Annotated in this window: 61 protein-coding genes (2 of these 61 cut by a window edge); 29 read left to right on the plus strand and 32 right to left on the minus strand. The window is 60.2% G+C overall.

Translation table 11 applies throughout. The features are described 5' to 3' along the window. Both purH and Q6L55_01240 read left to right on the plus strand, forming a co-directional pair. On the plus strand, window positions 1-1,197 hold the 3' portion of the coding sequence (gene purH / locus Q6L55_01235; GenBank protein ID MEN9257340.1) for a bifunctional phosphoribosylaminoimidazolecarboxamide formyltransferase/IMP cyclohydrolase. The gene continues 342 nt to the left of window position 1, outside the view; 1,197 of the gene's 1,539 nt are visible here — the last part of the coding sequence; the start codon falls outside the window, past its left edge; it ends in the stop codon at window positions 1,195-1,197. A 3-nt stretch (window positions 1,198-1,200) separates the two neighbouring features. After that, on the plus strand, window positions 1,201-1,875 hold the full coding sequence (locus Q6L55_01240; protein ID MEN9257341.1) for an N-acetylmannosamine-6-phosphate 2-epimerase: 675 nt from the start codon (window positions 1,201-1,203) through the stop codon (window positions 1,873-1,875). Between the two features lie 318 nt (window positions 1,876-2,193). On the opposite strand, the gene Q6L55_01245 is transcribed toward Q6L55_01240, so the two are convergent. Continuing rightward, window positions 2,194-3,312, minus strand: a complete 1,119-nt coding sequence (locus Q6L55_01245; protein ID MEN9257342.1) for an MltA domain-containing protein — start codon at window positions 3,310-3,312, stop codon at window positions 2,194-2,196. A gap of 422 nt (window positions 3,313-3,734) precedes the next feature. On the opposite strand from Q6L55_01245, the gene Q6L55_01250 reads away from it, so the two are divergent. Both Q6L55_01250 and Q6L55_01255 read left to right on the plus strand, forming a co-directional pair. After that, a complete protein-coding gene (locus Q6L55_01250; GenBank protein MEN9257343.1) occupies window positions 3,735-3,959 on the plus strand; it encodes a hypothetical protein in 225 nt (74 codons plus the stop codon). A 155-nt stretch (window positions 3,960-4,114) separates the two neighbouring features. Next, window positions 4,115-4,252 carry a hypothetical protein gene (locus Q6L55_01255; protein ID MEN9257344.1) on the plus strand — a complete coding sequence of 46 codons (138 nt, stop codon included), beginning with the start codon at window positions 4,115-4,117 and terminating at the stop codon, window positions 4,250-4,252. Between the two features lie 95 nt (window positions 4,253-4,347). Here the strand turns inward: Q6L55_01255 and Q6L55_01260 are convergent, their stop codons facing one another. Genes Q6L55_01260 through Q6L55_01270 form a run of 3 tightly spaced genes read right to left on the minus strand, consistent with a single transcriptional unit; the run spans window position 4,348 to window position 7,451 of the window. Continuing rightward, on the minus strand, window positions 4,348-4,572 hold the full coding sequence (locus Q6L55_01260; GenBank protein ID MEN9257345.1) for a FeoC-like transcriptional regulator: 225 nt from the start codon (window positions 4,570-4,572) through the stop codon (window positions 4,348-4,350). A 3-nt stretch (window positions 4,573-4,575) separates the two neighbouring features. Beyond that, on the minus strand, window positions 4,576-6,876 hold the full coding sequence (feoB, locus tag Q6L55_01265) for a Fe(2+) transporter permease subunit FeoB (protein MEN9257346.1): 2,301 nt from the start codon (window positions 6,874-6,876) through the stop codon (window positions 4,576-4,578). 2 nt (window positions 6,877-6,878) lie between these two features. Further along, a complete protein-coding gene (locus Q6L55_01270; protein MEN9257347.1) occupies window positions 6,879-7,451 on the minus strand; it encodes a FeoA family protein in 573 nt (190 codons plus the stop codon). Window positions 7,452-7,592: 141 nt separating this feature from the next. Here Q6L55_01270 and Q6L55_01275 point away from each other — a divergent pair, with 141 nt between their 5' ends. Further along, window positions 7,593-7,883, plus strand: a complete 291-nt coding sequence (locus Q6L55_01275) for a hypothetical protein (protein MEN9257348.1) — start codon at window positions 7,593-7,595, stop codon at window positions 7,881-7,883. A 547-nt stretch (window positions 7,884-8,430) separates the two neighbouring features. Here Q6L55_01275 and Q6L55_01280 read toward each other — a convergent pair. After that, a complete protein-coding gene (locus tag Q6L55_01280; GenBank protein ID MEN9257349.1) occupies window positions 8,431-8,898 on the minus strand; it encodes a chemotaxis protein CheW in 468 nt (155 codons plus the stop codon). 55 nt (window positions 8,899-8,953) lie between these two features. Between Q6L55_01280 and mutY the strand changes: the two genes are divergently transcribed. From mutY to Q6L55_01300, 4 genes are all read left to right on the plus strand, one after another. Next, complete coding sequence (gene mutY, locus Q6L55_01285) at window positions 8,954-10,039, plus strand: A/G-specific adenine glycosylase (GenBank protein MEN9257350.1); 1,086 nt, start codon at window positions 8,954-8,956, stop codon at window positions 10,037-10,039. Window positions 10,040-10,067: 28 nt separating this feature from the next. Beyond that, window positions 10,068-10,889: an acyl-ACP--UDP-N-acetylglucosamine O-acyltransferase gene (lpxA, locus tag Q6L55_01290; protein MEN9257351.1), complete on the plus strand. Its 822-nt coding sequence runs from the start codon at window positions 10,068-10,070 to the stop codon at window positions 10,887-10,889. Beyond that, complete coding sequence (lpxB, locus tag Q6L55_01295) at window positions 10,870-12,000, plus strand: lipid-A-disaccharide synthase (protein ID MEN9257352.1); 1,131 nt, start codon at window positions 10,870-10,872, stop codon at window positions 11,998-12,000. The genes lpxA and lpxB overlap by 20 nt, the downstream gene beginning before the upstream one ends. Before the next feature lie 68 nt (window positions 12,001-12,068). Further along, on the plus strand, window positions 12,069-13,838 hold the full coding sequence (locus tag Q6L55_01300; GenBank protein MEN9257353.1) for a protein kinase: 1,770 nt from the start codon (window positions 12,069-12,071) through the stop codon (window positions 13,836-13,838). Here Q6L55_01300 and Q6L55_01305 read toward each other — a convergent pair. After that, entirely contained in the window at window positions 13,835-13,957 is a 123-nt protein-coding gene (locus Q6L55_01305; GenBank protein ID MEN9257354.1) for a photosystem II protein Y, read from the minus strand. The genes Q6L55_01300 and Q6L55_01305 overlap by 4 nt on opposite strands. A 331-nt stretch (window positions 13,958-14,288) precedes the next feature. Between Q6L55_01305 and Q6L55_01310 the strand changes: the two genes are divergently transcribed. Continuing rightward, on the plus strand, window positions 14,289-14,951 hold the full coding sequence (locus Q6L55_01310) for a phosphoribosyltransferase (GenBank protein MEN9257355.1): 663 nt from the start codon (window positions 14,289-14,291) through the stop codon (window positions 14,949-14,951). Here the strand turns inward: Q6L55_01310 and Q6L55_01315 are convergent. From Q6L55_01315 to Q6L55_01325, 3 genes are all read right to left on the minus strand, one after another. Next, window positions 14,948-15,931: an alpha-ketoacid dehydrogenase subunit beta gene (locus Q6L55_01315; GenBank protein MEN9257356.1), complete on the minus strand. Its 984-nt coding sequence runs from the start codon at window positions 15,929-15,931 to the stop codon at window positions 14,948-14,950. The genes Q6L55_01310 and Q6L55_01315 overlap by 4 nt on opposite strands. Window positions 15,932-15,940: 9 nt before the next feature. Further along, on the minus strand, window positions 15,941-16,975 hold the full coding sequence (gene pdhA, locus Q6L55_01320; GenBank protein MEN9257357.1) for a pyruvate dehydrogenase (acetyl-transferring) E1 component subunit alpha: 1,035 nt from the start codon (window positions 16,973-16,975) through the stop codon (window positions 15,941-15,943). Between the two features lie 85 nt (window positions 16,976-17,060). Next, entirely contained in the window at window positions 17,061-17,288 is a 228-nt protein-coding gene (locus Q6L55_01325) for a hypothetical protein (GenBank protein MEN9257358.1), read from the minus strand. 89 nt (window positions 17,289-17,377) lie between these two features. Here Q6L55_01325 and Q6L55_01330 point away from each other — a divergent pair, with 89 nt between their 5' ends. From Q6L55_01330 to Q6L55_01345, 4 genes are all read left to right on the plus strand, one after another. Further along, window positions 17,378-17,839 carry a phycobiliprotein lyase gene (locus Q6L55_01330; GenBank protein MEN9257359.1) on the plus strand — a complete coding sequence of 154 codons (462 nt, stop codon included), beginning with the start codon at window positions 17,378-17,380 and terminating at the stop codon, window positions 17,837-17,839. Window positions 17,840-18,168: 329 nt separating this feature from the next. Beyond that, complete coding sequence (gene trmFO / locus Q6L55_01335; protein ID MEN9257360.1) at window positions 18,169-19,503, plus strand: FADH(2)-oxidizing methylenetetrahydrofolate--tRNA-(uracil(54)-C(5))-methyltransferase TrmFO; 1,335 nt, start codon at window positions 18,169-18,171, stop codon at window positions 19,501-19,503. A gap of 34 nt (window positions 19,504-19,537) precedes the next feature. Further along, window positions 19,538-20,572, plus strand: a complete 1,035-nt coding sequence (gene mtnA, locus Q6L55_01340) for an S-methyl-5-thioribose-1-phosphate isomerase (protein MEN9257361.1) — start codon at window positions 19,538-19,540, stop codon at window positions 20,570-20,572. 57 nt (window positions 20,573-20,629) lie between these two features. Next, window positions 20,630-21,223: a peroxiredoxin gene (locus Q6L55_01345; protein MEN9257362.1), complete on the plus strand. Its 594-nt coding sequence runs from the start codon at window positions 20,630-20,632 to the stop codon at window positions 21,221-21,223. A 70-nt stretch (window positions 21,224-21,293) separates the two neighbouring features. Here the strand turns inward: Q6L55_01345 and Q6L55_01350 are convergent, their stop codons facing one another. The 7 genes from Q6L55_01350 to Q6L55_01380 all read right to left on the minus strand — a co-directional run bounded on the left by Q6L55_01350 (window position 21,294) and on the right by Q6L55_01380 (window position 28,185). Beyond that, window positions 21,294-21,917, minus strand: a complete 624-nt coding sequence (locus Q6L55_01350) for a hypothetical protein (GenBank protein MEN9257363.1) — start codon at window positions 21,915-21,917, stop codon at window positions 21,294-21,296. Between the two features lie 90 nt (window positions 21,918-22,007). Then, a complete protein-coding gene (locus Q6L55_01355; GenBank protein MEN9257364.1) occupies window positions 22,008-23,381 on the minus strand; it encodes an ATP-binding protein in 1,374 nt (457 codons plus the stop codon). Next, window positions 23,382-24,050 (minus strand): two-component system response regulator RppA, encoded by a 669-nt coding sequence (gene rppA, locus Q6L55_01360; GenBank protein ID MEN9257365.1) that lies wholly within the window; start codon window positions 24,048-24,050, stop codon window positions 23,382-23,384. 2 nt (window positions 24,051-24,052) lie between these two features. Then, window positions 24,053-25,012, minus strand: a complete 960-nt coding sequence (locus Q6L55_01365) for a TAXI family TRAP transporter solute-binding subunit (protein MEN9257366.1) — start codon at window positions 25,010-25,012, stop codon at window positions 24,053-24,055. Further along, window positions 24,997-26,061, minus strand: coding sequence for a magnesium chelatase ATPase subunit I (bchI, locus tag Q6L55_01370; protein MEN9257367.1), 1,065 nt, complete (start codon window positions 26,059-26,061; stop codon window positions 24,997-24,999). Before bchI ends, Q6L55_01365 begins: the two co-directional genes overlap by 16 nt. Window positions 26,062-26,095: 34 nt before the next feature. Further along, window positions 26,096-27,043 (minus strand): c-type cytochrome biogenesis protein CcsB, encoded by a 948-nt coding sequence (gene ccsB / locus Q6L55_01375; protein MEN9257368.1) that lies wholly within the window; start codon window positions 27,041-27,043, stop codon window positions 26,096-26,098. Between the two features lie 32 nt (window positions 27,044-27,075). Continuing rightward, entirely contained in the window at window positions 27,076-28,185 is a 1,110-nt protein-coding gene (locus tag Q6L55_01380) for a GTPase (GenBank protein MEN9257369.1), read from the minus strand. A gap of 67 nt (window positions 28,186-28,252) precedes the next feature. Here Q6L55_01380 and Q6L55_01385 point away from each other — a divergent pair, with 67 nt between their 5' ends. From Q6L55_01385 to hisG, 5 genes are all read left to right on the plus strand, one after another. Further along, window positions 28,253-29,374: a tetratricopeptide repeat protein gene (locus tag Q6L55_01385; protein ID MEN9257370.1), complete on the plus strand. Its 1,122-nt coding sequence runs from the start codon at window positions 28,253-28,255 to the stop codon at window positions 29,372-29,374. A 29-nt stretch (window positions 29,375-29,403) separates the two neighbouring features. Next, a complete protein-coding gene (locus Q6L55_01390; protein MEN9257371.1) occupies window positions 29,404-29,658 on the plus strand; it encodes a LuxR C-terminal-related transcriptional regulator in 255 nt (84 codons plus the stop codon). Continuing rightward, window positions 29,655-29,912: a hypothetical protein gene (locus tag Q6L55_01395; protein MEN9257372.1), complete on the plus strand. Its 258-nt coding sequence runs from the start codon at window positions 29,655-29,657 to the stop codon at window positions 29,910-29,912. The genes Q6L55_01390 and Q6L55_01395 overlap by 4 nt, the downstream gene beginning before the upstream one ends. A 101-nt stretch (window positions 29,913-30,013) precedes the next feature. Continuing rightward, entirely contained in the window at window positions 30,014-30,202 is a 189-nt protein-coding gene (locus tag Q6L55_01400) for a hypothetical protein (GenBank protein ID MEN9257373.1), read from the plus strand. A 2-nt stretch (window positions 30,203-30,204) separates the two neighbouring features. Next, window positions 30,205-30,888, plus strand: coding sequence for an ATP phosphoribosyltransferase (gene hisG, locus Q6L55_01405; GenBank protein ID MEN9257374.1), 684 nt, complete (start codon window positions 30,205-30,207; stop codon window positions 30,886-30,888). Here the strand turns inward: hisG and Q6L55_01410 are convergent. The 5 genes from Q6L55_01410 to Q6L55_01430 form a co-directional block, all read right to left on the minus strand. Beyond that, complete coding sequence (locus Q6L55_01410) at window positions 30,808-31,131, minus strand: DUF565 domain-containing protein (GenBank protein MEN9257375.1); 324 nt, start codon at window positions 31,129-31,131, stop codon at window positions 30,808-30,810. The genes hisG and Q6L55_01410 overlap by 81 nt on opposite strands. Then, window positions 31,112-32,035: a protein translocase subunit SecF gene (gene secF, locus Q6L55_01415; GenBank protein MEN9257376.1), complete on the minus strand. Its 924-nt coding sequence runs from the start codon at window positions 32,033-32,035 to the stop codon at window positions 31,112-31,114. The genes Q6L55_01410 and secF overlap by 20 nt, the downstream gene beginning before the upstream one ends. A 105-nt stretch (window positions 32,036-32,140) precedes the next feature. Continuing rightward, window positions 32,141-32,992: a phycobilisome linker polypeptide gene (locus Q6L55_01420; GenBank protein MEN9257377.1), complete on the minus strand. Its 852-nt coding sequence runs from the start codon at window positions 32,990-32,992 to the stop codon at window positions 32,141-32,143. A gap of 104 nt (window positions 32,993-33,096) precedes the next feature. Further along, on the minus strand, window positions 33,097-33,585 hold the full coding sequence (gene cpcA, locus Q6L55_01425) for a phycocyanin subunit alpha (protein MEN9257378.1): 489 nt from the start codon (window positions 33,583-33,585) through the stop codon (window positions 33,097-33,099). A gap of 54 nt (window positions 33,586-33,639) precedes the next feature. Further along, window positions 33,640-34,158: a phycocyanin subunit beta gene (locus Q6L55_01430; protein ID MEN9257379.1), complete on the minus strand. Its 519-nt coding sequence runs from the start codon at window positions 34,156-34,158 to the stop codon at window positions 33,640-33,642. Between the two features lie 479 nt (window positions 34,159-34,637). On the opposite strand from Q6L55_01430, the gene Q6L55_01435 reads away from it, so the two are divergent. Next, on the plus strand, window positions 34,638-35,390 hold the full coding sequence (locus Q6L55_01435) for a phycobilisome rod-core linker polypeptide (protein MEN9257380.1): 753 nt from the start codon (window positions 34,638-34,640) through the stop codon (window positions 35,388-35,390). On the opposite strand, the gene Q6L55_01440 is transcribed toward Q6L55_01435, so the two are convergent. The 3 genes from Q6L55_01440 to Q6L55_01450 are packed head-to-tail and all read right to left on the minus strand — an operon-like array spanning window position 35,387 to window position 38,354. Beyond that, window positions 35,387-37,090 carry an NAD+ synthase gene (locus Q6L55_01440; protein MEN9257381.1) on the minus strand — a complete coding sequence of 568 codons (1,704 nt, stop codon included), beginning with the start codon at window positions 37,088-37,090 and terminating at the stop codon, window positions 35,387-35,389. The genes Q6L55_01435 and Q6L55_01440 overlap by 4 nt on opposite strands. Next, a complete protein-coding gene (locus Q6L55_01445; GenBank protein MEN9257382.1) occupies window positions 37,087-37,758 on the minus strand; it encodes a hypothetical protein in 672 nt (223 codons plus the stop codon). Before Q6L55_01445 ends, Q6L55_01440 begins: the two co-directional genes overlap by 4 nt. Beyond that, window positions 37,755-38,354, minus strand: a complete 600-nt coding sequence (locus Q6L55_01450; protein ID MEN9257383.1) for a nicotinate-nucleotide adenylyltransferase — start codon at window positions 38,352-38,354, stop codon at window positions 37,755-37,757. Before Q6L55_01450 ends, Q6L55_01445 begins: the two co-directional genes overlap by 4 nt. Before the next feature lie 757 nt (window positions 38,355-39,111). On the opposite strand from Q6L55_01450, the gene psaA reads away from it, so the two are divergent. After that, complete coding sequence (psaA, locus tag Q6L55_01455) at window positions 39,112-41,427, plus strand: photosystem I core protein PsaA (GenBank protein MEN9257384.1); 2,316 nt, start codon at window positions 39,112-39,114, stop codon at window positions 41,425-41,427. A gap of 14 nt (window positions 41,428-41,441) precedes the next feature. Next, a complete protein-coding gene (gene psaB / locus Q6L55_01460) occupies window positions 41,442-43,673 on the plus strand; it encodes a photosystem I core protein PsaB (GenBank protein ID MEN9257385.1) in 2,232 nt (743 codons plus the stop codon). Window positions 43,674-43,778: 105 nt separating this feature from the next. Here psaB and Q6L55_01465 read toward each other — a convergent pair whose 3' ends face one another. Continuing rightward, complete coding sequence (locus Q6L55_01465; GenBank protein MEN9257386.1) at window positions 43,779-44,552, minus strand: tetratricopeptide repeat protein; 774 nt, start codon at window positions 44,550-44,552, stop codon at window positions 43,779-43,781. Window positions 44,553-44,631: 79 nt separating this feature from the next. Between Q6L55_01465 and Q6L55_01470 the strand changes: the two genes are divergently transcribed. Further along, window positions 44,632-45,372, plus strand: coding sequence for an HAD family hydrolase (locus Q6L55_01470; GenBank protein ID MEN9257387.1), 741 nt, complete (start codon window positions 44,632-44,634; stop codon window positions 45,370-45,372). Here Q6L55_01470 and lepB read toward each other — a convergent pair. Together lepB and Q6L55_01480 are read right to left on the minus strand one after the other, a co-directional pair. Then, window positions 45,364-45,939: a signal peptidase I gene (lepB, locus tag Q6L55_01475; protein MEN9257388.1), complete on the minus strand. Its 576-nt coding sequence runs from the start codon at window positions 45,937-45,939 to the stop codon at window positions 45,364-45,366. The two genes, Q6L55_01470 and lepB, sit on opposite strands and share 9 nt — an antisense overlap. A 36-nt stretch (window positions 45,940-45,975) precedes the next feature. Continuing rightward, the gene (locus tag Q6L55_01480) at window positions 45,976-47,568 is read right to left on the minus strand and encodes a DUF1957 domain-containing protein (GenBank protein MEN9257389.1); all 1,593 of its coding nucleotides are present in this window, start codon (window positions 47,566-47,568) and stop codon (window positions 45,976-45,978) included. Window positions 47,569-47,685: 117 nt separating this feature from the next. Here Q6L55_01480 and accD point away from each other — a divergent pair, with 117 nt between their 5' ends. Genes accD through psbV2 form a run of 3 tightly spaced genes read left to right on the plus strand, consistent with a single transcriptional unit; the run spans window position 47,686 to window position 49,576 of the window. Continuing rightward, window positions 47,686-48,594, plus strand: coding sequence for an acetyl-CoA carboxylase, carboxyltransferase subunit beta (gene accD / locus Q6L55_01485; protein MEN9257390.1), 909 nt, complete (start codon window positions 47,686-47,688; stop codon window positions 48,592-48,594). A 38-nt stretch (window positions 48,595-48,632) separates the two neighbouring features. Further along, complete coding sequence (gene psbV / locus Q6L55_01490; GenBank protein MEN9257391.1) at window positions 48,633-49,118, plus strand: photosystem II cytochrome c-550; 486 nt, start codon at window positions 48,633-48,635, stop codon at window positions 49,116-49,118. A gap of 5 nt (window positions 49,119-49,123) precedes the next feature. After that, complete coding sequence (gene psbV2, locus Q6L55_01495; GenBank protein ID MEN9257392.1) at window positions 49,124-49,576, plus strand: photosystem II cytochrome PsbV2; 453 nt, start codon at window positions 49,124-49,126, stop codon at window positions 49,574-49,576. Here the strand turns inward: psbV2 and grxD are convergent. Next, window positions 49,573-49,896, minus strand: a complete 324-nt coding sequence (gene grxD, locus Q6L55_01500) for a Grx4 family monothiol glutaredoxin (GenBank protein ID MEN9257393.1) — start codon at window positions 49,894-49,896, stop codon at window positions 49,573-49,575. The genes psbV2 and grxD overlap by 4 nt on opposite strands. 88 nt (window positions 49,897-49,984) lie before the next feature. On the opposite strand from grxD, the gene gcvT reads away from it, so the two are divergent. The 3 genes from gcvT to Q6L55_01515 all read left to right on the plus strand — a co-directional run bounded on the left by gcvT (window position 49,985) and on the right by Q6L55_01515 (window position 51,993). Continuing rightward, complete coding sequence (gcvT, locus tag Q6L55_01505; protein MEN9257394.1) at window positions 49,985-51,049, plus strand: glycine cleavage system aminomethyltransferase GcvT; 1,065 nt, start codon at window positions 49,985-49,987, stop codon at window positions 51,047-51,049. Window positions 51,050-51,052: 3 nt separating this feature from the next. Further along, window positions 51,053-51,439 carry a glycine cleavage system protein GcvH gene (gcvH, locus tag Q6L55_01510; GenBank protein ID MEN9257395.1) on the plus strand — a complete coding sequence of 129 codons (387 nt, stop codon included), beginning with the start codon at window positions 51,053-51,055 and terminating at the stop codon, window positions 51,437-51,439. A gap of 377 nt (window positions 51,440-51,816) precedes the next feature. Next, on the plus strand, window positions 51,817-51,993 hold the full coding sequence (locus Q6L55_01515) for a hypothetical protein (GenBank protein MEN9257396.1): 177 nt from the start codon (window positions 51,817-51,819) through the stop codon (window positions 51,991-51,993). Here Q6L55_01515 and Q6L55_01520 read toward each other — a convergent pair. The 4 genes in view from Q6L55_01520 to Q6L55_01535 are tightly spaced (at most 51 nt apart) and all read right to left on the minus strand, a layout consistent with a single transcriptional unit that may run on beyond the window. Next, window positions 51,982-52,431, minus strand: a complete 450-nt coding sequence (locus Q6L55_01520) for a divergent PAP2 family protein (GenBank protein MEN9257397.1) — start codon at window positions 52,429-52,431, stop codon at window positions 51,982-51,984. The two genes, Q6L55_01515 and Q6L55_01520, sit on opposite strands and share 12 nt — an antisense overlap. Window positions 52,432-52,461: 30 nt before the next feature. Further along, window positions 52,462-53,373: a polyprenyl synthetase family protein gene (locus Q6L55_01525; protein MEN9257398.1), complete on the minus strand. Its 912-nt coding sequence runs from the start codon at window positions 53,371-53,373 to the stop codon at window positions 52,462-52,464. 51 nt (window positions 53,374-53,424) lie between these two features. After that, complete coding sequence (locus Q6L55_01530) at window positions 53,425-54,342, minus strand: bestrophin family ion channel (GenBank protein MEN9257399.1); 918 nt, start codon at window positions 54,340-54,342, stop codon at window positions 53,425-53,427. 26 nt (window positions 54,343-54,368) lie between these two features. Further along, window positions 54,369-54,708: the final stretch of a phosphodiester glycosidase family protein gene (locus Q6L55_01535; GenBank protein MEN9257400.1), read on the minus strand. 1,265 nt of this gene lie beyond the right edge of the window; the window shows 340 of its 1,605 coding nt (coding positions 1,266-1,605); the start codon falls outside the window, past its right edge; the stop codon is at window positions 54,369-54,371.

A 54,708-nucleotide genomic window follows, 5' to 3' on the forward strand; every position in this document is an offset into this window, starting at 1 on the left:
GTGACCCTATCTGAGGCGGTGGAGCAGATTGATATTGGTGGACCGGCCCTGTTGCGGGCAGCGGCGAAAAACCATGGGTTTGTCACGGTGTTGTGTCAGCCGTCGCAGTACCCGGAATTTTTGGCCCACCTGCGGGCGCACCAGGGACAAACGACGCCGGAGTTTCGCCAGTCCTGCGCAGCCCAAGCCTTTTGGCACACCAGCCAATACGATTACCAGATCGCGACCTATCTCACGGAACCGGCAGGACAGTGGCCCCCCCATTGGGCTTGTTTCGGGACGCTGGTGCAACCGTTGCGCTACGGAGAAAACCCCCACCAGCAAGCCGCCTGGTATCGCCTGGGGGAGGTACCTACGGGTTGGTGCGCTGCCCAGCAGCTCCAGGGTAAGGAGTTGAGTTTCAACAATTTGATGGATTTGGAGGCGGCCCGCCGGTTAATAGCCGACTTTCCCCCGGATACGCCTACCGCTGTGATCATCAAACACACCCATCCCTGTGGCGTAGCCTGCGCCGATGACCTGCTGACGGCCTACCGGCGGGCACTCCAGGCGGACCCGGTTTCGGCTTTCGGAGGGATCGTGGCGGTGAACCAACCCCTGGATGTCGCAACGGCCCAGGCCATGACCGAGGTGTTCCTGGAGTGTATCGTGGCGCCGGGGTGCACGGCGGAGGCGCAGGCAATCCTACAGCGCAAGGGGAAGGTGCGGGTGCTGGTGCTGCCCCATTGGCGGGAGATGCCCCTGGCGGAGGTGCGGATGCTCAGTGGGGGGTTTCTGGTGCAGACGCCGGATGTGGCCCCGGTGCAGCCGGAGCAATGGCAGGTGGTGACCCAACGCGCCCCCACAGACGGAGAATGGCAGGATTTGCTGTTTGCCTGGCGGGTGGTCAAGGGGGTGAAATCCAACGCCATTGTGGTAGCCAAGCGGGGGGTGACCCTGGGCATTGGCGCGGGCCAGACGAATCGGGTGGGGGCGGTGCAACTGGCGCTGCAACAGGCAGGGGAGCAGGCCCGGGGAGCAGTCTTGGCCAGCGACGGGTTTTTCCCGTTTGCGGATTCGGTGCAGGCAGCGGCAGCGGCGGGGATTACGGCCATCGTGCAACCGGGGGGGAGCCTGCGGGATGGGGAGTCCATCCAGGCGGCCGACGCCCAAGGAATGGCCATGGTGTTTACGGGCATCCGTCACTTCTACCACTAGGGGATGGCACTGGCACCGGGGTTAATCGTCTCCTGTCAAGCGGAACCGGGGAGTCCTTTTTACGGGGAGGGGTTTATCCGGGCATTTGCCCAGGCGGCGGTGCTGGGGGGAGCGGTGGCGGTGCGCTTATGTGGGGTGGAGAACGTCCGGGCAGTACGTCCCTGTGTGTCGGTGCCCATCATCGGTCTCACCAAAAGTACCTATCCCGATGGCCGGGTATGGATTACGCCCTCTTTGGCGGATGTCCAGGCCTTGCTCCAGGCGGGGGCGACGGTGATTGCCGTGGATGCAACGTTACGACAGCGGCCCCACCAGGGGGTCACTGGCCCAGCTTTTGTCCGGCAGATCAAGCAGCAGTGGCCTCAGGTACCGGTCCTGGCGGATGTGGATACGCTAGAGGCAGGCATCGCCGCAGCTCAGGAGGGGGCAGACTATGTGGCCACGACCTTGTCGGGCTATACGGCGGCGACAGAGGGGTCATCCCAGGAAACGCCTGACCTGGAACTGATCCGCCAATTGCGCCAACGGGTGCCCCGGCCTGTGATTGCCGAAGGTCGTATCCGCACCCCGGAACAAGCGCGACAAGCCATGGCCGCCGGTGCCTACGCGGTGGTAGTGGGTTCAGCCATCACTCGACCGGTGGAGATCACCCGTTGGTTTGTGGCGGCCCTGGCGTGAGGGGGGTCCATGCGCACAAACAATTACTTGCGCTACTGGCGGGTGCAGCGGCTGTATTTGAACAAACTGCCGGTTTCGTCGTCGCCGGGGACGGAGCCGTAGCTCGAATGGGTGGTGGAAGCCTTGGTGCGCAAGCTGCCGGCAGAGCCAGGAGGTGATTAAATGCTAGGGCTGGCCGAACCCCGTTACAGCCGCTTCTACCAGGAAGTCTTCCAAGAAGGGGAAGCCACGGTTATCCTAGGTTTACTCCAACGCCAGTTTGGCCCCTTGTCCCCCCCTGTCGGTGGTCCAACTGGAGGCGCTGGCGACTGCTGGAGTTTACTCACCCGGCTGATTTGGATAGCTGGCTGACGCACCATTCGGCCTGATGGGACCAATAGCCGATTTCCTAGCCACCAGTAGCCAAAGGCGTCCGGGTTGTTTCATCAGTCCGGCCCGCAGTTCGGCAGTGGGTCCCTGACCCCAGAAAATATCCCCCCGCCCGTGCCCGCGGATGGCGTTGCCGGTGTCCTGCACCAACATAAAACGTGTCAGGGGCCGCCATGTCCTGGGATGGACTGGGTAGGTGGTTTCCACAAACACCAGACTGCCCGGCGGAATCAACGCTAAATCCATCGCCAGGGAGCGACCAGGCGTCAGGGGTTGCCCTAGGGAACCACTGGGGGGTTGCTCACGGGGGGCAAAAAAGATATAGCGCGGGTTGTGGTTGAAAACACGCTCGATTTCTTGGGGATGGCGCCGCAGGTAGTCCTTAATGGCGGGCATGGAAACGGTTTCGGGAGTAAGCACCCCTTCCTCCACCAGTAGCCGGCCGATGGAGCGATAGGGCTGGTGATTGTGACCGGCAAACCCCACCCACTGTCGGCGGCCATCGGGAAACACCAGCAACCCCGACCCCTGCACCTGCAAAAAGAAATGCTCAATGGGGTCCACATAACCCAGCACCGGCGCTTGTCCGGCCAGCATCCCCCGGCGAATGTCCGCCCGCGTCAGGGTCACCGGTCCGGGGTAGCCATGCACCGGCGTATTCCAAATGCCCTGGGGTTGGGTACGCGCCGCCACCACCGGCTGGTAATAGCCCGTGAAAAAGGCCGCTCCCTGGTCATTGCGACTTTCCCACACCAGAAACTGCCGGGCCAGTTGCTGTCGCCGTTGGGCAGGGGGCAAACGCATTACCTGGGCAAACAACCGCAGCGACGCCTGCATCTGCTGGGGGGTGTAGCTCTCCGCGCCGTAGGTGAAGCGGGTTTGGGGGTCTACCTGACGGTAATAGGCCAGAGACCGTTCTATGGCTTGGTGTAGGGTGGCCAGGGTGTCGTCATCTGTCCAGCTCAATTGGGCTACCTGCCGAGCTGTTAAGGGCACCAGCATCCCCTGCGCCCAGACGCTCCCAGGCCACCCCAGCAGCCAACCTACCAGCAACCATCCCCAGCGCATACTTTTTACCCTAGCACCCGCCGGCACCTGATTCTGGAAAAGCCCCCTTCCAGATAGGCCCTAAAGTGGGCAGACAAGGGGGGGCCAAAGTGAAAAAAGCCTGTGTGGAAGTCTGCCCCACCATAACGCGTGTTTGCACTCAGCCGGGGACAACAATGACACAGGTGCACTATTGGCAGGCGAAAATTGGGGGGTTGCTCCACGACGGTTCGGGACGGGCAACGGAGGGGCTGTAGTCAGTTCTCCGGTTCATGCAAGAGTGGGTTTCCCCCAAGTCTAACCAGGCCATTGATACCAACAGAAATTAAGATACATCAAATACATCGGTGATACCGACTGGATTGCCGCCGCCAGTGACCGCGCAGCCCTTGGGCATCCGCCCGTGGCCATCAATTGCAATTACGAAAAAGGAATACAGGGGTTTGCAGGAGACACGCTGTCGCGACGATGACCTGCAGCAGCGGGAAGAGAAAGTTATCCCCGAGGAGATTCGAGAGGAAGCTAAAACTAGCGATGGGGCCAAGGTGTTTTGGTGGTTTTGGCGCTGTTTTCCTAAGGCCCTGTGCCAGAAATTTGGCGATGAGAGTCTGAAACCCGTTTGCCGGATGGGTCCATCTGGAGCCATGCCAGCATCACGGCAGCGCTAGTGGGGGCCTTTGCAACCCAGCCCCATATCGCCAGTTTCACCTTTGACTCGGTCCAAGAACCGCATCAAATTTGTTGGGAATTGGCCAATACGGCCCTGACTGCCTGCTCCACCCCAGCCTGTGTGCCCAGCCTTTGATTGACCACTTCTGACTTTGTGAACTGGCTGGCGCAGCCGTCGCCGGAGCGATTGCTCACCGCCGGTTTTCCCAATGTCACACCAGCTCGCAAATTGAGGTTTGGGGTGGTCCACCGGTCAACCCAGCCCCTGACCCCCTTGTGGTCTAATTTGTAAAAAGTAAATAAAGATTTGTGTCTGCCAACGATGCGACCAGCGCCGGAAAGTCCCGTAACAGGTCTTGCAAAGCCGTCCCCACTCGCTAGGGATGTCTATAAATTGGAAACAGACTTGTAGGAATACATCTCCAGTTCTTCCGGGCGACAGGCCAAGCACCCCCCGCAGGTTGCCCGTTTTGCCCGTACCACCCGCCCTTTACGCACCAGCAACTCCAGCATCGGACGCACAGTTTCCGGGTCACTCCCTAACATCTGCGCTAGCGCGGCCAAGCTCAGGGGTCCCTTTTGCTGCAACAGGGCCTGTATCCGCTGCAACATCCCTTACCCCCCGCTGTAGCGCACCCGCAACCGTCGGCGCCGCCATCGTCCTGCCCAGGACATCCCCAGCAACACCACTACCAACACCAGCACCAGTCCCCCCAACCACAAAGTGGAAAACCGGGGGTGCTCCCGCCAGGTCATAAGCTGGTAATAGCCCGTGGCTGCCCAGTAGCCCATCCCCGTCGTCCACAGGGCAATAAACACCGTCCAGCCCAAGTTTGTCTCCCGATAGACCGCAGCCGTCGCCGACACGCAGGGGAAATAAAGCAGCACAAACAGCAGGAAAGCCACCGCCGCCGTTGGTGTACCGAACCGCAACGCCATCTGTCCAAAGGTCGTCCGGTGCACCTGCTGAATTTCTGCCGCTGCCTCCGGGTCTGCCGTTTCCGTCAAAATTCCCCATCCCAGGGGGTCCCCCAACTGCTGCCAAACCTGCGCTAGGTTCTCTGGAATCGTCGCCACCGCCGCCTGTAACTTGGCCCCCAGGTCAAAAGGTTCTGCCGGTTCATCCATCTCCGCCTGGGCAAGTTGGCTGTACAGGTTATCCATCGTCCCCACCATGACTTCTTTGGCGAACATCCCGGTGAAAAGTCCCACCGTCGCCGGCCAGTTATCCGGTTGAATCCCCATGGGTTGGAAAACAGGCGTGATCCCGCGACCAATCGCGCTCAGCAGGGAATCCGGGCTGTCTTTTTTGCCAAAGGAGCCGTCTACTCCCACCGAATTGAGCAACCCCAAGATCACCACCATCAGGACGATCATCCGCCCCGCCCGCCAGATAAACGCCCGCAACCGCTCCCAAGCCCGCAGCAGCACCCCCCGCAGCGACGGCACATGGTACGGGGGCAACTCCAGCACAAACGGCGTCACCGGCCCCGGCAACAGAGTTTTTTTCAGCACCAGCGCCGTGAAAATCGCCGCCCCAATCCCCAACCCATACAACACAAACACCACATTTTGGGCATTGCGGGGAAAAAAGGCGGCACAAATCAGGGCATACACCGGCAACCGCGCCCCACAGGACATGAAGTGGTTGATCAAAGCCGCTAGCAACCGGTCCTGGGCATTTTCCAGCGTCCGCGTCGCCATGATCCCGGGAATGTTGCAGCCAAACCCCACCAACATCGGCACAAACGCTTTCCCCGGTAAACCCATCCAGCGCATCAGCCGGTCCATGACAAAGGCCGCCCGCGCCAGATAGCCCGAATCCTCCAGCACAGCCAAACAGACAAACAACAACCCGATTTGGGGAATAAACGTTGCCGTGGTCTGAATTCCACCCCCGACCCCATCCGCCAACAGGCCGATCAACCACCCCGGCGCCTGCCACTGGGCCAGAACATGGGCCACCCCCTCTACCAAAATGGCCCCCACCGCCTGGTCAAAGAAATCAATCAACGCCCCCCCAACATGGATGGCAAACCAAAACATTAGGTACATCACCCCCAGAAAAATCGGGATGCCCAGCCAGCGGTTGAGTACCCAGCGGTCAACGGCATCGGACGTCGTTTGACTCACCACCCCCACCTGGGTCACCACCTGGGCCACCAGCCGGTGAATCCACCCGTAGCGGGCATCCGCCACCACCAGGTCCAGGTCCTCCCCCAACAGCTGCTGCAGATGCTCTCGCCAGTGGTCCAGAGCATCCAAAGCCGGCAGCGTCAATCCATCCGTCGCCCCAAACTGCAACAGATACAGGGCATACCAGGGCTGCTTCCTCGCCCCCAAGTGGGGCAATAGTTCCTCTACAGCTCGTCGCCAATCGGGGGGATAGTCCACCTGGGCCTGGGGCAGTTGGGGCTGGGCCAGCGCATCGTCAATCACCCGCTTAAGTTGGGGAATGCCCTGACCCCGATGGGCACACATGGGCACCACCGGACACCCCAGTTTCTGACTCAACTGCTGCACATCAATTTGCCACTGCCGCCGCCGAGCCACATCCATCATGTTCAGCGCAATGACCAGCGGCACCTCCATATCCAGAAGCTGGGTTGTCAGGTACAAATTGCGCTCCAGGTTGGCGGCATCCAGGATGTTCACCACCAGGTCAGCTTCCCCAGAAAGCAGGTAGTTGCGGGCAATTTGCTCATCGAGACCAAGGGTGGTGTCTGCGACATCCAAGGAATAAATGCCCGGCAGGTCCACGACAGTGACCAGGCGTCCCCCGGAGCGGTAGGTGCCCTCTTTGCGCTCCACCGTCACCCCCGGCCAGTTGCCTACCCGTTGTCGCGCCCCCGTCAGGGCATTGAAGACCGTCGTTTTCCCGCAGTTGGGGTTCCCCACCAAAGCGATCGTGGCCATCGTCACACCGGCTCCACCAGGAGAGCGTCCGCTTCAGTTTTGCGCAGGCTCAGGGCAAACCCCCGCACCCAGATTTCTATCGGGTCCCCCAGGGGCGCATGGCGTTTCACCTCCAGGACCGTCCCCGGCGTCAGGCCCATCGCCAACAACCGCCGCTTGTAATCTCCCGCCGTCGGCGCATAGCCCACGACCCGTAACCGCGTTCCCACTGCCGCATCCTGTAAGCGCATCGGTTGACCCCTACCCCTGTAAGCCACGACCGCAATTTGTTGCGCCAGTTCTGCCCCCAACCCCAGCCGTTGTCCGTCTCGTGCCACCACCACCGACCCCGACGGCAAACGACTATGCACCTCCACCACCACTCCCGGTGCCAACCCCATCCCCAGCAACTTCCCCTGGGCCTTTTCCGGTACCCGCAGAATCTGTAAACGTTCCCCCGGCTTGGCCGCCACCAGTGTTTGCCATTGACTATCGGTTAGCTCCCCGGTCTCTGTTGAGTCGTTGTAGTAGATGAAGTTGGCTTTGCCTGCTTTAGCCGCCCCCCAGCGCCACCCTTGTCGCCAAAAAATACCCATACTTTAGCTGAGCAATTGCTAGAGAATATCAATATCATTACCTAAATGATAGGGCTTAACGGGTGCTGGTGGGGATGGTTTAACGATTTCTTAACGCCGGGGTGATGGGTTAGGGTGGGGGTGTGAGCGTTTGGGGGCGTCATGACTGCCGAGTTGCCGGCTCCAGATTTTCAGACCCAGGTACTCACCGAGCTGCGGAACATCAACGCCCGGTTGGAGCGGTTAGAGACCCATTTGGGCCAGTTTGAAGGGGGCGTTCCTGCCCTAGCGCAGCGGGTGGACAAATGGGAGGAGCGTTTTCTGCAATTGACGCGGGATAATTTGACGGTGAGCCGCACGGTGATTATTGCCGCTGCCACGGCTGTGGTGTTTGCTCCCCTGGTCAAGGAACTGGCCCCGGCAATTTTTGTCTTAGTAATGTTAGTAATGTAAATGTAATAGTAGTTATCAAGTCACACATAGCCACTAATTGCTAGGCCGCCTTCACCGGCTGGAAATATGACCCGGCATGGGTGAAATATCCGAAGAAAAAGGCACAACCAGAACTGTTCTGGCATATTGGTTACCAGCACTGGTCTTTTTGGTTGCCCCCTTTTTTACCCCATCGAGCTAGGGCCGGTAGAGATGTTTTCAAAAACTGCCCACATCCGCAGCCACGGTAACTGCCTAATCAGTTGAAAACCAGGCTACTCTCACACTGTAGATTTTCATGTCCGGTGATGCTCCCTACTGAGAAGCAATGTCACCCTAGTGCCTTCGATAGCATCCACGCCAATGGCCCAGGCCTTAGGGAGACGCAGTTGCAAGGAGGTCCCTACGGCCCCCTATCTTCAGTTTATTTTGAGCAGGTATGACCATTTACCTATGCTGAACTGGCCGAATGCGCTAGACATTCACCCAGCTTTTGCAGACTGGATGTGCGCGAAACGTCGGGCGGTGAGCATGCGCCTGGGGCATCGCTTGACCCCCCTACGCCCTGCTAGGTAGCCAGTGCTTGCCACGCCCCCACCAGTCCTTGGGTGTTCAGCACCAGGTACATCCGTTCATCCGTGAGCCAATAGCCCTGCAGACATTGGGCCAAGGCTGTCGTCAGACCGGTAGCGGGGGGTGATTGCACCTGCGCCACGGGACAAGTCAGCATTTGCCCGACCTGGGCCACCACCACCCCCAACCGCTGCTCACCGGGGGTCAGGATCACGGCGTAATAGCTGCGCTGGGTGGGATACAGCTCCGGCAGGGGGGCAAACCCTAACCCATAGGCCATATCCACCAGCCACAGGATTTCCCCGCGCCAGTTGGTCACCCCCATCACCGCCGGGGGCATCTCGGGAATCGGCACCACCTGCTCCAGGGCCAAGGGCAAGACTTCTAAACAGTCCCGTGCCGGCAGTAGCGCCCAGGTATCGGGGGCCAGTTGCACGCTCAAGCCCAACAGGGCATCGGCCATGGCAGCAAACGCAGGGAATTTCTCTACAATCCTAACGGTTGGCTTGCCCGCTGGGATGGACGTTTGCTGGTACCGGCGACAACTGCTGCACTGGTATCGCCACCACGGTCGTGTTTTGCCCTGGCGTCAGAACCCCACCCCCTACGGCGTCCTGGTCTCGGAATTCATGCTGCAACAGACCCAGGTGCGCACGGTCATCCCCTACTACCGCCGCTGGCTGGCCCATCTGCCTACGCTTGCCGACTGCGCCCAGGCGTCCCCCCACCAGATTCTCAAACTCTGGGAGGGCTTGGGGTACTACCGACGGGCTACGTACCTGCACCAGACCTGTCAGATCATCCAGCGGGACTACAGGGGGGAGGTGCCATCGGATCTGGCCCTGCTGCTGCGTTTGCCAGGGATTGGCCGCACCACCGCCGGAGGCATTCTCAGCCATGCCTTTAACCGGCCCTACCCCATCGGCGACGGCAATGTACAGCGCATCTTGAGCCGGGTGTTTGCCTTGAGGACCCCCCCACGCCGCCATAGCCAAAACCTGTGGGCTTTGTCTGCGCAATTACTGGACCCGGACAACCCCCGGGATTTCAACCAGGCGCTGATGGACCTGGGGGCGACGGTCTGTTTGCCCAGAAAACCCAAGTGCCACTGCTGTCCCTGGCAAGCCCGATGCCAAGCCTTTCTCACCCAACAACAGGAGGTGCTGCCCATGCGCGAAGAAACCCAAGCCATTCCCCATCGCACCATCGGCGTGGCAGTGATTTGGAACGACCAGGGCCAAGTACTCATTGACCAGCGACCCCCCGCCGGCCTGCTGGCCAATCTGTGGGAATTTCCGGGGGGCAAGGTGGAGCCGGGAGAAACGGTGGAGGACTGCATCCGCCGGGAAATCCGGGAGGAACTGGGCCTGGAGATTGAGGTGGGGCCGCACCTGGTGACGGTGGACCACGCCTACAGCCATCTGCGGGTCACTCTAGTGGTGCATCAGTGTCGCTACCGGGGGGGCGTACCCCAACTGCGAGCCTGCCAGGCCATCGCCTGGGTCTATCCCCAGGAACTGGACCGCTACCCCTTTCCCCAGGCCAATCGCCGCATCATCCAAACGCTATTGGAAAAATGCTCAGGGCAAGTAGAATCAGAATGAACGGCGGGGTGACAGGGGCAAACACAGGGTGGTGCTGATTCACGCAACGGCGGTGGTGCATCCCAAGGCGGAGTTGGACGCAACGGTTCAAGTCGGTCCCTACGCGGTGATCGGCGAACAGGTGCGTATCGGGCCGGGAACGGTGGTGGGTGCCCATGTGGTCATTGACGGGGATACGGTCATCGGGGCCTATAACCGCATCTTTCCGGGGGCGTCCATCGGTCTGGAACCCCAGGATTTGAAGTACACGGGTGCCCCCAGTCGCGTGCGCATCGGTGACCACAATCTCATCCGCGAGTACGTGACCATCAACCGGGCAACAGGGGAAGGGGAAGAAACGGTTATCGGCAACCACAACCTGCTGATGGCCTATGTACACGTGGCCCACAACTGCGTTTTGGAAAACGGCATTGTCATTGCCAATGGGGTGTCCCTGGCGGGGCATGTCCACATCGAGTCCCGGGCGACGATTGGGGGGGTGTTGGGGGTACATCAATTCGTGCGCATCGGACGGCTGGCGATGGTAGGGGGGATGAGTCGGGTGGACCGGGATGTGCCGCCCTATATGTTGGTGGAGGGGCATCCGGCGCGGGTGCGCTCGTTGAACCGGGTGGGCCTGCAACGGGCGGGATTAGCTCAGGGGGAAGAGGGCCAGGCGCTCAAACAGGCGTTTCGGGTGCTGTATCGCTCAGGACTGACCCTGAACCAAGCCCTGGAGCAATTACAGCCCCTGACGGACCAGTACGAAACCCTACGGCACCTGCACCAGTTTTTGGTGGAGTCGCAACAGCCCGGGCGACGGGGGCCAACACCTGGATTGCTGGAGGGGGATGCCCAGGATTCTGATTAGTACGGGGGAGGTCTCCGGCGATTTGCAGGGGGCGTTGCTGATCCAGGCCCTACGGCAACAGCGGCCTGATCTAGAAATTCTCGGCATTGGCGGTCCCCGCATGGCCCAAGCCGGCGCTCGCTTACTGGCAGACACCACCCAGATGGGTTCGATTGGGTTGATCGAACATTTGCCCTTCGTTGTGCCGACGCTGCGTTTGCTCTCCCGGGTGCGGCGTGCGCTGGCGGTCTGTCCCCCGGATGTGGTGGTGTTGATCGACTATGTGGGGTTCAACCTGCCCTTGGCCCGCCTGTGTAAGCCTTGGGGTTGTCCGCTTATTTACTACATCGCCCCCCAGGAGTGGGTCTGGCGCACCACCCACACCAGGAATCTGGTGCGGTTAATTGACCACCTGCTGGCGGTATTTCCCCAGGAGGCCGACTACTACCAAAAGGCGGGGGTGGCGCGGGTGGAATGGGTGGGTCATCCCCTGGTGGACGCCCTAGCCCAGACAGAATCCCGTGTGACGGCCCGGCAAGCCTTGGGAATTGCCCCGGAGCAAAAGGTGGTGGTGCTGCTGCCGGCTTCTCGGCGACAGGAGTTGTGCTATCTGTGGCCAGTGCTGGCAGAAACGGCGCGGCAGTTGCAAAGGCGACAACCGGACCTGGCATTTTGGCTACCGGTGGCCCTGCCCCAATACCAGCCCTATTTGCAAGCCCAGGTGCAGCGCTACGGATTGCGGGTGCAGGTGGTGGAGGACAACCCCCGGCGGGTAATGGCGGCTGCCGATCTGGCCCTGACCAAGTCGGGTACGGTGAATTTGGAGCTGGCCCTGTTGGAGGTCCCCCAGTTGGTGGTCTATCGGGTGAGTCCGGTGACCGCCTGGTTGGCCCGGCATCTGTTGCGTTTTCGCATCAACTATATGTCTCCGGTGAACCTGGTGGCCCAGCAACCGGTTGTGCCGGAATTTCTCCAGGAACAGGCCTGCCCGGAAAACCTGTTGCCGATGGCCCTGGACTATCTGCAAAACCCGGAGCCAGTGCGCCAGCGTTATCAAGTCTTTCGCCAGGCCCTAGGGCCACCCGGTGCCACCCGGCGAGCGGCCCAGGTCATCCTGAGCTATTGCCGTTGAACGCGGATCACTCGGCCGTTTGCCCCCAGGCATTACACTAAAAGTTAAACCCCGTTGCTGGCAAGGTCATGCGTCCCCCGTTGGCAACCCATACGGTTTTACAAAATCGCTACCGGATTGTGCGGGTGCTGGGGCAAGGGGGGTTTGGCCGCACCTATTTGGCCCAGGATTTGAATCGCTTTCACGAGTACTGTGTGCTCAAAGAATTTATGCCCACGCGGGGGGAACCCCACCAAATGGAAAAAGCCAAGGAACTGTTCAAACGGGAGGCGGCGGTGCTCTATCAGTTGCGCCATCCCCAAATTCCCCAATTCCACGCCCTATTTGAGCAGGAGCAGCGCCTGTTTTTGGTGCAGGACTACGTCGAAGGGAAAAATTATCGCACCCTGTTGATGGAGCGCCTACGCCGGGGGCAAACGTTTACCGAGCTGGAAATCCGCGACCTGCTGCGCAAGGTGTTGCCTGTTCTGGACTACATCCATAGCCAGGGGGTGATTCACCGGGATATTTCCCCCGATAATTTAATGCTGCGGCAAAAGGACCAAATGCCGGTGCTGATTGATTTCGGCGTGGTGAAGGATATTGCCAGTCGGTTGCAGGCTTCTGGGGCCACGTCGGTGGGCAAACTGGGTTATGCGCCGTCGGAACAGTTGCAAACCGGTCGGGTGTATCCCGCCAGCGACCTCTATACCCTAGCCGTGACGGCGCTCGTGCTGTTGACCGGTCGGGAACCCCAGGACCTGTACGATGACCGCACCTTGACCTGGCGCTGGCAGGAACAGGTGAGTCTCAGCCCCCAACTGACCCAGGTGTTGCAAAAAATGCTCAGCTACCGTCCCGGCGACCGCTACCAGTCGGCCAAGGAAGTGTTGCAAGCCTTGGGGGAAACCCCCTTGCCCAGTGCAGCCAGCAGTCCCGAACTGCCCCCCGTCAGTCAGGCACCTACGGTGGTGGCCCGGCCCCTGAGTCCGCCGCCCGTTGCTGCTCCTGTGGCCTACAGCGCCCGACCCATGGTGAGTGTTCCCCGCCCCAGCTCCTGGGAGAACCCGATTGTGCTGGCTCTGGTGAGTGTGATCCTCGTGTTGGGCACCGGCACCCTGTCCTGGTTGGTGGTGAGCTGGTTAGTGCAGCGCCCGCCCGCCACACCGCCTGCCTGGGATGCACCAGTTACGACGACCCCTGCGCCGGCGCCCTCACCCACCACGGGAACATCGGCACCGCCCCTGCAATTTGACCTGTCACTGCAAGTGGGCGCCGCAACCCAGCTCGAGCAAACCCTGGCCCCTGGCCAAATGCACGCCTACACCTTTGACCTAGACCGTCCTCGGCAACTGACTATTGAGTTTAGCGGTGACCGACTGACGGGCTTGCTCATTACCCCTGACCAGCGCCGCCTGCCCTTGACAAAGGACTGGCAGAACCAAATCACTCCCGGCGCCTATCGCCTGCAGGTCACCAACCCCACCGATGAGTCCCGTCCCTACCGTTTGCGGTTGCTGCTCCAGGACTTGCCGGCAGCCTCACCCACCTTTGAGGAGGTTCCCATCACCCTTGCCGAGGGGTCCACTCAGACGGAAGTCACCACCAATGTCACCCCTACCCAGGCCAAGCGCTTTTTGTTCACCGCCCCTGCGGGCCAGGAATTGTTGGTGGAGCTGCGCAGTACCGGCATGGCCACCCTCACCTGCCGTACCCCCCATGGACGAACCATCGCCAGCCAGAGCCTGTACTGCACGGTGCAGACTACCGAAGCCGGCACCTATAGTTTTGACATCACCAGCAGCGATGCCACCATGGCCACCCTGGTATTGCAACTACGGTCCCGCCCCGGTGGTTAAGCTTTCCGATTCATCCGTTCCCACTGTTGCAGCGCCGCGCCGGCGATATTAAAGGCCGCCCAACCCGCCGCCACCATCACGGGACCCAACACCACCAAAATCCGCCAATCAAAGTCCATAGGTTCTCACTCCCCCGGCCAACAGCGTTGTCTAGATTTCATTATAGGGTGAACCCCAGGCGGTTTCAGGGCCTAACGGGGGATGGTGCGGCAACGGGGGGTTAACCGTGGCAGCTCCTGGCCCCACCGCCGTCGTCATAGGGCATTTCCGGGGTCATCGCGCCTATAGACTTCCAGGTTGGCCAGGACCGGGTCAAAGCTAGCGTTCATCGTCACCAGAAATCCCAATTGTCAACCACCCCCTGCCCCAGTCCCTATAAGCAGGGACGCTCCAGCCAATTGAGGGAAAAATCTCCTACCTTGGATTCTGGGAGCGTGTTTAGGGATAGCCATGCGGGTTTTTGCCAACCGCACCGCCGCCGGACGGGAACTGGCCCCACATCTCGAAACCTATGCCCATCATCCCCAGGGTTTGGTGCTGGCCTTGCCCCGGGGCGGCGTACCTGTTGGCGCAGAAATCGCCCGGCATCTGCACCTGCCTTTAGACGTGCTCATTGTGCGCAAGTTAGGGGTGCCGGGACAGCCGGAACTGGCCATGGGAGCCATCGGCAACGGCAAGGTCGTACTCTGGCGTAACTTGATTGCCGAACTGGGCATTACCGAGGAAGACATCCAAACCGCCATTGCCCAGGAAACCCAGGAAGCCCAACGGCGGGAGGCCTGTTACCGCGCCGGCTACCCCCCCCTAGACCTGCACGACCGGCTGGTGATTCTGGTGGACGATGGCGTGGCCACCGGCGCCACCATGCTAGTGGCCGTACGGATTGTCCGGGAGCATCAACCGCAGCGACTGGTGGTAGCCACCCCCGTGATTGCCTTAGAGAGTCTGGCCACCCTACGCCGGGAAGCCGACCAGGTGGTTTATCTGATTGCTCCTCTAGACCTAGACGGCATCGGCCTATGGTACGAGGACTTCCGGCAGCTCAGCGACCGGGAGGTGGTCGAGACCTTGGCTCAGGTCAACCGCCTGACCCAACCCCCGCCCCGCTGCTAAATCCTCCCGCGCACCAGGTCCGTCACCGTCTGGACAATCTGTTCCGGCTGCACAATCGTCAGGCGCTCCAGGGTACCGTTGTAGGGGGTAGGGACATCCTGGGACGACAGTCGCACCACCGGCGCATCCAGTTCATCAAACAGGCGCTCCATGATCCCGGCGGCAATCTCCGCCCCAATGCCCCCCGTTTTCATGCACTCCTCCACCACCACCACCCGGTGGGTTTTGCGCACCGACGCCCCAATCGTCTCCCAGTCCAAAGGGCGCAGGGAAATCAGGTCAATCACTTCCGGGTAGATGCCCCGCCGTTCCAGCTCCGGCAAGGCCTGCAACACGTGATGCCGCATCCGCGAGTAGGTCAGGATGGTGACCTCCTCCCCCGGCTGGACCAACTCCGCCTTGTCCAAGGGCAACAGGTACTCCTCCTCCGGAATATCCTGCTTCAAGTTGTAAAGCAGCACATGTTCAAAAAACAGCACCGGATTGTTATCGCGAATCGCCGACTTCAGCAACCCCTTGGCGTTGTAGGGCGTCGAGCAAGCCACAATTTTCAGCCCCGGCACCGCTTGGAAATAGGCCTCCAGACGCTGGGAATGCTCCGCCCCCAACTGCCGTCCTACCCCCCCCGGCCCGCGAATGACGATAGGAATCGTAAAATTCCCCCCCGACGTATAGCGCAACATTCCGGCGTTATTGGCGATCTGGTTAAACGCCAGCAGCAAAAACCCCATATTCATCCCCTCGACGATGGGCCGCAGCCCCGTCATCGCTGCCCCAATCGCCAGCCCCGTAAAACTGTTTTCGCAAATGGGCGTATCCAACAGGCGCAATTCCCCGTACTTCTTGTACAAATCCTTGGTGACCTTATAGGAACCGCCGTAGTGGCCCACATCCTCCCCCAGCACAAACACCCTGGGGTCCCGTTCCATCTCCTCGTCAATGGCCGACCGCAGGGCATTGAACATAAACATCTCGGCCATGGTTACGCCTCAGTCCTCCGCATAGACATAACGCCACAGCTCATCCGGCGACGGCTCAGGACTTTGTTCTGCAAAAGCGACTGCATCCTCCACGATTTGCTTGACCTTTTGGTGAATCGCCTGCAGGTCCTGGTTGGTGGCCAACTCCTGTTCTACCAAAAAGCTCCCCAAGCGTTTGATGGGATCGCGGCTCAGCCAGAATTCTTTTTCCTCCTTACTGCGCAGTTCATCTGGGTCCGCCAGGGAATGCCCCCGGAACCGGTAAGTGAGCGCTTCAATCAGCGTAGGACCTTCCCCTAGCCGTGCCCGGGCTACTGCTTCCCGCGCCACTTCCCGCACCGCCAGCACATCCATCCCGTCCACCTCCACCCCCACCATATTGAACACACTGGCCTTTTTATAAATGTGGGGGTCAGATGTGGCGCGCTGATGGGCCATCCCAATCGCCCATTGGTTGTTTTCCACCACAAAAATGATGGGCAACCTCCACAGAGCTGCCATGTTCAACGTCTCAAAAAACTGACCGTTGTTGCAGGCCCCATCGCCGAAAAAGCAAGCCGTCACCTCATCCGCCTGGGTATCCCCCAACACCTCCCGCCGATATTTAGTTTGAAACGCCGCCCCCGCTGCCACCGGAATCCCCTCCGCCACGAAGGCATAGCCCCCCAAAAACCGTTGCCGCGCCGAAAACAGGTGCATAGAACCGCCCCGCCCCTTGCTGCAACCTGTGACCTTGCCAAAGAGTTCCGCCATCACCTCCCGGGGAGAAACACCGGCGCTCAGGGCGTGCACATGGTCCCGGTAGGTACTGCACACATAATCAATACCCGGTCGGAGCGCCCCTTTGATCACCCCCGTCGAGACCGCCTCCTGCCCGTTGTAAAGGTGCACAAAGCCAAACATCTTGCCCCGGTAGTACATCTCGGCGCACTTGTCCTCGAACGTCCGCCCTAACACCATGTCCTCATAAAGCAGCAGCCCCTCTTCCCGGGTCAGGTGCACCGTTGCGGGGGAAAACGTGGGCAAGGGACGTTCCTGAACCATGGGCCAACCCCACCAGAGACAAACCGATGGCAAAGAGTATTTTGTAGAATACTCCCGAAGGGGGGACGACGGCAAGGTTGGCGGGCTAGTCCTCCAATAAGATCACCCCTTGACTGACCTGGTCCATCAACTGATTGAGTAATTCCAGCTCCTGGGGCGTCACCCGACTGTTTTCACGCACCTTGGCCCGGATATCCTCCCACTCCCGCCGGGACAGTCGACCGTCGCGGGTCACCCGGTCAATCAAATCCGCCAACTCCGCCAGGGATTGCTTTTCTTCGGGTGTTAGGGCCGTTTCACCGCTGATTTGCATCCTGCCTCCCCCTAGGAACACCACGCCCACACCATAGCACAGCAGCCCCCCAGAAAAAGTTATCCACGCCGCACTAGGATGGAAGTGTTATGGAACTGTGCTTCAACGACCTGGCCCAATTACTCCAACATCACCTGGGCACCTGGGTGTGTCAACGCACCCGCTTTTATCTCAACGGTGCCCCGGTCAACCACGGCAAGGCGCAACTGCAGGTGACGGGTCTTACACCCAATGTCCCCCATGCTTTAGGCCTGGTACTGAGCTGGACAGAAAACGACCGACCGGTGGGCCGAACCACCCTGGCCTTTGACCCGGACTCGCCCCGTTTTTGGCACTACCCCGGCGACCGCCCCCCCACCTTAGGGCATTACACCTGGCAACCGGACGGCGTCTTGGAACTCACGCTGCCCCTGGCAGAAAACACCCACGTCTACGAACGCCTGTGGTTTGCTGCCCCCAACCTGCGCCTGCGGACGGTGTTGGTGCGCAACGACCAAGGATTGATAGCCGCATCGTTTTACTCGGACATTCGCCGGCTCAACGCCCACTGACCTCCCACAGCCAGGCCGCTGCTGCCGCCACCACATTCACCACCGGCAACCAGGCACTGTAAAAGGCTCCCCGTGCCCAGCACCACCGCCAACCCCCTACTCCCCGGCAACGTCCACACCGCCACAGCCAACACCCGCCGGGCCAGAGCTGGCAGCAGAACCCTCAGGACCCCACCTACAGAACCATCATTCCGGATAGAGTCGCAGCCGCTGCATCCGCCCCGAACCGACGAAAGCACCTCAGATAACCAACCGCATCGCAAGTTTTTTACTGGCAAAACCCTTCCATTTGAGTAGGATCAGACAACAGGTTGATAGCAGGGCAGTCCATGACTACAACGCCGATTCAGGTCATTGGCGGTGGGTTGGCGGGTACAGAAGCGGCCTGGCAGATTGCCCAGGCGGGGGTACCGGTGACCCTGTGGGAAATGCGCCCCGGCAAATCCACACCGGCCCACCACACGGGCGAACTGGCGGAATTGGTGTGCAGCAACTCCTTTGGGGCGCGGGCCATTGACCGGGCGACGGGCCTGTTGCACCAGGAACTGCGAGAACTAGGGTCGCTGGTGATCCGGGTGGCGGATGAACAGGCGGTACCGGCGGGGGGAGCCTTGGCGGTGGACCGGGTGCAATTTAGCCGCGCCTTGACCGAGCGCATTAGCCAACATCCCCTAATTACCCTGCGCCGGGAAGAAGCGCAAGACATTCCCCCTGGCGTTGTGGTCTTGGCAACCGGACCCTTGACCAGTCCGGCTTTGGCCGCGCGGCTGCAACAGCTCACCGGTCAGGCGTACCTCAGTTTTTTTGACGCCGCCAGTCCCATCGTTTTGGGGGAATCCATCAACCGCGACATTGCTTTTCTGGCCAGCCGCTACGACAAGGGGGAAGCCGCCTACCTCAATTGCCCCATGAACCAGGCCGAATACGAGCGGTTTTGGCAAGCCCTGGTGACCGCCGAACAGGCCCCCCTCAAAGAATTTGAGCAGGAAGAAAAAAAATTTTTTGAGGCCTGTTTACCGGTGGAGGAGCTGGCGCGGCGGGGCAAAGATACCCTGCGGTTTGGGCCGTTGAAACCGGTAGGCTTACGGGACCCCCGACGTCCCCAGGAACGGCTCTATGCCGTGGTGCAACTGCGCCCTGAGGACCGGGAAGGCCGCCTATGGAACCTGGTGGGGTTTCAAACCAATTTGCGCTGGGGAGAGCAACAGCGCGTCTTTCGTTTGATTCCGGGGCTGGAGCAGGCGGAATTCGTGCGCTACGGCGTCATGCACCGTAACACCTTTCTCAATGCCCCCAAACTGCTCCAGGCCACCCTCCAGTTCCGGGATTACCCCCACCTGTTTGCCGCCGGGCAATTGACCGGTACGGAAGGATATGCCGCGGCCGTAGCCGGGGGTTGGCTGGCGGGCACCAATGCAGTGCGTTTCCTGCGGGGTTTGCCCCTGCTGACCTTGCCGCCGACCACCATGATGGGGGCGCTGTTTCACTTCATCAGTACGGCTGCGCCGGCCCATTTCCAACCTATGCCCCCCAACTTCGGCATCCTGCCGCCTTTGCACCCGCCGGTCAAATCCAAGACCACGCGCTACCAGGCCTACAGTCAGCGGGCATTGCAGGACCTGGCCGCCTGGCGACAGGGGACAACCGTTGCCCCTTGCCCCTAGACTGATAAAGTGACCCGACACAGCGACAAATGCCATGACCATCCTCCCGGTGGCCTGGGCCTACGACCATGTACGCCTGATTGACCAAAACCGCCTGCCTTTAGAACTCACCTACGTGGAAATCCGGCGGGCACTGGATATGGTGACCGCCATTCAGACCATGATGGTGCGGGGGGCACCGGCGATTGGGATCGCGGCTGCCTTTGCCTTGGCCCTGGCCGCCCAGGAGGTTCAAACCGACGACCGCCAGGAATTTTTAGAGCATTTAGAAAGCGTGGCCCAGGCCCTGCGCCAGACCCGCCCGACGGCTATTAACCTGTTTTGGGCCATTGATCAGATGCTGAATACGGCGCGGCAGACGGTAGGACCGGTGAGGTTTCTCAAGGAAAAGCTGGTGGAGACAGCCCAAGGCCTAGCCGTGGATGAGTACAACACCTGTGTGCGTATTGGCGAACACGGTCTGGCCTGCCTGCCAACGCAACCCCAGCGCTTGACCCTGATGACCTACTGCAATGCCGGTGCCCTGGCGACGGTGGGCTATGGGACGGCCTTGGGGGTGGTACGGGCAGCCCACGCGGTCCAACGGCTGCTCCAGGTCTACGTGTGCGAAACCCGCCCGCGCCTGCAAGGTGCCCGCCTGACGGCCTGGGAATGTGTGCAAGAAGGCATCCCTGCTGTTCTCATCACCGACAACATGGCCGGCTACTGCATGGCCAAGGGCCTGATTGATGCCGTGGTGGTGGGCGCCGACCGGATTGCCCGCAACGGGGACACCGCCAACAAAATCGGTACCTATACCCTGGCGGTGCTGGCCCACGTGCATCAGATTCCCTTTTATGTGGCTGCCCCCCTGTCGAGCGTGGACTGGACCATGGATGACGGCTCCCAAATCCCCATCGAGGAACGGGATATTGACGAGGTCTACCGCATCGGCGAGCAGTGGCTGACGGCTCCGGGGGTGGAGGTCTTTAACCCCGCTTTTGATATCACCCCCGCCCGCTACATCACCGGCATCATCACCGAGCGGGGCGTCGTCCCCCCCGACCAGCTCCACCACCTCCAACCCTAAACTCAAAATCGTTACGAGTATGATATAGTCGTAGGTGTTGTGACTGGAGGTTGTGGTATGGAAGGGTGTTTGCAAGTGGGGCAAATGGCGCCCGATTTTGAGGCGACGGCAGTGGTGGACATGGAGTTCAAGACCATTCGCCTGTCGGACTACCGGGGCAAAAAGTATGTGGTTTTGTTCTTTTACCCCCTGGACTTTACCTTTGTCTGTCCTACGGAGTTGACGTCGTTGAGTGACCGCTACGACGACTTTGCTAAGTTGGACACGGAAATTTTGGGGGTGTCGGTGGACAGTCAGTTCACCCACCTGGCCTGGATCCAGACGGACCGCAAAGATGGGGGGGTGGGCGAGCTGCGCTATCCCCTGGTTGCGGACTTGAAGAAAACCATCAGCCAAGCCTACAACGTGTTGACACCAGAGGGGGTGGCCCTGCGGGGGTTGTTCATCATTGACAAGCAGGGGATTATCCAGCACGCCACCATCAACAACTTGGCCTTTGGGCGGAATGTGGACGAAATTTTGCGCACCCTGCAGGCGATTCAGTATGTGCAGAGCCACCCGGACGAAGTCTGCCCGGCTAACTGGAAGCCTGGCGACCGCACCATGGTGCCCGACCCGGTGAAGGCCAAGGAATACTTCGCGGCGGTGTAGGACCCTAACCGGTTTCTCCAGATCTCCAGGAAACCCCCGGCCGACACCGGGGGCGTTTTTGTGGAGTTTCCTAGAATCCCCGCTCAGCCTGCATGAGGTGGCGACTGGCTTTCAGGAGTTGCACGGCTGCCCGGTTCTGGGCTAAGTCCGCGATGGTGGGGGTAGCCGTGGCTCCAGGATTGATCGGTCGCGCCAATTGACGGGCTTGGTTCACCAGGGCGGTGATGGTGGCGTCGTTGCTGCGGAAGATACTCATTTCCGCTTCCGTGCGCAGGAGTTCCCGGCTGACCTGGAAGGGGGCGTCGTAGTAGCTACGGGACAAGCCATCCAGGACTTGACCGCTGCGGGCTTCCCCCAAGTTGCGGGCGGCTTCGTAAAGACGGGTAGCTGCTTTGGCGGTTTCCCGGGCCTGGAAGTAACGACCGTTTTGCTGGTGTTGCTGGGCCAAGGTCAAGTAGCGGTCCGCCAAACGCAACAACTCGGCATCGGACTGGGGAAAAGCTCGGGCCTGGTTGGCTTGATACTGGGCTTTGGCCAGGTCGCGGATAACCGCTCTGGCTTCCCGCTCCGGTCGCGCCTGGGCCTGCACAAAGGGGGCATGGGGCCGCCGCCAAAGGGGGCTAGCCGTTGCCGGTGACGTCATCGCCAGGGGCACCACAGTTCCCACCAGCAACCAAAACAGATGTTTTTGCATGGTACTTGCTCCTTTTTCTATCAACTGCCCGTGGTGTCATCCACTAATAGGGACAATAGCGAAGGCAGATGACGGAAAAATGACAGTCCCCTAGGAGGCCACAGGAAGCCGGACCGTAAAGGTGGTGCCTTGGTTGATTTGGCTGTCTACTGTGATGGTGCCGCCGTGTAACTCCACGATCTGGCGCACGATGGCCAGGCCCAGTCCCGAACCGCTAATGCCCCGTTGTCGCACCCGTTCATCCCGATAGAAGTACTCAAAGATGTGGGGCAGGGCCTCCGGGCTGATGCCCATGCCGTCGTCGGCCACCGTCAATACCGCCTGCTGGTCCTGCCGTTGGAGAGCCAGACGAATGTGGCCCCCCACCGGTGTGTAGCGATAGGCATTGCTCAACAGGTTCATCACCACTTGCCGCAGCAGGTCCGGGTCCCCCCACACGTACAGGGGCTGCTCCGGGGTTGCCAGGGTCAGGTGGTGGGAAGAACCCTGGGTGGCCTGCCAAGTTTGGTTCACCTGTTGCAAGAGGTGTCCCATCTCCACTCGGGTTGTCCTGGTGAGGGTCGCGGCGTTCTCGTGGCGGGCCAGAAAAAGCAAATCCCCCACCAATTGCCCCATGTCCTTGGCTAAGGTCGCCACCTTTTCGAGGCGGGCCAGGGCCTGGTCCGGGGATTGCTGCCCTAGCATGACACCCACCTGGGCGTGGCTCAGGATGGCGGCCAGGGGCGCCCGCAGTTCGTGGGAAGCCTGGGCGGTGAAACGGGACAGACGCTCGCAGGCCGCCTGCAACTGTTGATTGGCCGTCGCTAATTGGGATTCCCGCGTTTGTAGTTCCCGGTAGAGCTGGCGAAAGAGGGATAGGGCCAACCCGCCGCTGGTGAACCCCACGATAATGGCCCCCAACCCCAGCCAGTGGGACCACTGCTGTCGCTGCTCCAGCTGCTGTTGGCGCTGTTGTACCAGGGTGGCCTGTTCCAGCAAAAAACCATTGAGCAGGGCGCGGGTACGGTCCATCTGTTGTTTGGTTGCCTCCAGGGACCCTTGACCGCCGGCGGTGATCAGGGTCCGCTCCAGCAAGGCAAAGGTTTGGGCAACAGCGCGGTGCAAGTCCTGGACACGACGGGCCTGCGGCGGATTGTCGCTCACCAGAATGTCCAGGTTTTCCAAGGTCAGGGGCCATTGTTGGACCGCTGTATGATACGGCTCTAAAAATCCGGGTCGGCGGGTCAACAGGTATCCCCGGACGGCCGTTTCCGCATCCAAAAGATGGTTAAGCAGATCCCGTCCTTCCAGATGGACCCGCTGGCTGGCGACCACCCACCGTTCGTAATCCCGCAGGGAAAAGTTAACCCAGGCCAATCCCCCAACCGCGGTCACCAGGCTCAGCACCGGCAGGGCAATGATCACCCAGCCCCGGTGGAACGGGGGTAGGGCCGACCAACCTTGCCACAGGCGTTGCCACCCCATTTACAGCCGTAGGCGATAGCCCACCCCGTACACCGTTTCGATCAAGTCAGCCCCCTCCAGTTCGGCCAACCGCAACCGCAGGCGGCGGATTTGGGCACTCACGGCATTGCTTTCCGGTTGCCGGTCCCACTCCCACAAATTCAGCTCCAGTTGTTCCCGGCTGAGCACCTGCTGAGGGTGCCGGAAAAAATACTCTAGAAATTGGTACTCCCGCGCCGAGAGGGTGATGCATCGGTCGCCGCGCCGCAGGGTCATGGTAGGGCCGTCGAGTGCCCAATCCCCCACCACCAGTTGGTCGCCCTGCCACCGGGGAGAGCGTCGTCCCAAGGCTCGCACCCGCGCTAACAACTCCTCCAGGTCCACGGGTTTCACCAGGTAATCATCCGCCCCCGCATCCAGACCCATCACTTTGTCCTGGGTGGTGTCCTTGGCCGTTAGCAGGAGAATCGGTGCCCCTTTTCCCTGTTGCCGATAGGACTGACACAGTTCGATGCCGCTGACCTGGGGCAGCATCCAATCCAAAATAAGCAGGTCGTAGTCCTTTTCCCCCAACAACCACTGGGCCGTCGGACCGTCACCCACCCCATCCACCAAATGGCCGACATGGGTGAGGGCAGTCCACAAGGGTTCCCGCTGTTCCGGATCGTCCTCCACCAATAAAATGCGCATGGCTATCGCCGCAACCGGGACAGGTACTGCTCGACGCCGGGATGATAGGTCAACCCCCTGACCAGGGCTTCCTGCCGCCGGTCCAGGGTCAACAACGCCCAAAAGGGGTCCGCTTGCCGTAGGACCTGCTGCTGTTGGGCCAGCACCTGGGTCAGGCGATACACCAAGGGCTGGGGCAAGGAACGCCGCACAAAGAGGCAAGCCCCGGTCGCCAGGGTGGTCACGGGACGGGTCTGCCAGGGATAGGTGCGGGCCGCAAGGGACTTGAGTTGGTATAAAGCCGCCGCCTCTGGAAAACCCTTTTTCCCCTGGTCCAAGGGCACCAGTTGCACCGGCGCCTGGGCGGGTATTTGCCGCAGTTGGGGCGCACCCACCCCTGCCGTCACAAACAGGGCGTCCAATCTCCCCCCCAGCAAATCCCGAATCCCCTGGCCAATTTCTCCCGTGATCAGCCGCTCCCGGGTCACGTCCATATCCGCCATCTGCAGCACCAGCAAAGCACTGACATAGGTGCCCGAATCCACCGGTCCCACGCCGATGCGTTTCCCCCGCAGTTGCCCCAGGGAGCGAATCCCCGGCCGCACCAGTAGATGCACCAGCTCCTCGTTCACCGGACCGATGACCGCCAAGTTATCCACCAGGGTGCGCTGGGGGACCCTAAGGTTTTTGAACAACACAAACGCATCCGTTTGGGCCAGCGCCAAGTCCGCCTGATCCTGGGCCAGTTGTTCCAAATTATACAAAGACCCCGGCGATTCCTTGACCACCACCGTAAAACCCTGGGGCTGCAACACCCGGCGCAGGGCCTGTCCCGCCCGTTCATACAAACTGCCTGGGCGCGCCGTGAGTAACGTCAAGGTGGTGGGTTTTTGTCCCCTGCCCATCAATGGCGCCAGGGAGATCACCAGGCTGGCAGCCAGTCCCCCCAGCAACCAGCGGCGTTGGATCAGGGGTCGGCCCACTGGAAAACCTCCTTGGCCACCTGCATCACCCGGTACCCGGAATCCACCGACTCCAGGGGGTCTTTGCGCAAACGGTGTCGCAGGCATAACACCAGAACCCGACGGATGTCCTCTTCAGTGACCAACGTCCGTCCCTCCCAGGCCGCTAGCGCCTTGGCAGCCCGGTTGGTGACAATATCCCCCCGCAGCCCGTCCACATCTAACGCCGCGCACACCTGGGAAATCTTCACCCGCAGGTCGTAATCAATCTGCACCTGGGGAAGTAGTTCTCGCGCCCGCACGATCTGCGCCCGCAATTGTTCCTGCTGCTCCCGGTACTGCTCCAGAAAACCCCAGGGGTCCCGGTCAAAGGCCGTCCGTTGCTCCACTATTTGTACCCGCAAAGCTGGGTCCTTCACTGTGCGAATCTCCGCGTGCATGCCAAACCGGTCCAGCAATTGGGGCCGCAATTCCCCTTCCTCCGGGTTGCCCGAACCCACCAGTACAAACCGGGCCGGGTGACGCAGGGAAATCCCCTCCCGTTCCACCGTGTTCCAACCCGAGGCCGCTGCATCCAACAGCACATCCACCAGATGGTCGTCCAGCAGGTTCACCTCGTCCACATACAAAATCCCCCGGTTGGCCCGCGCCAGCAATCCCGGTTCAAAGGCCCGGATGCCCTCGGTGAGCGCCTTTTCGATGTCAATCGTGCCGCAGACCCGGTCCTCCGTCGCCCCCAAAGGCAAGTCCACCATGGGCACTTTTTTGAGCACCACCCGCAGGGGTTCCCCCCGCTCCTTGGCCTGACGTACTGTGTCGGCCATCAACTCCGGGTCATCCGGGTCCGAGTTAAAGGGGTCCCCCTCCACCACCCGGATTTCCGGCAAGACATCCACCAGCGCCCGGATGGTGGTAGATTTGCCCGTGCCCCGGTCCCCCATGATCATCACCCCGCCGATTTTGGGGTCAATCACATTCAGCAGTAGCGCCAGTTTCATTTCCTCCTGGCCGACGATGGCGCTGAAGGGAAACACCGGACGGTTCAGGGGACGGGTAGCCGTTGCAACCATAGCCGCAGCCTCACTCACCCTGTTTATTGTGCCATTACCAGAACCAGCCGTAGCTGTGCAGCCCCTTGCCCAGGACATTTACCCCCAGGTAGCACACCCAGACTACCGCAAACCCCACCGTGGCTAAGACCGCCGGCCGCCGGCCCTGCCATCCCCGGGTAATGCGGGCGTGCAGATAGGCGGCGTACACCAACCAGGTAATCAAGGCCCAGGTTTCCTTGGGGTCCCAGCTCCAGGGCGCCCCCCAGGCCTCGTTGGCCCACACCGCCCCGGAAATGATCCCCACCGTCAACAGAGGAAACCCCAAACCGATGACCCGATAGCTAAGGTTGTCCAGGGTTTCCGCTAGGGTTAGTTGCTCCGGTGTTAGGGCCACCACCGGTCGGGTCAGCAGCCCAGTATTACCCTTCTCCTGGGGTAGGGATGGGGATACCGGCTGAACACGGTAGGCACCGCTCCCGACTGAACTGCCCCGCAGGGGGATGGCCTGCCCCCGGGTGACCAGCAAAAAGGCCAGGGCCAGCAGGGAACCCACCAACAGCGCCCCGTAGGCCAGCATCATCACCGAGACATGCATCATCAGCCAGTTGGATTTCAGGGCCGGTACTAAAGGGGCCGAACGTTGCATCTGGGGCGGTAGAGACAGGGTGGCCAAGGCCGTTACCCCCGCTGCTACCGGTGCCGTCATCACCCCCACCCAGCCACTTTGGCTCCAGCGTTCCGCCAGCAGGTGAAACGTGGTGATGCCCCAGGCCAAAAAAAAGAGGGATTCGTACAAGTTGCTCAGGGGAAAATAGCCGGCCTCCAGCCAACGGGCCAGCAAGAGAGCTGCCGTCGTGCCGTTGGCCAACACCATCCCCGTCGTTCCCCAAGCCAGCAGGTTTTGGCCAAAGGCCAGGTTCGTCCAGTAAACCAATGTGGTCCCCAGCAACAGGATAAAGGCCGCATTATCCAACCAATTTTGTAAAACCACCAAATTCATCGCGTTTTTCATTCCGGCGGCAATGTTTTCTATTATGACAGGTTACCCACCAACTGCAGGCAATGGCTCACCCAGGCATGCCACGGGGTGCCGGGCGTGAGTTGCTGCTGGATGCGCCGGAGTAAACACCAGGGTCCATCCATGGCCCAGGTCGCCCCTTGACACAGATAGCGCCGCGCCACCCGCTGTACACCGTAGGCCGTTAGGCCCCCCCAGAATCCTCCCCCCAGGGCAACCAGTCCTTCTCCGTCAGGGATGAACCCACTCCCGAACGCTACCAGGGTACTGCTCAAGCCCAGCGCCAGCACCAATTTCTCCAGGCCATAGGGGGTCAGGGGCAACCGGTAGCAACGGCTCAGCCACAAAACGGCCCCCACATCGGCCAGCCATGAGACCGCCAGTTTCAGCCCTAGCCCCGGTGTCAAGGTGACGACTAGCGCCTTGAGCAGCAGGGGCCACCAGGGCAGCGGCGCTTGTTGCTTTTGCGCGATCCATTCCCGTTCCCGCCGGGCCATCCACAACAGGCGGTTCACACAAGTCAGAGCAGTCCGCTGTTGCCATGCCTCTGCCAACAGGGTTTGGACAGGGCCGACATCCACCGGCAAGGGCACGGCCTGGGTTTCCACCCGCCCGTCCGGCCACTGGAGACGGACCGGTTGGGTCACCGGAAACAGCCGCACCACTGCTGTGGCCAGGCAGTTGGCCGTAGGGGGCGGGGGTACCGGCGGTTCACCACTGCTCCAGGGGAGAACCCGAATCACCGGACGGCCCCAATCCCGCAACTGTTGGGCCAATTCTGGAGGCAGCTGGGGCGATGTCACCCACAGACATAGCTCTGCCGAGGCCAGCGCCTCCTGAATTAGAGCAGATCGTTCTGGCGTCCACCCCGGCGTGTCGGTCCACAAAATGGGGGGATCAGCAGTCAACACCCTCACCGGCCAGGCGGTCGGTCCGGTGGGCACAGGCAAGGGGTGGACCAGATGGCGCAACAGGGTAGATTTGCCCACCCCCGGCAGCCCGACAATCACCACCGACCAATAGGGGGTGGTCCCTAGGCTCAGCGCTCCCAGGGGTTCCCGCCGGCGTTGCCAATAGCGTTCGCTGCGGGCCTGGAGGTCCTGCCAAAAGGCTGTGGAGTCCATTCGGTTGCCTTCTGTCTGGCGGTCATTGTATCCTGGGTTGCCAACTGCCATATCCAAAACACACCCTATGTTTCTGCCGTATTCGGGGCTGTCGGGTGCGGTAGCCGCAGCAGCGACGGTATCTTTGGCCCAGGTGGCTCCAGACCAGACGGTTGTGCCCCTATTGCGCCAAGGACGGGAGCGGATACGCCAGGGAGATTGGGCCGCCGCCTTAGCAGTGTACCAACAGCTAGCCGAACGCACCCCCAACAACGGCGCTGTTTGGGCCACCCTGGGTTACCTGCACCGGCAACTGGGGGATGGACCAGCGGCACTACAGGCCTATCAGCAAGCCGTACGTTTACAGCCCCAAAACCTGGACTATCTCAACGCTCTGGCGCGGGTGCAAGCGGAGTTAGGGGAATGGCAACAGGCGGCTACCACCTATGCCCGCAGCCTACGGGTCAATCCCCGCCAAGTGACGGCCTACCTGGGGTTAGCGGCGGTGCAGGAACGGTTGGGACAACCCCAGGCCGCCCTGGCAACCCTAGCCCGGGGGTTAGCCCACCAGCCCCAATCGGTCCCCCTACTGGAGGCCCAGGGACGGCTCTGGCTACACCTGAATCAACCCCAACCCGCCCTGGAAGCCCTCACCCGCGCCGCCCAACTAGCTCCCCGCGATAGGGGGATTCAACGGCTGATTGCTCTAGGGCGGGCCATGCAGGGGGACCTTCCCCAAGCCAAATATCTGCTGAGCCAAGCCCTGGCGCTACAGCCCCAAGACGCAGAGATGTACTTTCAACTGGCCCGTTTACAGGAAATCGGCGGGGACATTGCCGGCGCTATTGCCACCTACACACAGGCTGCCCAACTACAACCCGCCCGCGCCTACATGCACCTGGGCCAGTTGTATATGCAGCAGCAAAAGTGGGACCAGGCCATTGCCGCCTACCGCGAAGTGGTGCACCGAGAACCAGAACTGGCCCTGGCCCATCACCAACTGGGATTGGCCCTATACCAGCAAAAACGCTATGCCGAAGCCGAAAGTGCCCTGCAAACCGCCCATCGCCTCTACCGCCAGCAGAACCATCCTGCGGGGGTCAGTCAGGTGGAGGCCCTTTTGGAGCAAATCCGGCAACCTGCCAAATCCAAAATGAAACCGAATAAAACCGCTGAACCGCCTCCCCCTTTGCCCTATGATGGATATTGAGTATAAATATCAGCTATGGCAAGGGGACTATGGTGAACCGTCCAACCCAACGTCAGCCAGTGTTATCGGAGCGGGAAATGGAGATTGTGGCGCTGGTGGCTGCCGGGCTAAAAAACCAAGAAATCGCCCAGCGCCTGGAAATCAGCAAGCGCACGGTGGATAACCACATCAGCAACATCCTCACCAAAACCGCCACGGAAAACCGAGTGGCCCTGGTGCGGTGGGCTTTACAATCCGGTAAAGTGTGCGTGGACGGGGTGAACTGCTGTCTGTTGCCAGAATGACGGAACGGACGTTTTACCAACCGGAGTTACCCCTGGGGGTGTACCGGGAGCTGGCGGCCCACTGTGGAGTATTCGGGATAGAAACCATCCTGATCCCCCAGTTTTTACCCTTTGCCTACGAGCACAGCCAGGTGGCGGGCATCACCTGTCGCTGGCAGACCCCGGAACAGGAACAACGTCTGACCCAGATCCTGGATTACTACGCCCAGCGCTACCAACGCCCCTGGCGAGAAACCCTCACAGCAAGTAACTAAAGATCACCGGCTTGTTAAGCTTGATAAAGACACCCGCAATACTGCTTGGGGATTGTGTTAACGTAGCAGGCGTTGTCGGTATCCAACTGAGGGACACAAGGATGACTCCCCATTCGACGCTGCGGGAAGACCTCCGGGATTACGTTGCCCATCTCCAGGTGCACATGGCTTTGCAGTTTCGCAATCTGGTGCCGCCGGTGTCGCCCCAGAGTCAAGATGGGCGGGAGCGAATGCTGGGCCAGACCCAGGCGGATTTAGAAAAACTCATCTCCCGGCAGATGCTGGGGTAGGGATGCTGGTCATTGCTCTGGCGAAGGGGTCCCTCCTGGCCGACAGCATTGACCGGTTGTATCGAGTAGGATTGGACTTTCGCCCCCTGTTAGCGGCAGACAACCGCCTGTTGCAGATGCAAGACCCGGCCACCGGGGCGCAGGCCCTTTTGGTCCGCAATCACGATGTGCCGGCCTATGTGGCCCGGGGGCAGGCCCACGTGGGGGTTGTGGGCTACGATATGCTGCGGGAATCAGGGGCGGAAGTGGCCCAGTTATTGGATTTGGGGTTTGGTCATTGCCGCATGTCGGTGGCCGTGCGCCGGGACAGCCCCTACCGTTGCGCCCTGGATTTGCCCCCCTACGCCCGGGTGGCCACCAAATTCACCCACTGCGCCCGTGAGTTTTTTGCCGCCCTGGATTTGCCGGTGGAACTGGTGCCCCTGGCCGGCTCGGTGGAACTGGGTCCCTTGACGGGCATGGCCGATGCCATCGTGGACCTGGTGGCCACCGGACGCACCCTGCGGGAGAACGGGTTAGTGGAGTGCGATGTCCTATTCCACAGTAGCGCCCGCTGGATTGCCCACCCCTTGAGCTACCGCCTAAACCACGGGGGAGTGCAGGACCTAACTGCCCAGCTTGAGCGCATCCAGGTACATGCCGCCGATAAAACCGATCTTGAACATGTTGAGCAGGGAAAGGAGTAATCCCACCCGCCGGCGGCTATAGGTCAACCAACTCACCAGTTCCGTCGCCACCAACAGGACCACCATGGCCACCGGGTCCAATTGGGCCAGCGCCCCCAGACTGGTGCTGACGGCCGTCGCCGCAAACGTGCCCCCGAAAAACATCACCAGGTACAACAGCCAGCGATTCAAGGGCCAGGCCACCCAGCGCTGTACCGTCTGTCCCACCTGGTCCGCCAGTTGATTAAGCCGGGTTTGTTGCATGGCGACTCCGCCACCAGGCCAAGGCGGTACTGGCAATAAAAATGCTGGAATAGGCGCCGCTGACAAACCCCACGATCAGGGCCAGGGCAAACCAACGCAACGTTTCTCCCCCGAACAACACGATCGCCACCAAGCTCAGGATGGTGGTCAACGTGGTGTTAATCGAGCGGGTCAAGGTCTGGGCCACAGCGGTGTCCACCACCTGCTGGATCGGCCAATCCCCGTGCCGCTTCAACAGCTCCCGTACCCGGTCATAGATCACCACCGTGTCGTTAACCGAAAACCCCACAATCGTCAGCAGAGCCACCACAAACAAACTGTCCACCTCCACCCCCGCCACCAACCCCAGCAGGGCAAACACCCCCACCGTCACCAGCACGTCATGAAGCAGGGCCACAAACGCCAACACCGAATAGTCCACCTGAAACCGCACCGCCAAATACAGCCCGATCCCCAAAAAGGCCACCACCAACGCCACCAACCCGCTGACAAAAATTTGGCGGCCAAACGTCGGGCCGATACTGTCGATCTGGGTTTTTCGAGGATCAATCGGACCCATAACCTGAATGAGCTTCCCCTGGAGTTGCTCCCGCTCCTGGGGCGTCAAAAACCGGGTGCGCACCGACACCGCCTGGTCCCCCACAATCTGCAGGCTGCTACTCCCCAAGCCCAATTCCGCCAGCGCCGCCCGCAACGGGGGCAAGGTCAACGGCTCCGGGCAACCCTGGGAACAGTCCCGCTCCAGTTGCAACCGCGTCCCCCCCACGAAATCAATACTGGGCCGCAAAGGGTATCCCGTCTGCACCCACAGCAGGGCCATCGCCACCAGTCCCATCAGGATCACCCCCAGGGACAACCCCCACCACAACCCTCGATACCGCGTGACCCGCCAGGTTATCTCCATGGCTTGCGCTCTTGCTTCTTGCTACCATTGTACCGACACCAGCGCCGCCGCAAAAAAAAAGACCCCTAGGGGGTCCCCAACCAAACACAACCAGCGAATTGTCCGTCAGGCCGGAGTAATGCTGGCGATCCGTCCCCCTTGCCGCTGGATTTGCTGCATCCGGGCCGAGAGTTGCTCGTAGGGCACCAGCAGGGTTTGCGTACTGCGCCGCACCCGTGGTCCCGCCAAGCCAGCCACCTCCACCCGATAGACCCGGCTGCTATCGCCTACCAAAGCCCCCTGGCGCGCTGGCCCCGTCTGATTGGGGGTCGGACGAAAGGCCCAGCCATCGCTCACCCCCGACGGCGGGATCACCGTATTGGCCGTATTGCGGGCCAAATTCCAGGTCAAGCGGGGGTTGCGTTGCTCCAGTTGCGCCCGGTCACTGTTGGCATAGCCCCGGTACAGACGAAACATGCGGGTAAAGCCCACCGTTTTTTGCCCCGGCTGGCTCCAGAACCCTCGGTAATAGGGCACGATGTGGTCCCCAAAGTTATCCGCGTACTCTTGACTGTCAATGTAGGAGTCAATTTCCGCGTCGTAGCCCTCATTCACATAAATATCGTTGTGCAGACGAATTTCCATCTCGTCATAGGGCGCCCGCCCCAGCAGATGTTTGTAATTCAACTCGATAAAGCGCACCTGCGGGTTCGGGTAGAAAAACTTGCTTTTATAGAGTTCCGATTTGGCGAGCGCCCGTACAAACTCCCGCACCGTGATATTGCCATTGCGCAATTGGGACTCGGCAAACCGCAGCCGCTGGGACGCCATCACGTAATCGTTCCCCAGCACCTGCCGGTAAGCTGCCCGGATCACCCGGTCGTAGTCCGCCTCCGTCGGATTGCTGCGCAATTCAATGCGTTCATCCCGGTTCAATTCACTAATCCCCAAATTTTTCGCCGACGTGGATGTAGTCATAGGATCGTTTCCCCTCAACAATGCAACAGCCCCAGGAAATATAAACCCGGTAAGAATTCCCTGTTCAGGTGATTCCCACCGGGTGAATGGTCTCCCCTTAGCCCTTAGCTCAGGGCATTAATGGCGTAGTCAATGTAGTTATTGGCTTCCGTTGCCGCTTGGCCCGTCAGCCCGTGGTTGGCCTTGATGTACTTCAGGGCTTCCACATACCAGCTCGGCGACAGATTGAAGCTGCGGTTAATTTCATCCAAACCGGCGATCAGATATTCATCCATCGGCCCCGTGCCGCCCACGATTAAGCAGTAGGTGACCATGCGCAGGTAGTAGCCGATGTCCCGCTCACACTTGGCCTTGCCCCGCTCATCGTAGGCATATTCCGGGCCTTGCATTTGGGTGGTGTAGGGGAACTTGTTGTACACCGCCTGGGCGGCACCCTTGATCAACTGCTCCGCCTTGGCCGTCAGTTCCTTAGCCGCCTGCAGACCCGCTTGCGCCCGCCCAAACCGGCCAAACGCCGCCTGCAGTTCCGTGTTGCTCAGGAAACGGCCTTCGCTATCGGCTGCCGCAATGATTTCCGTCAAAGGGGTTTTCATGATCGCTCCACTCCTTAAAAAAACAACTCAACACAACAATCAGGGCCAGACCGGTTAGACCACCGCCGCCGCCGCCCGGTCAAAGTAGCTGGCGATTTCCGAGACGATTTGGCTGCAATCACCCCGGGTAATGCCGTTGGGGTCGTTGACGATGGCAATGGCCGCTTCCTTCATCTTTTGAATCCCCACGGCCACAGAAGCCCCCGGCACCCCCAACGCTTGGTAGGTTTCCCGCAGCCCGTTCAAGCAGCGGTCATCCAACACACTGGGGTCCCCAGCCAAGGTGGCGTAGGTCACATAGCGCAGGATGATTTCCATATCCCGCAGGCAGGCCGCCATCCGCCGGCTGGTGTAGGCATTCCCGCCCGGTTGAATCAACTGGGGCTGCTCGGCAAACAAGGCCCGCGCCGCATTGGTCACGATGGTCGCCGCATTGGAGGTCATCCGGTTCACAGCGTCCAACCGTTTGTTGCTATCGGCCACCATCGCCGACAGGGCATCAATTTGCGCCGGGCTAATAAATTCCCCCCGAGTATCCGCCTGGGCAACCACTTTAGCAAATGCGTCCAACATGGATGTGAATCTCCTTTTAACGGAATCTTCTCTAAACAACAGTTCGGGTAAAAGCCACTGTGCAACACAACCCCTGTCACCCCCCTCAAAAACGCCAAGGTTTCTCAGAAGGGTCCCAAGGGTGCGCCACAGCCGCGCTTCCCCCAAAACCCTTTATAGCGGAAGATTAGAAAGGACTTTTTTAAGAATCATTGCAAGTTTTTCAGACCGTAGGCCAGCGTACAAACCGCCCTAAACCCACGCCAAGCCAGTAATACCTGCCTTGCCCACCCCCACCCCCTGAACCAAATACCCCCGCATTTGAAACAAAACTTTACTGTTGTTTGTAAAACGCAAAGATCAGATGGCTTACCGGCGGTGTTCCGGGGCAATTTGTTTTTATTTTTTAACAATTGGCGCTCCAGGCGTTAACCGGGGCGGGCGGGGGTCGGGGTTGAGTATTATCGAAATCAATGGGCAACTTTTTGGAGAGAGGCACAATGGCGTTACCTTTGCTCAGTTACGGGCCGACCAGCCAGAACCAGCGGGTGGTGGGGTATGAAATAGGTGGCGAGGAGCAGCCCCGGGTGTTTACCACGGAAAATTTGCTGTCCCCTAGCGACATGGATGCTCTGATTTGGGCTGCCTATCGGCAGATTTTCAGCGAGCACCAGATCATTCGGGCCAACCGGCAGCCGGTGTTGGAGTCCCAACTGCGCTATGGCCAGATTACCGTGCGGGATTTCATCCGGGGGTTGCTGCTGTCGGAGGCCTTCCGCCGCAACAACTACGACTGCAACGACAACTACCGGTTTGTGGAACTGGTGGTGCAACGGGTACTGGGACGGGATGTCTATAGCCAGCGGGAAAAGATTGCCTGGTCCATCGTGCTGGGCACCCAGGGCATCAAGGGGTTGGTGGACGCCCTCCTCAACAGCGATGAATATATGGAGAACTTTGGGGACAACACGGTGCCCTACCAGCGGCGGCGGATTTTGCCCCAGCGGGAAAAGGGGGAAACGCCCTTTAACCTGAAGACCCCCCGCTACGGGGATTACTACCGCAAAAAATTGGGCTTTCCCCAGTTGGGGGCTGGACTCCCGGCCAAGCGCATTCCCGACCGGGGCCGCAAAGGGGGCGATCCCGCCGATTACCGCGAACTGGCCCGCCTGGTTATTTACGCGGTCAAAACACCCCCGGCGACAGTCTCCATCCCCGAGGATTTCCTGGCCGCCGTACCACGTCGCCGCTAGTCCCGCAAGGGGAGTTTCTGCCGGGGAGGTTGGGCCACGAGGGGTACCCGCCAGCCCCGGTCAAAGGCCCGCTCGGACACCTTCAGCACTGGTGCGGCCTGAAAACGTTTGAATTCGGCCCGTTGTACCATTTGCATCACCTGGGCAACCAGGACGGGGTCGTGACCGGCAGCCACGATTTGATCCGGGGTTTGCCGTTCTCCCAGCCAGCGGTGCAGGATGTCGTCGAGAACGGGGTAAGGGGGCAGGGTATCCTGGTCCGTCTGGCCCGGTTTCAGCTCGGCGCTGGGGGCTTTGGTCAGGACAGACTCGGGAATAACGGCTGGTTCGCCCCGCCCTTGCCGGTGTGCATTGTACCAGCGGGCTAGGGCATACACCTGGGTTTTGTACAGGTCGCCGATGGGGGCCAGGGCGCCGCACATGTCCCCGTACAGGGTGCAGTAACCCACCGCCAGTTCCGACTTGTTGCCAGTAGCCAACACCAGCGCCCGGAACTTATTGGCCAGGGCCATCAGCAGCGTCCCCCGGATGCGGGATTGGATATTCTCTTCGGTCACATCCGGTGTCATCCCTGCAAACAGGGGGGCCAATGCCTGCTGGTAGCCAGCCATCAGGTCGTGGATGGGTATTTTCTCGGTAGCAATCCCCAAATTGGCCGCCAGGGTTAGGGCATCGGTGATGGAGGTCTCCGAGGTGTAGGGTGACGGCAGCAGTACCCCCTGCACCTGTTCCGCCCCCAGGGCCTCCACCGCCAGGGCCGCCACCACCGACGAGTCAATCCCACCGCTCAGGCCGATCACCACCCGCTGGAAGCCGCTCTGGTGGACGTAGTTGCGAATGCCCAACGTTAGGGCCTGCCACACCTCCCCCCAGGACTCCGGCGCCGGATGCAGGCGGGTTTCGGACCATTGCCCCTGGCGATAGCTGACGATTTGCACCTCTGGCTGAAAGGCCCGCCCCCGGTGAATTACCTGCCCCTGGGCATCCACGATCACATTCCGCCCATCGAAAATGAGTTGGTCCGTCGCCCCTACTTGATTCACATAGACCAGCGGCACATGGTATTTGCGGGCGTGGTGGGCCAATAGGGCTTCCCGCAGCGCTCCTTTCCCCTGCCAATAGGGGGACGCCGACATATTGATCACCACATCCACCCCCCGTTCCATCAAGCGGGCAATCGGATTGTCCGGGTAACGCCGCCCGCTCCAAAACTGCTCGTCATTCCACAGGTCCTCACAAATGGTGATGCCCAGGCGTAGCCCCTGCCAACGCAAGATATTAAGCTGCTGCCCCGGCTGGAAATAGCGGTGTTCATCAAACACGTCATAGTCCGGCAGGAGTTGTTTGTGGAACGTGTATCGCACCCGGCCATCCAGCAAGAGCGCTGCGCCGTTAAATAAAGGTTTTTCTCCCTTTTGCCACCAATCAGGGTTGGGGAGAATCGTGCCCACTAAAACGCCGATTTTCGGGGGCAGTTTCAGGGCCAGGTTGTGCAGGGCAGTTTGGCAATTTTCTACAAACAAAGGGTCCAGCACCAGGTCCTGAGGGGGGTAGCCGCACAGGGACAATTCCGGCGTAATCAGCAACGACACCGACTGCAACGCGCACTGTTTGGCCGCCTGTAAAATCTTTGCGCTATTGCCCAGTAAATCCCCCACCGTGGGATGCAGTTGGGCCAGACCCAGTCGCAGTTCACTCATATAAACACCATGGGTTTATCTTTGTAGGGTAAAAAAGCTTCCCGGTCAAAACGATACAAACTGGCCGGTCGTCCCGCCCCGCGGCACACTTTTTGACCCGTGTCTTGCAAAAATCCCAACTTCAACAGGCGGGCGCGAAAGTTGGAATAATCGCTGAAGTCCTCCCCCAGGATGGTGGCGTAGAGCTGGTAGAGTTCCCCCAAGGTAAACAACTCCGGCAGCACCTGAAAGGCAATGGGGCTGTATTCCAACTTGTTGCGCAGTCGCTGATAGCCATAGCGCACGATGTCAGCGTGGTCCCCCACCAACGGCGGCAGTTCGGTAAAGGGCACCCACCGCACCGGCTCCGGCCCCGGCAACAACACCGTTTCCTGGTACTGCACCAGGGCAAAGTAGGCCACGCACAAATAGCGGTGGTCGGAGGTTTCCCGGACATCCCGCCCCGGTCCCCCAAAGGTGTAGAGCTGTTCCAAATACAAATGCTCCACCTGCACCTTCGTCGCCAACACCCGGTAGGCCTGTTCCGCCAGGGTGAGTTCCCCGCTCAGGGGCATTCCCGGCAACCGCGCCGGTTCCTCCATACACAAGAGCACCAACAGGCGCTGGGCTTCCGTGTCCACCGAAAAAATGACCGTCACCACCTCGACGGTGATTTGCAGAGCGTTCATCGGCGGGGGGTCGGCATTTCCGCTTCCCGGTAAAGTCCGTGATCTTGGATGTAGGCCTGTACCGCCGGACTGAGTTCGTCCAAACATTGCCCCTCCCGAAAGGCCCGGGACGACCAATCCGGCACCGTAATCGGGGCGATGCGCACCCGGGGGCTATGCTGATGCAGCCAATCCAAGGCCGCCGGCGCCAGGGTGTAACCCGTACGGGGGATAATCACCACCTCCACCTGGGGAAACAACTCCTCCGCCTGGTGCCAGCGGGGCAGTTGGGGCAGTAAATCTGCGCCTAAGGCCAGCGTTAGGGTCGCCTGGGGATATTGCTCCTTCACCCGCGCCACACTCACCCGCGTAAACCGGTGGCTCAACTCGGGCGCCAAGCGCACCTTGGGTTCCCCCAACTCCTGCACCAACCGCTCCAGCATGGCCATGCGGTGCTCTAGGGGCGTCTGCCCCGTCTTCAAGGGATTATCCGCCGCCCACACCAAAACCTGGTCAAACTCGTCCTCCTGGGCCAGCCAGCGGATGATCTGGGCATGGGCCAACGTCGGAGGGTCTGCACTGGTGCCAAAAAGCGCCAACCGCTGGGGATCGTTCATGGGGGATGGCCATCGTCGTAAATTATAGTGATTCTAACCAAAATCCTTAGCTTTTGCCAGGCGCTGGCGCAGCGATGGTGCAGCCGTCCTTTATCAGCAAGCGACCGTTTGGCCAGAGCCAGAGAGCCATCTGGGTCGGTGGTCACATCCACTGGGTCCGGTGGAGGTAATCCTTTCCCACCGCCGCCCGCCAGCAGTCAAGGCTCCATCCCCCCCCCTTGTGGCATCTCCATCGTGATGGGCGTGAAGGCCTGGTCATGGCGATTTCCCCAGACCATCGGCAACAAGGTGCGCCTCTCGACCAGGGCGGGGCAAGGGACCCATCAGCACAACTTTCCCGGGGCAAAAAGCGGGGAATGGACTGGTCGTTCTGCCTATCCCCCAGCAGTCAGCCCACCTACCCCGCACCACACCGCCAGAGGGCCAAGCGGAGCACTCCGCACCACATCCCCTCCCAGCGCGACCCATGCCTACTGACAATGGGACCGCCACCCTAAAAAGCAAAGATATGTAAATTTGTGTAAATTTATTTTGCGATGCTGCGGGTGGACGGCGGAGAAACGACAGGGACTTTAACTATTATTAACGCCCCGGTTCGGGCGGCGATGGGAGCCTATAATGCTGACTAAAGCCAACGGTGTTACTGGGCTGAAATGGGAATTTCCTGGGTCAGCTCAGGGAGGGGGGATGCCAGTCTTTTGGGTCCCTCTAGGCACAACACTGTTATTCCTTGCCGTAGTAGGAGAGGAGCGTTCTAATGACCATCAGTCCACCGGAGCGGGAAGCGAAGGTCAGGGTGGTTGTGGACCGGGACCCCGTACCCACGTCCTTTGAGCGGTGGGGCAAGCCGGGGCATTTTTCCCGGAGTCTGGCCAAGGGGCCGAAAACTACCACCTGGATCTGGAATCTGCACGCTAACGCTCATGATTTCGACAGTCATACCAGCGACCTGGAGGACATCTCCCGCAAAATTTTCAGCGCCCACTTTGGCCACTTGGCGGTGGTGTTTGTGTGGCTGAGCGGGATGTACTTCCACGGGGCCAAGTTTTCCAACTATTCGGCCTGGCTGGCGGACCCATTGCACGTCAAGCCCAGTGCCCAGGTGGTTTGGCCGATTGTAGGCCAGGAAATTCTCAACGCCGATGTGGGAGGCGGATTCCAGGGGATTCAAATTACCTCTGGGTTCTTCCAACTCTGGCGGGCCAATGGGATTACCAATGAGTTCCAACTTTACTGCACGGCCATTGGGGCGCTGGTGATGGCGGCGCTGATGCTGTTTGCCGGCTGGTTCCATTACCACAAGGCGGCCCCCAAGCTGGAGTGGTTCCAAAATGTGGAGTCCATGCTGAACCACCACCTGGCGGGTCTGCTGGGTTTGGGGTGCTTGGGCTATGCCGGGCAGCAGATTCATGTGTCGTTGCCGATTAATGCCTGTTTAGATGCCATTGATGCGGGGAAACCGCTGACGGTTGGCGGCAAGGTGATTGCCTCGGTGGCGGATATTCCCCTGCCCCACGAGTGGATTTTGCACCCCCATTTGATGGCGGATGTGTTCCCCCATGTGCCCTGGGGGGTGCCCAGTGGGGTGATTCCCTTCTTTACGTTGAACTGGGGGGCCTACGCGGATTTCCTGACGTTTAAGGGGGGCCTGAACCCGGTGACGGGGGGTCTGTGGCTGACGGATACGGCCCACCACCATTTGGCCCTGGCGGTGCTGTTTATCATCGCCGGCCACATGTACCGGACCAATTGGGGGATCGGCCACAGCCTGAAGGAAATCCTGGAGGCCCACAAGGACCCCTTGTTGATTGGGGGGACGGGTCACAAAGGGCTATATGAAATCCTGACCACTTCGTGGCATGCCCAATTGGCGATTAACCTGGCGATGCTGGGGTCGCTGACGATCATCGTGGCCCAGCACATGTACGCCATGCCGCCCTATCCCTACTTGGCAACGGATTACCCCACCCAATTGTCCCTGTTTACCCACCACATGTGGATTGGGGGCTTTTTGATCGTGGGGGCCGGTGCCCATGGGGCGATTTTCATGGTGCGGGATTATGACCCGGCGCAGAATGTGAACAATGTGCTGGACCGGGTGATCCGGCACCGGGATGCGATTATTTCCCACTTGAACTGGGTGTGCTTGTTCCTGGGCTTCCACAGCTTTGGCCTGTATATCCATAACGACACGATGCGGGCGCTGGGACGGCCCCAGGATATGTTCTCGGATACGGCCATCCAACTGAAGCCGGTGTTTGCCCAGTGGATTCAAGGGTTACACGCGGCGGCGGCGGGGGCGACGGCTCCCTATGCCAGTGCGGGGGTAAGTCCCATCTTCGGCGGGGAAACGCTGGTGGTGGGTGGTAAAGTGGCGATGATGCCGATGGTGTTGGGCACGGCGGATTTCATGGTGCACCACATCCATGCCTTTACCATCCATGTGACGGTGTTGATCCTGCTGAAGGGGGTGCTGTTTGCCCGTAACTCCCGTTTGATTCCGGACAAGGCGAATCTAGGGTTTGCCTTCCCCTGCGACGGTCCGGGGCGGGGCGGGACGTGCCAGGTCTCGGGGTGGGACCACGTGTTCCTGGGCCTGTTTTGGATGTACAACGCCCTGTCGATTGTGATCTTCCATTTCTCCTGGAAGATGCAGTCGGACATTTGGGGCACGGTGGACGCCGAGGGCACGATCAACCACATCACCAGTGGCAACTTTGCCCAGAGCGCGATTACCATCAACGGCTGGTTGCGGGATTTCCTGTGGGCGCAGTCGTCCCAGGTGATCGGTTCCTACGGGTCGGCGTTGTCGGCCTACGGGATCATGTTCCTGGGGGCGCACTTTGTCTGGGCGTTTAGCTTGATGTTCCTGTTCAGCGGGCGCGGTTATTGGCAGGAGTTGATTGAGTCCATCGTTTGGGCGCACAACAAGCTCAAGGTGGCGCCGGCCATTCAACCGCGGGCGTTGAGCATTATCCAGGGACGGGCGGTCGGTGTGGCACACTACCTGCTTGGGGGGATTGTGACCACCTGGTCGTTCTTCCTGGCGCGGATTATCGCCGTATCCGGCTAAGGGAAGGAGAGACTATGGCGACGAAGTTTCCGAAATTCAGCCAAGCCTTGGCCCAAGACCCGACCACACGGCGGATTTGGTATGCCCTGGCGACGGCGAATGACTTTGAAAGCCACGATGGCATGACGGAGGAAAATCTCTACCAGCGGATTTTTGCCTCCCACTTCGGCCATCTGGCAATCATCTTCCTGTGGACGTCGGGGAACCTGTTCCACGTGGCCTGGCAAGGCAATTTTGAGCAGTGGATTAAGGACCCGTTGAATGTGCGGCCGATTGCCCATGCCATTTGGGATCCGCACTTTGGTCAGGCGGCGGTGGAGGCCTTTACCCAGGCGCAAGGGGCGACAGGGCCGGTGAACATTGCCTACTCGGGGGTGTATCAGTGGTGGTACACCATCGGGATGCGCACCAATAACGACCTGTATGCGGGGTCAATTTTCCTGCTGCTGTTGGCGGCGGTGGCCCTGTTTGCGGGGTGGCTGCACCTGCAACCTAAGTTCCGGCCTTCCTTGGCCTGGTTTAAGAACGCCGAGTCCCGGTTGAATCACCACCTGGCGGGGCTGTTTGGGGTGTCGTCCTTGGCCTGGACGGGGCACCTGGTGCACGTGGCGATTCCGGAATCCCGGGGGGTGCATGTGGGCTGGGATAATTTCCTGAGCATGCCGCCCCACCCGGCGGGTTTGGCGCCCTTTTTCTCGGGGAACTGGGGGGTGTATGCCCAGAACCCCGATACGGCGGCGCATGTGTTCGGCACGGCTCAGGGGGCGGGAACGGCAATTCTCACCTTCTTGGGGGGCTTCCATCCCCAGACCCAGTCCCTGTGGTTGACGGACATTGCCCACCACCATTTGGCGATTGCGGTGATTTTCATCATCGCCGGGCACATGTACCGCACCAACTTTGGCATCGGGCACAGCATCCGGGAAATCCTGAAGGCGCACCGACCACCGGAGGGAACGCCCTTTGGGGGCTTGTTGGGACGTGGCCATGAGGGGCTGTACGACACGATCAATAACTCGCTGCACTTCCAGTTGGGGTTGGCCCTGGCCTGCTTGGGGGTGATCACTTCCCTGGTGGCGCAGCACATGTACAGCCTGCCGCCCTATGCTTTCCTGGCTCAGGACCAAACCACCATGGCGGCGCTTTACACCCACCACCAGTACATTGCCGGGTTTTTGATGGTGGGGGCGTTTGCCCACGGGGCCATCTTCTTTGTGCGGGACTATGACCCCGAGCAGAACAAGGACAATGTGCTGGCCCGGATGCTGGAGCACAAGGAGGCGTTGATTTCCCACCTGAGCTGGGTGTGTCTGTTCCTGGGCTTCCACACGCTGGGTCTGTATGTCCACAACGATGTAGTGGTGGCCTTTGGGCAGCCGGAAAAGCAAATTCTGATTGAGCCGGTGTTTGCCCAGTGGATTCAGGCGGCCCACGGGAAGGCGCTGTATGGGTTCAATGTGTTGCTCTCGAATCCGGACAGCATTGCTTCCACGGCCTGGCCGAACTACGGGAATGTGTGGTTGCCGGGGTGGTTGGATGCTATCAATGCGGGCAACAATTCCCTGTTTCTGACGATTGGGCCGGGGGACTTCCTGGTGCACCATGCGATTGCCCTAGGGCTGCACACCACGACCCTGATTCTGGTGAAGGGGGCGCTGGATGCGCGGGGTTCCAAGCTGATGCCGGACAAGAAGGACTTTGGCTACAGCTTCCCCTGCGACGGTCCGGGGCGGGGTGGCACCTGCGATATTTCCGCCTGGGATGCGTTCTACCTGGCCATGTTCTGGATGCTGAACACCATTGGCTGGGTGACGTTCTACTGGCACTGGAAGCACCTGGCGCTCTGGCAGGGGAATGTGGCCCAGTTTAACGAGTCCTCCACCTACCTGATGGGTTGGCTGCGGGATTACCTGTGGCTGAACAGCTCCCAGCTCATCAATGGCTACAACCCCTACGGGATGAACAACCTGTCGGTGTGGGCCTGGATGTTCCTGTTCGGGCACCTGGTCTGGGCGACGGGGTTCATGTTCCTGATTAGCTGGCGGGGTTACTGGCAAGAGTTGATCGAAACGCTGGTCTGGGCGCATGAGCGGACGCCCCTGGCTAACCTGGTGCGGTGGAAGGATAAGCCGGTGGCCCTGTCTATTGTCCAAGGGCGCTTGGTGGGTCTGGCCCACTTCACGGTGGGTTACATCTTGACCTACGCGGCGTTCTTGATTGCTTCGACAGCCTCTATCTTTGGCTAGGTAACTGCTACTTCAAACTAATTCACTCATCCCCTGCCTGGTATGGGTGGGGGATTTTTGTTGTCATACAGTTTTCCTATGCTTTGGGCCTTGGTACACCCACATTTAGGGACGCGGACTAGGGGCAGGGGTGGCTGCTGCTAGCCGTTGAATTTCATCCCGATGTTCCGGGGGGGCCAGTTCCGCGGCTTTGCTAAATAAGGGTTGGGCCTCTTGGGTTTTACCGAGGGCCTTGAGGGTCTGGGCTTTGGCAAAAATGGGGCGAAAATCCTGAGGGTTTTCCCGTATCAATTGGTCAAACAGGGCTAGGGCCGCTGCCGTCTTCCCCTGGGCCAGATACACCCGCCCCATCTGAATCTGGATGCCTGTCACATCGGCCTGCTGGGGATTCACTTTCTGTAGGGATTGCTGGAGGAGGGATTCGGCCATCGCCGGACGTTCCAATTGCACCAGTAAGTCGGTGACGCCCACCAACGCCAGCAAATTCCCCGGTTGTCGCTGGAGCAATTCCCGATAGGTTTTGACCGCCGCTTCCTTGTCCCCAAGCTCAGCCTGGGTTTGCGCCAGTAAAATCCCATATTCGCTCACCTGGGGATGCAATTTGGCCAGTCGCTCAAGGAGGGGCACGGCACCCTTGAGGTCCTTCTCCTGGAGGCGAATCTTCAACAACCCCCGCAGGGCATAGGTGTTATTGGGGTCTTTTTGTAGAACCAGTTCATAGCCCTTGGCAGCGCTCACCTGATCCGCTGGCGAGGGGGATTCCGCAGGTGTGGGCTTGGGCAATAGATTGTCCAGGTAGGGCAGCACGCCTAGTCCCAAAAAGGCCGCCCCGCCAATCACCATGACCAATTGCAACCACCAGCGCTGGGGCCTTGCCATGGGTTTTTTGCCGTCAACCACGCTCCCATCCTACCAAACGGGGTGATAGGCTGGAAACGGTCCCACGGGAGACACGGCCATGCCCACGCTCATCATCAACGGGTTACGTTTGCCGGCTGTCCAGGCGGTGGTCTGGGACAAGGACGGGACCCTGGCCGATACGCTGGACTACTGGCGGCAGGTGGGGGAAAAACGCTTGCAGTACCTAGAAAAGCAGGTGCCGGGGGTGGCGGCGCGCTTGCGGGTGGCCTTTGGCTATAGGAATGGGGGACTGGAACCGGGGGGATTGCTGGCCACCGGCAGCCGCTATGAAAACGAAATTGCTGCTGCGGCCTATGTGGCGGAACAGGGCTGGGACTGGCAGAGCGCCTTGCACCTGGCACGGGAGACATTTCGGCAGGTGGAACAGGTCTGTCCCGGCGTCCACACCATTCCCTTGCGCCCGGGCGCCCGTGAGGTTTTGACCCAACTGGCCCAAGCGGGCTACCGGCAGGCCATTCTCTCGGCGGATATTTCCCCTAACGTGCAGGGATTTGTGGCCCACAACCAGCTCCAAGACCTACTGCACTACTACACGGGTATTGACCTGCCCCCCACCAAACCTGACCCCCAGGCCCTCCTGCACACCTGCCAAATCCTCGGGGTGGAACCTGGGCAAACGGTGATGGTCGGCGACTCGCCGGTGGATTTGGAAATGGCCAAACGGGCGGGCTGCGCTGCGGCGATTGCCGTCACCTGGGGCTTTCACCGGGCAGAAAAACTGGCGCCCCTAGCCGATGCCCTCCTCAGCGATTGGTCCCAGGTGCGAGTCCTAGGGTGAAGGAATGCTGCCGATGCGGTGGGGAGGCCAGAAGCGCACCGCCGCCCGCCCGATGATGTTGCGCCGGGGGACAAATCCCCAAAAGTGGCTATCAAAACTGTGGTTGCGGTTATCCCCCAGCACCAGGTAATGACCGGGGGGCACCGTCACCGGCCCGTATTCATAATTCGCCGGCGCTGCCACATAGGGTTCCGCCAGGGGCTGGCCGTTGATGTACACCACCCCCCCTTTCACCTGCACCTGCTCCCCCGGCAACCCGATAATGCGCTTGATAAACGCATCCCGAAACCCCTGCTCCCGCAACACCGGCGTCGGTTGAAACACCACAATTTCTCCCCGCTGGGGGTCGCGAAATTCATAGGTGACCTTGTCAATGATCAGCCGGTCGTTTACCTGGAGGGTGGGCATCATGGACTCCGAGGGAATATAGCGGGCCTCGGCGACAAAGGTGCGAATGCCAAAGGCCAGGAGTAAACTCACACCAATCGTTTTGGCCCACTCCACCAGGCTATTTTCATCTGTCGTTTTGGAGGAGGGGAGGGCTTGTTTTTTATCCACCTTGGTCATAGGCTAACCGTTTCACACTCCCGACATTACCCTAGCCTAGTCCAACGGGCGGTACACCCGGTAGTTGATATGAGGAAAGATATTGTCCATTTGTTCCAACTTGACCAGCCACTCCCGGTCAATTTTCCCCGCCTTGATCTCCTCATACAGACGGTTAAAGCGCTGGAGATGGGAGCGGGTGCGTTTGACGGCATAGGGCACCATCGTCCCCGTGCGCATAATAAACGCCCAATCCGACGACTGGGCCAGCAACAACTCCCGTGCTGCCTGGTTCAAGGCCCGCCATTCCCACTGGTCTCGGGGTTCGCGGCGGCTCAGTTCAATCATCCGCTCGGTGGCCTTGTGTAGGTGGGGGTAAATCCAACTGTTAGTTTCGTTGAGCCAGTACTCATGAAATCCCTTATAGCCCCAACTGGATTGGGCCGGCCGACAGACCTGTTGCGTGGGATGCGCCCGCAGGTAGTCGCTCAGGTGGGTCATTTCGTACACGTCCTGGTCGTAGTAGGACTTGCGGAACAGGTAGTCCAAAAACCAGGGGCCTTCGTACCACCAGTGGCCAAACAACTCCGCGTCGTAGGGGGCGGTGACAATCGGCGGTCGCTGCATCAGCTCGGCTAAGTAACCAATTTGTTGGGTGCGGTTGTACATGAAGTTACCGGCGTGTTCAGCGGCCTTTTCCCTGGCCCAGTAGGGGTCATATAGGGCTTTGTCGCTCAGGCTGCCGTTGCGGTGGGTGATGCGGTGGTATTTGATCCCCACGTTCTTACGCTGGCCGTTGGGCATGATGTAGGGCTTGATGTACTCGTAGTCCGCCTCCCAGCCAATGTCCTTATAAAATTCGCGATACACCGGGTCGCCGGGATACCCCACCTCCGAAGACCACACCTGCTGGGATGTCTCGTGATCCCGGGCGAAAACCGCCACGCCGGTTTCTGTAAAGACGGGGGCGTAGGTGCCGTAGCGGGGGCGGGGCCGAGCGTAGAGCAACCCATGCCCATCGCAGATGAAATAGCGAATCCCCACATCCGCCAGCAGACGTTCCAGGCCCTCGTAGTAGGCGCATTCGGGAATCCATATCCCCCGGGGCATACAACCGAAATGTTCTTGGTAATGCTCCACGGCCACCTGGAGTTGCGCCCACACCGCCTGGGGATACATCTGCATCAGGGGTAAGTAACCGTGGGTAGCCCCCGAGGTGATGATGTCTAGGTTGTTAGTGTCCTGGAATTGCTTGAAGGCCGCCACCAGGTCGCCGCCGTAGTCCTCCCAGGTTTGGCGGATGAGATTGAACTCCCGGGCGTAATGTTCCGCCAGGTACTTGATGTGGCCGTTGTGCTGGTTGTGTTCGATCTCCAGCTCCGCCAGCTCCTCCAACTTGGCCAGGTATTGGTCGTAGCGCTCCTGCAACAGGGGGTCCCGCAGCATCTGCACCAGGGGCGGCGTCAGGCTCAGGGTCATTTTGAAGTCAATTCCGTCCCGCTGGAGTCCCTCGAACATGCGAATCAAGGGGATGTAGGTCTCCGTGATCGCCTCGTAGAGCCACTCCTCCTCCAGCACATAGTCGGATTCCGGGTGACGCACAAAGGGCAAGTGAGCGTGCAGCACCAGGGCCAGGTAACCAATCGCCATGGGGGGACCCAAAAACTTTGAATGCTATTTTAGGATTTTCCCACAGACGGGTGCGTCCTTCGCCACCCGGGGCTAACCCTGCTAAGATGCGAAAAGACCGGCAAAACTTAGCGCGCCATGAGCTTGTTTGACTGGTTTGCCAACCGACCCAAGGCAGCACCCCTGAGCCAGGAACAGCAGCAGCGGGAAATTGCCGACGGCCTGTGGACCAAATGCCCTGCCTGCGGTGCCCTGACCTACACCAAAGATTTGCACCTGAATAACCAAGTCTGTCCCGAATGCGGCTACCATCACCCGGTGAGCAGCCAGGAGCGCATCAAACAACTCATGGACGCCGACACCTGGCAACCCATCAACGAACACCTCCTGCCAACGGACCCCCTGCACTTTGTGGACCGCAAGCCCTACAGCGAGCGCCTGCGGGAAATGCAACTCAAGACGGGCCTGAAGGACGCCATCCAAACGGGGTTAGGGCAGATCGAAGGGATACCGGTGGCCCTGGGGGTGATGGACTTCAACTTCATGGGCGGTAGTATGGGGTCGGTGGTGGGGGAAAAAATTGCCCGCCTGGTGGAAACGGCCACCCAAAGTCGCCTGCCCGTGATCCTGGTTTGTGCCTCCGGGGGCGCCCGCATGCAAGAGGGGATGCTGAGTCTCATGCAAATGGCCAAAACCGCCGCCGCCTTGGGACGCCACCGGCAAGCCCGCTTACTTTACATCAGCGTACTGACCCATCCGACCACCGGGGGGGTCACCGCCAGCTTTGCCATGCTAGGGGATTTGATCCTGGCCGAACCCAAGGCGTTGATCGGATTTGCCGGGCGGCGGGTCATTGAACAAACCCTGCGGGAAAAGCTGCCCGACAACTTCCAGACGGCAGAATACCTATTGCAACACGGGTTTGTGGATATGATCGTGCCGCGCACTCGCCTGAAAAAAGTCCTGGGGCAACTGCTGCGTTTACACAGCCCTGTGCCCCAAATCCCCGGTCATCGCTATGCGACCCCCGGATTCCTGCTAAGCTAAAGGGTGCTGCTGTTGTGTTGGGCATCAAGAGGAGAATCATGATTAGAATGTGCCTGTGGCTGTTGGTCACCATCTGGCTGGGGTGGAGCTGGCTGACGCCGGTGTGGGCTGTCGAGCTGGACGCCGCCACCCGCACGGTTCCCCTGAACGATAAGGGCGATATGGTCACTTTGAGCCTCCAGGAGGTGCAGCGGGGCAAACGCCTGTTTAACGCCAAATGCGCCACCTGTCATGCGGGGGGGATTACCAAAACCAACCCGGCGGTGGGGTTAGACCCGGAATCCCTGGCCCTGGCCACGCCGCCGCGCAATAATATCGAGGCCCTGGTAGACTATATGAAAAACCCCACCAGTTACGACGGTTTAACCTCCATTGCGGAAACTCATCCCAGTATCGCCAGTGCCGATATTTATCCCAAAATGCGCGATTTAACCGAGGATGACCTGTACGCCATTGCCGGGCACATTCTGATTCAACCGAAAATCCGGGGGGTCCAGTGGGGCGGCGGCAAGGTGCACTACTAGTCCTGGTGCTGCTGGTCTGGTGGTTAGGGGCGGTGCCACCGGTTTGGGCCGCCCGCATCGACCCCTATGTCCAGCGTTACCTCCAGGCGGATAATCCCGTGGCCCTCCCGGCGGACGCCAGTGGCACGTTACGGACCTTTACGGCTGCTGACCTGAGCGTGGGCAAACGGTTGTTCGAAAAAAACTGCCTGAACTGCCACGTGGGGGGCGCCACCCTCCCTAACCCCCGGGTGTCCCTTTCCCTAACCGACCTCAAGGGCGCCACCCCCCCGCGGGACAACATCGCGGCCTTGATGGCCTTTATGCGCTCACCCCGCAGTTACGACGGCCGGGAGGAAAGCTATACCTGTCGCGCTTTGCCCCCCGAGAGCGTGCCCGACGGGGCCTTAGCCCAGTTAGCAGCCTTTATCCTCCGGGCAGCTCAGGTGGCGCCGGGCTGGGGGAGTAAGGACCTCTAGGAGGCCATCGCCACCGCGATCTTTTCCTGGAGTTCCCCGGATTGGTACATCTCAATCATGATGTCCGATCCACCGATGAATTCCCCGTTGATATACACCTGGGGAATGGTGGGCCAATTGCTGTATTCCTTGATCCCTTGCCGGATTTCCTCGTCGCTGAGCACATCAAAAGTTTCGTAAACAGCGCCCAACGCGTTCAAAATCTGCACCACATTGTTGGAAAAGCCGCACTGGGGCATCAGTTTAGTTCCCTTCATAAAAACCATGATCTTGTTGTTCTTGATTAGGGATTCAATCCGGTCGCGGGTTTCCGGTTTCATTGTCCTCGTCCCCTGTACAAAACTCTGCCGATTATTATACCAACCCCCGATCTAAGCTACAATCAAAACATCTTCAGGTCACGCGGCTATGCCCCATTCCCCCCTACAATCCTGTTATGAACACCAGGCCAAACTCACGGAATTCGCTAATTGGATATTGCCGGCCCAATTTAGCGGTTTAACCAGCGAACACCAGGCGGTACGCCAACGGGCGGGTTTATTCGATATTTCCCACATGGGGCAGATTCAATTAACGGGGCCGGATGTGTTGCTCCACTTGGACCGGTTGGTGCCCAGTGCCATTGCCCTCCTATCTCCCGGCACAGCCAAATACACGCTGTTGCTGAACGAGCAGGGGGGTATTTTGGACGATTTGATCATCTACGTCCAGGGAGAGGGGGAGGTCAAGTTAATCGTCAATGCAGCCTGTACTGCTAAGGACATGCATTGGTTACGACAGCACCTACCGGCCACCGTTCATCTGGAGCAGCGGCAGGATGCGTTGCTGGCGCTTCAGGGACCCCAGGCGACGGCCCTGCTGCAGACCTTGACGGATACGCTCCTGGCGGACATTCCCCGTTTTGGGCATTTAACCGTGACCACGCCTTGGGGAACGATTTGGGCAGCCCGCACGGGTTACACGGGGGAAGATGGCTGGGAAATCCAGGCTGAACCCCAGGTGGGGCAGGCGATCTGGCAGGCGCTGGTCGAACGGGGGGCGACGCCCTGTGGTCTGGTGGCCCGGGATGTCCTGCGGTTGGAGGCGGGGTTCCACTTGTACGGCCAGGATATGAACGAAAGTACGACACCCTTGGCAGCGGGGCTGGACTGGGTGGTGGACTGGCGCAAGGGGGAATTTATCGGGCGGGCGGCGCTACAGATGCAAAAGCAGGCGGGGGTGGCCCAGAAATTGGTAGGGCTGTGGGGGACAGGGCGGCGCATTTTTCGGACGGGGTATCCGGTGTTGGCGGGGACGCAGTTGGTGGGGCATGTGACCAGTGGCACGTTGTCCTTGAGCCTGGGGCGGCCGATCGGTTTGGCCTATGTCGATACGGCCTGGGCGGTGGCGGGCACCGAATTGACCGTTCAGGTGCGGGATCAGGGGCTACCGGTTACAGTAGGAAAAAGAACGTTTTATCGTCGTGGGGGATAAATAATGGCCCTGACCTACCCGGCTGAGTTGCGCTATACGCCCAGTCACGAATACGTGGCTTTCCAGGATGGGCTGGCAGTGGTGGGTATCACGGCTTTTGCGGTGGAGGAGCTGGGCGACATTACTTACCTGGAATTGCCGCCCGTAGGACACAAGTTACAAAAGGGGGAGCGCTTCGGCACAATTGAGTCGGTCAAGGCGGTGTCGGACCTGTACGCCCCTGTATCGGGAATCGTCACGGCAGTGCACGAGGAACTGGTGGAGGCGCCGGAAAAAATTGCCGCTGACCCCTATGGTTTGGGTTGGCTGCTCAAGGTGCAGATGACCCAGCCTGAAGAAATCGAAACCCTGCTTTCGGCGGCGGAATACCAGGCCCAGGTGGGGGGATAGGGAGTGCCCTGCTCGGTGGCAGAATGGAACCCCTGATGGCGTCTCCCCAATCCCTGGCGCTGGTTACGGTGGCGACCCGGTTTCCCATCCCCTGGGCGCGATTCCCCTTTTTTACCGCCTTACGGCCGGTTATACCCATGCCCATCGGCTACGCTAGGCCCGCAAGATTGCCGGGAATGTGTTTTTGGTCTTGGCCTTGTTGGACTTTTTCGGCATTTCCCTGGCGGTGGTTCGGCTTGGGAAATGGTCACGGCCCAGCAACGGCTAACGGTGCAGGAACACACCGAGGCCCTGGATAAAACCGATATTTCCCCCTCATCAGCTTCTCGACCCGCGGTCATCACTGGTGGGAATATCTGGGCTATCTCCTGGGCATCTTGCGGTTTAGTGGACTGGTGTACCTGTGTCTGGTGCTGGAGGTCCTCGGGCAAACGGGGGCGAGCAACCGGATCCTGGGATTCCTCATCCTGGCGATAGCTGTGCAGTTGGTGGCCGACGGCGTCACGGCGATTTTGCGGCAGGCCAACCTGGGCAGGGCGTTTCTAGGTCTGTAACCAGGGGGTCAATATAAGAGCCACCATAGCGCCGAGCAACCCCCCTGCTAGCACCTGCACCGGGGTGTGCCCCAGCAACTCCTGCAGACGGTTTTGGTCTTGAAATTCCGCGTGTTCCCGACGCAGGGTATCCACCATCTGGTTGAGCAAACGGGCATGGCGACTGGCTGCCAACCGCACCCCCGACGCGTCGTACATGACGATCAGGGCCACCACCACAGCAATGGCAAATTCCGGTCCGTTCCAACCCCAGGTTTGCCCGACCGCCACCGCCAGGGCCGCTACCAAAGCCGCATGGGAACTGGGCATCCCCCCCGATTGGATCAAAGTCTTGGGGTGCCAACGGCCCTGTTGCACCAGGGAGACCAGAGATTTGGTGACCTGGGCCAAGCCACAGGCCAGGAGTGCCACCAGGAGTACCCCGTTCCACGTCGCCATCGTTGCTCGCCCCTGCCTTCGCCTTCTATCTTAATGGGTGCGGGCGACGATGAAATCGGCGATCGCTTGCAGGGGGATGGCCTTCTCACCCCAGGGGTCCAGCCGTTTTTGGGCCTCCTGCACCAACTGCTGGGCCTGCCGCCGGGATTCTTCGATGCCCCACAGGCGGGGATAGGTGACCTTTTGCGCCTTTTGGTCCTTGCCCGTGGTTTTCCCCAACTCCTCCCTCGTGCTGGTGATGTCCAGGATGTCGTCCACGATTTGAAAGGCCAGGCCGATTTTCTGGGCGTATTCGGTGAGGGCGTTGATTAATTCCTCCCCGGCTCCCGCCAGGATGGCCCCGGAGACGACCGAAATTTCCAACAGGGCGCCGGTTTTGTGGGTATGGATAAAGTTGAGGGTTTCCAGGCTGACATCGGTTTTGCCCTCGGATTCTAGGTCCACCACCTGCCCCCCCACCAGTCCTGTCGCGGCCACCGCATGGCCCAACCGCGCCACCACCTCCAGCACTGCCTCCGCCGGCACCCCCCGGGTTTGCCGCACCAACCATTCAAAGGCATAGGCCAATAACCCGTCCCCCGACAGGATGGCAATGGCTTCTCCATAAATCTTGTGGTTCGTCAGGCGGCCCCGCCGGTAGTCGTCGTTGTCCATGGCCGGCAGGTCATCATGAATCAGGGACATGGTGTGGACCATCTCCAGAGCGCAGGCGGTCGGCATGGCCATTTCTACCGTTCCCCCCGCCAATTCACAACTGGCCAAGCACAGGATGGGGCGCAGGCGTTTGCCGCTGCCTAAGAGGGAGTAACGCATGGCCTCGTAAATCCGTTCCGGGTAACGCACGGGGATGGCCGCCGACAGAGCTTCCTCAATCCACTGTTGCCGCTCCTTGAGGTAAGCAGAAAGGTCAAATGTGGCGCTCACACCCGTCCCTTGACTCATAGCCAACCCACAACCTTTGCCCTGATCCTAACCGATAGGGGGGACGCAGGACTAGCGGGGGGTCGGCGGAACCGCCACCGTCCATTGCTGGGAACTAGCCAACTGCAGCAATGCTTCCAGATCCCGTTGAATCACCTGGCAGAGCTGCTCCAGGGGCAAGTCGTTGGGGTCGTCGCCAAAGGGATTTTCGATTTCCAGGGCAATCTCTTCTATCCCCAGCACCACAAAGGCGGCGATGGCTGTTGCCGGGATCACCCCCCACCCCAATTGGGACACCAGCCGAAACGGAAACGACAGACAGTACAGGATAAGAATATGGCGCAAGTGCACCGAGTAGGCCAACGGCTGGGGAGTCCGGCGAATTCGCTCACAAATGCCCAAGGCATCCACCAATTCCGACAGCCGCCGCTCCAGGCCAATGAACTGGTAAGAGGTCAGCCGCCGCTGTTGACTTTGCCAACGCAGGTAGTCTGCCAACCAAAAGGCAATTGTCAAGGGCCGGTGCTCCGCCTGGGCCAGCTGGAACAAACGGTCGCGGCTTAGCAGGCCCTGCAACTCCTCCAGGGATGAACGCCCCCGCAGGTGATTCTTCAAGGTGATGGCGTAGGCAATGACCCAGCGAACCGCTTCCTCCTTGGCCTGTCGGTCACGGGGGCCGGCTTCCTCCACCATGACGGACAAGTGTAACGCCAGATTGCGGGCGCTGTTGACGAGCATGACCCAGGCCTTACGCCCTTCCCAAAACCGGTCATAGGCCGTGTTGGTGCGGAAAAACAACAGGGAACCCACCACGACCTCCACCGCCAGGGTCGCCAAGTGAAACGGGGGCAAGGGCATCCAGTACCGATGCACCAACACCACCACCCAGGCCAGCACCCCGTAAAACACTACCCGGGGCAGCACATTGGGCAAGACCGACCCCCGCCAGGTAAACGTCAAATCCACCCAGTGGTGCCGCTGAAGTTGCATACCCCATTCACTACCCCCTATTCAACTTACGGTATACGACGGCGCAGTACTAGGGCATTATGGATGCGGCCCCCGGGTACTAACACCTGGCCCCCCAGTACCAGTCCACTGGAGTTGCCCCCGTCTAGGTTCAGGGCCGATACTGCCCCCAGCTCCTGCAGGATACGAGTCCATTCTGCCAAGGTAGGTCCCTGCTGCTCCCGCTCGTTGCCGCTGACGGTCACCCATAGCCACCGGCCCTGGCGCTGGACGGCCAAACCGCTGCGGGGCGCCCGTTGCCGGATGAAAAAGGGTTGGAATTGCTCCTGTTCCGGGTTGAGCACCACCTGCCCTTGCTGGAGCAGCAACGGCCCCGCGCCTAGGACA

The organism is Gloeomargarita sp. SRBZ-1_bins_9 (assembly GCA_039794565.1).
Classification (GTDB): Bacteria; Cyanobacteriota; Cyanobacteriia; order Gloeomargaritales; family Gloeomargaritaceae; genus Gloeomargarita.

Coding starts and splice junctions, on each gene's coding strand:
- Q6L55_01240 (MEN9257341.1), top strand. CDS start 1,201: ATGGCACTGGCACCGGGGTTAATCGTCTCCTGTCAAGCGGAACCGGGG.
- Q6L55_01245 (MEN9257342.1), bottom strand. CDS start 3,312: ATGCGCTGGGGATGGTTGCTGGTAGGTTGGCTGCTGGGGTGGCCTGGG.
- Q6L55_01260 (MEN9257345.1), bottom strand. CDS start 4,572: ATGTTGCAGCGGATACAGGCCCTGTTGCAGCAAAAGGGACCCCTGAGC.
- feoB (MEN9257346.1), bottom strand. CDS start 6,876: ATGGCCACGATCGCTTTGGTGGGGAACCCCAACTGCGGGAAAACGACG.
- Q6L55_01270 (MEN9257347.1), bottom strand. CDS start 7,451: ATGGGTATTTTTTGGCGACAAGGGTGGCGCTGGGGGGCGGCTAAAGCA.
- Q6L55_01275 (MEN9257348.1), top strand. CDS start 7,593: ATGACTGCCGAGTTGCCGGCTCCAGATTTTCAGACCCAGGTACTCACC.
- Q6L55_01280 (MEN9257349.1), bottom strand. CDS start 8,898: ATGGCCGATGCCCTGTTGGGCTTGAGCGTGCAACTGGCCCCCGATACC.
- mutY (MEN9257350.1), top strand. CDS start 8,954: ATGGACGTTTGCTGGTACCGGCGACAACTGCTGCACTGGTATCGCCAC.
- lpxB (MEN9257352.1), top strand. CDS start 10,870: ATGCCCAGGATTCTGATTAGTACGGGGGAGGTCTCCGGCGATTTGCAG.
- Q6L55_01300 (MEN9257353.1), top strand. CDS start 12,069: ATGCGTCCCCCGTTGGCAACCCATACGGTTTTACAAAATCGCTACCGG.
- Q6L55_01305 (MEN9257354.1), bottom strand. CDS start 13,957: ATGGACTTTGATTGGCGGATTTTGGTGGTGTTGGGTCCCGTGATGGTG.
- Q6L55_01310 (MEN9257355.1), top strand. CDS start 14,289: ATGCGGGTTTTTGCCAACCGCACCGCCGCCGGACGGGAACTGGCCCCA.
- Q6L55_01315 (MEN9257356.1), bottom strand. CDS start 15,931: ATGGCCGAGATGTTTATGTTCAATGCCCTGCGGTCGGCCATTGACGAG.
- pdhA (MEN9257357.1), bottom strand. CDS start 16,975: ATGGTTCAGGAACGTCCCTTGCCCACGTTTTCCCCCGCAACGGTGCAC.
- Q6L55_01325 (MEN9257358.1), bottom strand. CDS start 17,288: ATGCAAATCAGCGGTGAAACGGCCCTAACACCCGAAGAAAAGCAATCC.
- Q6L55_01330 (MEN9257359.1), top strand. CDS start 17,378: ATGGAACTGTGCTTCAACGACCTGGCCCAATTACTCCAACATCACCTG.
- trmFO (MEN9257360.1), top strand. CDS start 18,169: ATGACTACAACGCCGATTCAGGTCATTGGCGGTGGGTTGGCGGGTACA.
- mtnA (MEN9257361.1), top strand. CDS start 19,538: ATGACCATCCTCCCGGTGGCCTGGGCCTACGACCATGTACGCCTGATT.
- Q6L55_01345 (MEN9257362.1), top strand. CDS start 20,630: ATGGAAGGGTGTTTGCAAGTGGGGCAAATGGCGCCCGATTTTGAGGCG.
- Q6L55_01350 (MEN9257363.1), bottom strand. CDS start 21,917: ATGCAAAAACATCTGTTTTGGTTGCTGGTGGGAACTGTGGTGCCCCTG.
- Q6L55_01355 (MEN9257364.1), bottom strand. CDS start 23,381: ATGGGGTGGCAACGCCTGTGGCAAGGTTGGTCGGCCCTACCCCCGTTC.
- rppA (MEN9257365.1), bottom strand. CDS start 24,050: ATGCGCATTTTATTGGTGGAGGACGATCCGGAACAGCGGGAACCCTTG.
- bchI (MEN9257367.1), bottom strand. CDS start 26,061: ATGGTTGCAACGGCTACCCGTCCCCTGAACCGTCCGGTGTTTCCCTTC.
- ccsB (MEN9257368.1), bottom strand. CDS start 27,043: ATGAATTTGGTGGTTTTACAAAATTGGTTGGATAATGCGGCCTTTATC.
- Q6L55_01380 (MEN9257369.1), bottom strand. CDS start 28,185: ATGGACTCCACAGCCTTTTGGCAGGACCTCCAGGCCCGCAGCGAACGC.
- Q6L55_01385 (MEN9257370.1), top strand. CDS start 28,253: ATGTTTCTGCCGTATTCGGGGCTGTCGGGTGCGGTAGCCGCAGCAGCG.
- Q6L55_01390 (MEN9257371.1), top strand. CDS start 29,404: ATGGTGAACCGTCCAACCCAACGTCAGCCAGTGTTATCGGAGCGGGAA.
- Q6L55_01395 (MEN9257372.1), top strand. CDS start 29,655: ATGACGGAACGGACGTTTTACCAACCGGAGTTACCCCTGGGGGTGTAC.
- Q6L55_01400 (MEN9257373.1), top strand. CDS start 30,014: ATGACTCCCCATTCGACGCTGCGGGAAGACCTCCGGGATTACGTTGCC.
- hisG (MEN9257374.1), top strand. CDS start 30,205: ATGCTGGTCATTGCTCTGGCGAAGGGGTCCCTCCTGGCCGACAGCATT.
- Q6L55_01410 (MEN9257375.1), bottom strand. CDS start 31,131: ATGCAACAAACCCGGCTTAATCAACTGGCGGACCAGGTGGGACAGACG.
- secF (MEN9257376.1), bottom strand. CDS start 32,035: ATGGAGATAACCTGGCGGGTCACGCGGTATCGAGGGTTGTGGTGGGGG.
- Q6L55_01420 (MEN9257377.1), bottom strand. CDS start 32,992: ATGACTACATCCACGTCGGCGAAAAATTTGGGGATTAGTGAATTGAAC.
- cpcA (MEN9257378.1), bottom strand. CDS start 33,585: ATGAAAACCCCTTTGACGGAAATCATTGCGGCAGCCGATAGCGAAGGC.
- Q6L55_01430 (MEN9257379.1), bottom strand. CDS start 34,158: ATGTTGGACGCATTTGCTAAAGTGGTTGCCCAGGCGGATACTCGGGGG.
- Q6L55_01435 (MEN9257380.1), top strand. CDS start 34,638: ATGGCGTTACCTTTGCTCAGTTACGGGCCGACCAGCCAGAACCAGCGG.
- Q6L55_01440 (MEN9257381.1), bottom strand. CDS start 37,090: ATGAGTGAACTGCGACTGGGTCTGGCCCAACTGCATCCCACGGTGGGG.
- Q6L55_01445 (MEN9257382.1), bottom strand. CDS start 37,758: ATGAACGCTCTGCAAATCACCGTCGAGGTGGTGACGGTCATTTTTTCG.
- Q6L55_01450 (MEN9257383.1), bottom strand. CDS start 38,354: ATGAACGATCCCCAGCGGTTGGCGCTTTTTGGCACCAGTGCAGACCCT.
- psaA (MEN9257384.1), top strand. CDS start 39,112: ATGACCATCAGTCCACCGGAGCGGGAAGCGAAGGTCAGGGTGGTTGTG.
- psaB (MEN9257385.1), top strand. CDS start 41,442: ATGGCGACGAAGTTTCCGAAATTCAGCCAAGCCTTGGCCCAAGACCCG.
- Q6L55_01465 (MEN9257386.1), bottom strand. CDS start 44,552: ATGGCAAGGCCCCAGCGCTGGTGGTTGCAATTGGTCATGGTGATTGGC.
- Q6L55_01470 (MEN9257387.1), top strand. CDS start 44,632: ATGCCCACGCTCATCATCAACGGGTTACGTTTGCCGGCTGTCCAGGCG.
- lepB (MEN9257388.1), bottom strand. CDS start 45,939: ATGACCAAGGTGGATAAAAAACAAGCCCTCCCCTCCTCCAAAACGACA.
- Q6L55_01480 (MEN9257389.1), bottom strand. CDS start 47,568: ATGGCGATTGGTTACCTGGCCCTGGTGCTGCACGCTCACTTGCCCTTT.
- accD (MEN9257390.1), top strand. CDS start 47,686: ATGAGCTTGTTTGACTGGTTTGCCAACCGACCCAAGGCAGCACCCCTG.
- psbV (MEN9257391.1), top strand. CDS start 48,633: ATGATTAGAATGTGCCTGTGGCTGTTGGTCACCATCTGGCTGGGGTGG.
- grxD (MEN9257393.1), bottom strand. CDS start 49,896: ATGAAACCGGAAACCCGCGACCGGATTGAATCCCTAATCAAGAACAAC.
- gcvT (MEN9257394.1), top strand. CDS start 49,985: ATGCCCCATTCCCCCCTACAATCCTGTTATGAACACCAGGCCAAACTC.
- gcvH (MEN9257395.1), top strand. CDS start 51,053: ATGGCCCTGACCTACCCGGCTGAGTTGCGCTATACGCCCAGTCACGAA.
- Q6L55_01520 (MEN9257397.1), bottom strand. CDS start 52,431: ATGGCGACGTGGAACGGGGTACTCCTGGTGGCACTCCTGGCCTGTGGC.
- Q6L55_01525 (MEN9257398.1), bottom strand. CDS start 53,373: ATGAGTCAAGGGACGGGTGTGAGCGCCACATTTGACCTTTCTGCTTAC.
- Q6L55_01530 (MEN9257399.1), bottom strand. CDS start 54,342: ATGCAACTTCAGCGGCACCACTGGGTGGATTTGACGTTTACCTGGCGG.